Origin of the sequence: Williamwhitmania sp., from assembly GCA_035529935.1 — a bacterium.
Lineage (GTDB): Bacteria > Bacteroidota > Bacteroidia > Bacteroidales > Williamwhitmaniaceae > Williamwhitmania.
Genome location: DATKVT010000046.1, coordinates 1 through 57,671, shown reverse-complemented (window position 1 = coordinate 57,671; position 57,671 = coordinate 1). Strand labels below are relative to the sequence as shown.

Below are 57,671 nucleotides of genomic sequence, written 5' to 3'. Positions count from 1 at the left end.
TTCCATTTTCCGGTGAACTAAAGTTCACACTCACGGGGGCTTCGTTGCCATACGAAAGAACAATCCGTTCGATCAGCGATTCAAAGCATTGAAGCAGAAGATCGGCATCGCCAGAAACAACAGGTTCAAATGCTGGTTTTTCCACCAACACATTTACACTCCCCGAGAATTTTATCTCCTGAAGATTCACCGTAGCCTGCTGTAGGAGAGGGAAAAGGTTAACAACCTCCTGTTTCGCACCATACTTTTGCTTTTGCAAAAGACCAATGAGAGAAGTTTTAAAGGTAAACCGAACCAGCCTTCCAATGGAACTATCTATCATGCTATATAGGTCATACTGGTCCTTTGCCTCAATCTTGTCCTTCAGCAGCTGGATTGGTCCCGAAATTCCATTTAGAAACGATCGAACTTCGTGGCTCACTCCCTCCAGAAATTCAGAAGCAAAATCAGGAGATATGGTACCACTTGCAGCTTCGCCTACACTAATAAAAACTCGAATGATGGACAACGCCTCCTCCAACCTTTGCTGCTTTAGCCTTTCGTTACCAACTACAATGGTCACCAACCCGAGGGAACCGTCATTAAGAACTGGGATATTTATATAGGGAAGCCTCCGTGATTGCATCAGCTCGGCAATCTCGAGTTGTTCTGCCGAAAGGGTCGCCTCTGCTGAAACAATTAGCGCAGGAATAAATTTCTTGTCAGCCTTGGCCAACCCTACAACGCTGGTCAAGGTATCCGTTAACACAAGACGAAATCCATTGGATAGCAACGCTTTCTCCAAAAATTTCCAACTAATGTTGATGTTGCCTAATGGAATGAAGTCGATTTCATGGATGTCTGGTTGCATGGCATTGCAGTATTATCAAGATGTTAATCCACTTTACATTTCTGTAAATCTAGAATTGCTATTCAGAATGTTAAATCGCAATTTAAGAAAAGTGAGGCAGGAAACAATTAAATCATTAGCAATTAAACACCCATAAATTCTAATGGTGCTCATTAATTCCACCCATCCTTCAATAACAGTATCTCACCCCCTTTAGAATTAACCAAATAAAATTAAACACTATTGTCCGGTAAACATTTGTTGATCCCTTACAGGGAACTTGCATCAAATATTGGTATGCTGTTTTACAATACTTTATCCGCTGCGCGGAAAATTCTCCGTAGGAGATTTAGTATTGTAGAGAATGTAACCCCTGTTCTTTACATACCTCGTAGAGGTTTAACAATTTTAAGCAATACAGGAGAAATTAAGTTGTTTCCCCGGACAGTAGTGAAAATTAAAGTAAAATTATAAACAAGTGAAAATAATTGTTGGTTCAATTCAAAAGCGCGTAAAGGTGAGCTACAATATCAGCGTAATTGATAACCATTTTGAATAAGATTCCATCGAAAGGCTCTGCTTACTTCTACAGTCTTATCAAAACAAAAAGAGCATGTAAATCTTACGATCTACATGCTCTTTACTGTCGGGGTACCAGGATTCGAACCTGGGACCCCCTGGTCCCAAACCAGGTGCGCTAACCGGACTGCGCTACACCCCGAAAAACTATGGCGGAGAGAGGGGGATTCGAACCCCCGGTACCAGTTACCCAGTACGGCAGTTTAGCAAACTGCTGGTTTCAGCCACTCACCCATCTCTCCAAACAACCTTGTATTGAATGGAGACCAACTGCAGACTTTGATTTTCTTGGAAGAAAATTTTGGTCACATGCCTCTCCGTTAAGGCTCGACAAAAGTATAAAATTCAATCATTCTGACAAAAAAAACGAGAAAAAAAGAGAGGATTTTTTCCTCTCTTTCATAACTATACTGATGAGCAATCAATTACTATTTCTTTGGTTGGTTGCTACCTTGCTGTGGTTTGGCAATTGATTCGCGCATATCGGTATCCGCTTGTAGATTCCGCAGCTTGTAGTAATCCATGATACCTAAGTTCCCTGAGCGGAACGATTCGGCAATGGCCATGGGGATTTCTGCCTCTGCCTCAATTACCTTTGCCCTAGCCTCTTGTGCCTTAGCCTTCATCTCTTGCTCCAAAGCAACAGCCATAGCCCGTCGTTCCTCAGCTTTTGCTTGAGCAATATTCTTGTCTGCATTCGCTTGATCCATCTGCAACACAGCACCAATATTACGTCCAATGTCGATGTCGGCAATATCGATAGATAAAATTTCAAACGCAGTTCCAGAGTCAAGACCCTTGTCGAGCACCACGCGCGAGATGTAGTCTGGGTTTTCCAACACCGTTTTGTGCGATTCTGAAGAACCAATGGACGAAACAATTCCTTCGCCAACACGGGCTAGGATGGTCTCCTCGCCGGCGCCTCCAACCAGCTGTTTAATGTTGGCTCTAACGGTAACCCTTGCCTTGGCAATCAGCTGAATACCATCCTTTGCCACTGCCGTAACGGGTGGAGTATTAATAACTCGTGGGTTAACTGACATTTGCACTGCCTCAAAAACATCGCGGCCAGCTAAGTCGATAGCAGTGGCCATTTTAAAGTCGAGCGGAATGTTGGCCTTCTGAGCCGAAACCAGCGCGTGAACCACCTTGGTTACATTTCCACCAGCCATGTAGTGAGCCTCCATCTCATTAGGAACAAGGGTAAGTCCAGCCTTAGTGCCTTCAATAAGAGCCGATACAATGGTAGATGGTGGAACCTTTCTCCATCGCATTAAGATGAGCTGGAGGAGCGATATTTTAACGTCTGAAATTACAGCAGTAAACCAAAGCCCAATCGGAATAAAGTAGAGAATAAACCAAAGTCCGATAAGAGCTGCGGCAACAATAATGAGGTACAAACCTAGACCTGTCATAGCTAACTATTTTTGGGTTTAACAATTATTCGAGATTTTTCAACTTTTACCACAACTACATCCCTGCGAGGATCGATAAAGGCGCCAGTAGATTTCGCCTCTACCTCAATTCCTTTAATGGATACGGTTCCCATTGGAGCCAGCCTCGATTTGCTTACTCCTTCGTCACCTGGTAAAATTTCAACGCGGGTAAGCTCAGTTTCCACGGAGGAGTGAAGCTGCGTATGCAACGACAAATGCTTCCACGTTTTAGAGCGCAGCGAAAAGAATACTATAAGGAACGCGAGGATTGTTGCCACCGAAAGGGTTATATTTCCTGCAGTGCTGCCCATTGTATGGTAGGCCAAATAAATGCCTGTAACCATTGCTAAGGCTCCTAAGATACCGGCAACAGTGACCCCTGGGATTAATAAAAATTCAACAAAAAAGAGAAAAAGGGCCAGTAAAATAAGGCCGATAACTAGTGCCATAAATCCTTAACTTAGTTGGTTTTCGATGGTAGACATGAGGCCACGCCGACTTAACTCATCTTTCATGGGCTTTAGTTTACCAATTGACCCATACTTCACTTCACATTTTCCCTTGTAATGGGCAAGGAGGGTGCACTGTTCTGCCTGAAGGCTACCGTGATCGCAGACCTCCACCAACGATTCCACCACATAGCTGAACTCGTTTACCTCATCGTTGTGAAGCACTAACACTCCACTTAACTTAATCTCATCAAGAATATCGTCCATATGGGACGAAATAGGCTGTTCTTCCATTTTCAACTATCTATTACTCTTCAATTACAACAGTTGTAACGTATGCCTCAACATAACCGCCTGCGAGAAGTGCTTGCTTTACCTTAAAGGCTTCCTCAAATTTAGTAAAATTACCTACACTATAGCTCACTGCATCCTCGGCAATTATTTTCTTTGCCACCTCCTTGCCCTTTGCCACAGCATTCAAAATTACAATTGCTTGAGGGGGGATAGAGGATTCAAACGTCCCTATTACAACGCGATAGAGCGTATTTCCCTGAGGAGTCTCATTCACATTTTTTATTGGTTTAGTATGCGTAGGTTTGGGTTTCCGTTGCTCAAAATTTTGGGCACGGGCGGTAGGAATAATTTTACCGTTTACCCACGAAACGATGTAGGCATCCCTAAAGCCTTTCGATTTTACTAACACCAATCCTGCCTGTGCGTCACTATAGGTTTCAAACAGCCCGGCATAGTATTTCTTCAACGAGCCACCCTTGACTAGTTCCCCCGAAATCGGTGCTAATCCCTTGAAGACTGAATAATTCACGGGCTGGCTAAATGCACCAAGCTGAATACGGTAAACAACCCCGTTGGGCAATGGTTCATCCATCGGAATTGGATTAGCTGTATTGTAAGGAAAAGGATCAACAACGCTAAGCCCTTCGTTATAGCTCTGCTTGATTTTAAGCTGAACCCCTTCCGGCTGCCTAGACTCTGGCTTGAGAGTTCCACTTCCGGAATTCTGCTCAGTTGGAGTTGATGTATAGGAATAAAAAGGGATCGTGCTTTTGTGCAATAGATGCTGCAACTTGTTCTTCAACAAATCGATATTGGGTAGATCAAGAAGCGTTGCAATGGCCAGCTGATAGCGAGTAATCCCTCTCTCCTCTAGCCAAATTGCATCTCTAATCCCCTCGTAGCTGTCAATTGAAATAGTGTCTCTTCGACCATTGTTTAGGACAGTTTGTGAGGCAAATAGGTCATCGGTTCCAGCCGCCACATAGCCTTTGACCTCCTCGTTAATCGAATCCTCCTGAACCCTTTCCAGATAAAGCTGTCGAATGCCAACGCTTACCAGCAACCTCTTCTCAAGAAAATCATTGGGATTTACCAAAGTTTTTTTTGTTAAAGCGCTGAGTGACTTTTTAATGGTCTCAATATCAGTTTGTTTTTCAGCCACAGAAAGCATTGTTTCTAAATCCTGCCTTTGACGTAGAAACTCCATACTCTGTGAAAGCGCTGTATCGAGCCGTTGAGCGGCAAGGGTAAGGCGATCCAAGGCAGCAATGCGCTCTGGACCGAAGTAGGTCTGCACCTTAGCGTTGGAGAGAAAGTCACCAGCTGGCAAATTTTGAGTTGACCGAGCGGAGGTAGCCTCATGTTGAACACTATTCTGCTTAGCCGTTAAATAGCTCTGCTCCATTGCTATCGCCTTATTATTAACTGTGTCCATGCTGAGGCTGAGCCCCATCAGCCTTTTCTCCAACTTGACTATTGCGATAGATAAACTGTCGGTTTTAGGAGAAGTCGAAGTGGCATACTCCTGCCGAAGTTGATTCAACTTAGTTTGGAGCGAATCCTGTGATTGCCGCATCTGAAATAATTGCGCCATCAGCCCCATATAGGTGAGGTCGTATTGCAATCCTGCCACACGTGCCTTTGGTAGCTGTAACCTCGATTGTGGTAAAGAACTAGAGCTATCTTTGATTGGAACAACCGGAGTTAGCTTAGCCAACTCCGTAACCTCTTCGAGCCCCGACAGGCTTTTTTTTGCCCCCATCAATGACAATTTAACCTTATATACAACAATGGAATCTCCAGCCACCTCACGATTTGATGCAAAAATGGCTGTATCCCCATTTGAATTGGGCACAAAGCAAAAATCATCGTAAGGTGAGTTGATTGGGAAACCAAGGTTTTCAGGAGTTGACCATTTGTTTGCAACCGAATCGTAGGTGGTTTTGAAAATATCGTAGCCTCCCATCCCGTAAAGGTTGTTCGAGGAAAAGTAAAGCACTGACCCATCTCTGGCTGGGATGGGAAAAATTTCATCACCACCCGAGTTTATCTCCTTGGGGAGAGCAACAGGTTGACCCCACTCGCCAGGGCTTATTTTCTCTGTTTTCCAAATATTCATCCCGCTCAAATCGGTTTTTCCGTAGCTGGAAAAGAAGATGACCTGTGGTTCATCGTCTGAAGTAGAAGGGTAGTAAATTGCCTGTGGATATTGGATTTCCTTATGCTTGTCCAACTTCGACATCAGCTCGTCCGGTATCTTCACCAGCCTCCCCTTGCCAGGTGACACACTGTAGTATAAAAGCATGGAGTCAGCCACCGTTTTTGCCTTTGCCAACACCTCTACATTGGTTGCATACTTAATAAGATAGCTGCCATTTTCGCACATGGAAACCTGCCGTTCCACCTCATCGCTGCCGAATTCCCGACCTCCAGATACCATGTAACGACGAAAGTAATCGATGGCCTCATCAAAGCGATACAAATGCCTGCTGGCAACACCTAGGTAGTAATAGACCTGAACAGGAACATCCATTTGGGAGGCATGTATAAGCAGCTCATAAGCCCTCTCAGTTTGTCGTGTCTCCTTAAGTAGACAAATACCTGTTTGATAAAGATACTTCCCGTCGGACGGAAAAAGTTTAAGTAACTTTTCACAGTAAGGAAGGGCCCCAGCAAAGTCTCCCCCATTAAACAAAACTTGCCCTTGATTGCGAATGGAGTCCACTCTTGCATTCTGCGCATAAGCCTGAAAAACAGCACCCTGAAGCAGCAAAACACTAACTAATGCACTTAATAGTTTTCTTATCATAACAAAAGCAAATGATAACAAGGCAATCTGGGTAAAAGTAGTAATAATGAATGATATTTCAAGAGTGTCAAAGCCATACGAGAAAGGGAGAATCGGCACTTATTAAAAATGAAAACGCCACTGGAAGAAGGTTATCATCTTTCATGCTCAAAGTCATTTTCTGTATTTTTATACCATTATTTTAAAAGCGTAATACATTGTATGTAAAACTTATGACGAGACATAATGTTTTTTTTAGTATTTATCTGTATATTTATTTGCGTAAATTACATTTTCCCTTAGATTTGCAGTCGAATATTTCATTAGAACAAAGGTAGTCCATAGGAAATGAAAAATCCAATTAACAAGATTAATAGCCACTTGGCATGTTCCTATGGAGAATTTGGATTCGAAGAATTAGCTGCATATTCATCAACTTCAAATGGGCCTTGTCCTACAAATGGCAATCCATTTCTTCTAATGAAAAGCAGCAAAGGTTGGCATAACACCAACCATAGCAGGCGCGCTTTTGAGCGACGAGGTTGGACAAGCACAATGTCGACCCTCCCCTGCCAATCTCCGCAACCGAACAATAGTGTCGGCATAGCGAAGGAAAAGCAGGGTTGCCTACATTCAGTTAAGGCATTTCCACCAAAATGCAATACACAGTTAGTTTATGGGAAGGGTCGACGTGATGTCGACCTTTTTTTTTGTACAAACCACAGATGATATTAATACAGTATAATGGAAAAAATAAAGGCAACGCTAATTTTGGATGATGGTTCCCAATATGAGGGATACTCGTTTGGATACCAAGGTGGCTCGGCAGGTGAGCTTGTGTTCAACACAGCCATGACAGGTTACCCAGAAAGTTTGACCGACCCCTCCTACAAAGGGCAGATATTAGTTGCAACCTACCCCTTGATTGGCAACTACGGAGTTCCGGGAAATAGTTCCAAAGAGGAGATATTCCAATTTTGGGAATCAGATGCCATTCAGGTTTCGGGGCTGGTGGTTTCAGAATATAGCGAGGGCTACAGCCACTGGAATGCCAAAGTTAGTCTTGGTGATTGGCTCAAGGAGTGGAAAATACCTGCCATCTCAGGCATCGACACCCGAGCCTTAACCAAAAAGCTGAGGGAAAGGGGCAGCACGCTGGCAAAGATTGTGATTGATGCCGATGTACCATGGAGAAATCCGGACACAGAAGACCTTGTTGCCCAGGTTTCTGTACAGGAGATTAAGACCTACGGGTCTGGAAAATACCGCATTGCACTGGTCGATTGTGGGGTAAAAAACAACATTCTACGCTGTCTTCTACGACGTGACACCACGGTAGTGAGGCTACCCCATAACCACAACTTCAACAACGATGTGTGGGATGGGCTCTTCATTTCCAACGGACCCGGTGACCCTAAAATGAACACCTCAACCATTGAAAACCTTAGGGTGGCTCTGGACGGAAGCAAGCCAATAATGGGAATCTGCCTGGGCACCCAGCTGATGGCGCTTGCCACTGGTGCCAACACCTACAAACTTCCCTATGGCCACCGAAGCCACAACCAGCCAGTAATTCTCTCCGGCACTAACCGTTGCTATATCACCTCACAAAATCATGGTTTTGCAATTGACACAGCCACCCTCAACAAGGATTGGAGTCTCCTCTTCGAAAATGCCAACGATGGGACCTGCGAGGGAATTAAGCATAATACCAAACCTTTTTTTGCCGTGCAGTTTCACCCCGAAGCTTCCGGCGGCCCCACAGATACCGAGTTCCTGTTCGACGATTTCCTTCAAGAAGTTGTAAAGCACACCAACAAATAGCAAAACCCACGAAAATTCAAGCAATGAAGCAATATAAAAAGGTATTAGTGCTCGGCTCCGGAGCCCTTAAAATTGGAGAAGCAGGAGAGTTCGACTACAGCGGTTCGCAAGCATTAAAGGCACTTAGGGAAGAGGGCATTCGAACTGTGCTTATCAATCCCAATATTGCCACCGTTCAAACCAGCAAGGGAATTGCCGACGAGGTTTACTTCCTTCCGGTTACACCTTACTTTGTCGAAAAGGTTATTATAAAGGAGAAGCCCGATGGTATATTTCTTTCGTTTGGTGGACAAACAGCTCTCAACTGCGGAACGACACTCTATAAAAGCGGGGTGTTGGCAAAATACAACATAGAGGTGCTGGGCACCCCCGTCGACACCATCATCAATACCGAAGATAGGGAACTGTTTACCGAGAAGCTCAGGGAGATAGAGGTAAAAACGCCAAAGAGTATTGCTGTAGAAAGCGTAGAGGCAGCAATAAAAGCGGCGGAAACCATAGACTTCCCGCTAATTGTTCGGGCAGCCTTTACCCTTGGAGGACAAGGCAGCGGATTCTGCAACAATCCAGAAGAGCTGAAAGTTTTGGCCACAAACGCCTTCTCCTATGCTCCCCAAATTTTGGTGGAGGAGTCACTTAAGGGATGGAAAGAGGTGGAGTACGAGGTGGTACGCGACCGATTCGACAACTGCATCACCGTGTGCAACATGGAAAACTTCGACCCGCTGGGGATTCACACCGGCGAAAGCATTGTGGTTGCCCCCTCCCAAACGCTTTCCAATTCTGAATACCATAAGCTACGCAGCCTCGCCATAAAAATAATCCGCCACCTAGGTGTGGTTGGTGAATGCAACGTGCAGTATGCCCTTGACCCCAACAGCGAGGACTACCGGGTTATTGAGGTAAATGCTCGTCTCTCGCGTTCATCAGCCTTGGCCAGTAAGGCGACAGGCTACCCATTGGCCTTTGTGGCTGCCAAGCTGGGCGTTGGCTACGGCCTCCACCAGCTGAAAAATTCAGTGACCCAAACCACCACCGCCTGCTTCGAACCTGCGCTGGACTATGTAGTGGTTAAGATTCCTCGCTGGGATTTGAATAAGTTTCACGGCGTAAACCGCGAAATTGGCTCGTCCATGAAAAGCGTGGGCGAGATTATGGCCATTGGACGGTCGTTTGAGGAGGCCATCCAAAAAGGCCTCCGCATGGTTGGCCAAGGCATGCACGGCCTTGTGGGCAACCTTAAGCTTAACTTCGAGAATTTGGAGGAGGCCCTCACCCATCCGACCGACCAGCGCATTTTTGCAGTAGCCGAGGCGCTGGAGCAAGAATGGGAGATCGAAAAGATACACCAACTTACTAAAATTGACTCTTGGTTTTTGGAGAAACTCGCCAACATCATCTTCTTTAAGCATCAGATAGAGCAAATTAGCAGCCTTGAATCGATTAACCGAGAAACGATGCTCGAGGCAAAGCAAAAAGGGTTCTCCGATTTTCAGCTAGCACGGTTTCTTTTCAACCCGTCACCAGCGGAGATCGAAATAGTTCAGCTTAAAGTACGAAACCACCGGAAAAAACTGGGAGTAATTCCTGTAGTGAAGCAGATTGACACCCTCGCTGCCGAATACCCATCGCAAACGGCCTACCAATACATCACCTACCACGGGACCGAAAACGACTTGCAGGAGCAACGGTCGGGCAAATCGGTAATTGTTTTGGGCTCGGGAGCCTACCGCATAGGCAGCTCAGTGGAGTTCGACTGGTGTACGGTAAGCGCCGTAAGTCAAATTCGGAAGCATGGCTACCGTTCAATCATGATAAACTACAACCCCGAAACTGTAAGCACCGACTACGACATGTGCGACAGCCTCTACTTCGACGAGCTCACCTTTGAGCGCGTTCTCGATATCGTGGAGATGGAAAATCCAATTGGAGTGGTAGTGTCGGTTGGCGGCCAAATCCCCAACAATCTTGCCATGCGGCTTCACCTAGCCGGGGTAAAGATTCTGGGTACCTCGCCCGAGTCCATCGATAAGGCCGAGGATAGAAAGAAGTTCTCCGGTATGCTCGACAGGCTATCCATCGACCAACCCCGCTGGAGCGAGCTTTCCAACTTTGAGGAGATTGAGAAGTTTGTGGCAGAGGTTGGCTACCCCGTCCTCATTCGTCCCTCCTACGTGCTTTCGGGGTCGGCCATGAACGTAGTTTCCAACGCTGGCGAGCTTCGTGGATTCCTAACCCTCGCCGCCAACGTATCGAAAACCCATCCTGTAGTGGTGAGCGAGTTTATTGAGGGGGCCAAGGAGATAGAGTACGATGCGGTAGCCAACAACGGTGAGGTGATGTTCGACGCCATATCGGAGCATGTGGAGTTTGCCGGTGTGCACTCCGGCGACGCCACGCTGGTATTCCCACCGCAAAAGCTCTACTTTGAAACCATCCGTCGCATTCGAAAAATTGCCCGAGAAATTGCCCGAGAGCTTGAAATCACCGGGCCATTTAACATGCAGCTGTTGGCTCGCAACAACGACATCAAGGTTATTGAGTGCAACTTACGAGCCAGCCGGAGCTTTCCATTTGTGTCGAAAGTGCTGGGCTACGACTTTATCTCCGGTGCCATGGATTATATGCTGGGGCGGTTGCCCGCCTCGCTTCCACCCTCCATGTTCGAGATTGACCACGTTGGCATAAAGGCTTCTCAGTTCAGCTTTAGCCGGCTATCAAAGGCCGATCCGGTGTTGGGCGTTGACATGGCCTCCACCGGAGAGGTGGGATGCATTGGCACCGACTTTGATGACGCTCTCCTCAAGGCAATGATGAGCATTGGCTACCGCATTCCACAAAAAACAATTCTGGTCTCGTCGGGACCGCTTCGCTCTAAAATAGCGCTACTGGCACCCATCACTTTGCTGGCCGAAAGGGGCTATACCATCTACGCAACCAAGGGTACCGCCAAATTCCTCAACGATAATGGCATTGAATCCATTGCGGTGGGATGGCCCGATGAACAAGAGCAGCCAAACAGCCTTAACTTAATTAAGCAGCGGGCGGTGGAGCTGGTTATCAATATCCCGAAGAACCTTTCGTCGGAGGAGCTGGACAACGATTACACCATTCGCCGGGCCGCCATTGACTACAACGTACCACTCATAACCAACGCCCGTCTTGGTGCAGCATTTCTCTACGCCTTTCACCGGAAAAGCATTGACGATTTGGGCATAAACAGCTGGGGAGAGTTTGTATAAATTTTCAATATTTTTAGTTCTTCATGGTTGCGATTTAATTTTATTTCTAACTTCATGTTTTAATTATAAAAACCTGAAGCATGTCATCTCCAAAACAAACAATCTATCTGATCTTTACCATTACTTTTATCTTACTAAATATTAGCTTAAACTATGCACAACCTGCCCTTCCCATGAAGTGGGGCAGGGTGAGTAAGCCAGATTTGGAGATGAAAGTTTATGCACCTGACACCAGTGCAAAAGCGGTAATTCTTTGCGATTACGGCCAACTATTTTTCTACCCAACACCTCCGGTGGAGCACCCTGACCCTTCGGTAGAGAAAGTTTTCCATCGAAGAATAAAGATTTTAAGCCCTGAAGCCGTCAACCTTGGTAATATTGTTATAAGGTTGAGAAAGCAGGAGCATTTCAGAGAATATATTTCTGAGATTAAAGTTGAATCGTTCAACTTAGATGAAAATGGGAAAGTTGTAACTTCTGTGGCAAAGTCAGGCGATTTTCATATGGTTGACGTTAATGACCACTGGAGGGAAATGAGAGTTGCTTGCCCAAATGTTAAGGTCGGAACCATTATTGAATATTACTACAGAATATTAACTGACTATAACGTCTCTTTGATCAACTGGGACTTTGAAAATTTGCTACCCACTCTTCACAGTGAATTTAGAGCAAATATTCACGAAGCGCTTAAAGTTAATGTGATTCAGCGTGGTGTTCGCTTGCTTCAGAAGTATGGTTCTACACCCACTAACATTTGGTCATTAGATTCTCTTCCTGCGCTCACCGATGAGCCCTATAGTGCGGCATCTTGTGACTACGCCGATCATGTGATACTGCAATTAGCCGGCATTCATGAGGACTATACCGATGAGATTGAGACTGACAAAAAGGGTTATACCTCTTACCTCAGAACGTGGGGAGAGTTATCAAAAAAGCTTATTAAAGACCATTATGACGACTACTTTAAGCTGGGGTATACATTTCAAGGAATCATAGATTCGCTTACAGCGGGATCGACTACCAATGAAGAAAAGGTTGAAAAAATCTACCAATATGTTACTAATAACTTCAAATGGAATAACACCTACTCATACTCGCCAACAGAAACTCTTCCAGAACTACTAGAGAGTCACACCGGCAGCAGTGGAACAATCAACCTGCTTTTGGAAATCATGCTAAAGCAGGCAGGGCTCGACTGTAACCCGGCCATCCTTAAGCTGAAAGGAGATGGGAAGATTAGCAAACTCTACCCAGTATTGAAAGAATTTACCGATATGGTTGTTGCCGTTAACTTAGAGGGGAAAACACTTTTCGTAGACTGTACCGACCCATTCAGACCTTATGACCTGCCCAACATAAACATACTAAACACGTCTGCCCTTATAATCAAATCGGATACGCCAACATGGGAGGATATTGTTCTGCCATCCAATGCAAAACAGAAGCAGGACGTCGTGACTGAAATATCCCTTGGTGGTGAAGTAAAAAAAATGACCATTCAAATTAGCAAATCAGGTTACGAGGCTGCTGCAGCAAGAAAGAGCATCAGCAAACGTCCTAGTGTGGATGACTACATAAATCAACAAATGCTGGTGGACCAAGCATACTGGGTGCTTGACAGTGTAGTTTGCACCGATCTAAAAAACATTGATAAACCTTTACGCATTCGAGTATTCTATCACTCAAACGATAAGCTAACTGCGTCAGGTATTAGCTACGAAAAGCCATTTATTGATGTATCAAGCAAATTCAACCCTTTCGTAAGACAGGTTAGGGTTTTGCCAGTCGATTTGCTTGTTCCAAGCGAACTAACTGAAGTGTGCGTTATAAAGTTCCCAGAAGGGTATTCGATTAAGGAGGCTCCAACACCAACAACCGTCCTACTGCCAAATAGGAAGGGAGTGTTTATCACGAACTACTTTAACAATGGTAATGAGGCAACCGCCCAACGCACCTTCGTAATTAGCAATCCATTCTTTATGCCGGAGGAATATACGGGCCTCAAGAATATTTTCGACAGCTTCGTAAGCTCCTCGAAGGCAATGGAGGTGGTTGGAAAATAGAGCAATCGTAGAAAATTGATATTAAAGAATGTCAGAATGAGGTGATTCACTATTGTGTTACCTTATCTGGCATTTTTTCTATTAATGGGTACATAGTTTTTAACAAAGTTATGGCTGAAACTTAACGCAGTCAATGATTTTCGTCCAAATCAATTGCGAAAGTTCAGTGGTGAACAAAAAATAAGGATGCCACAAAGGCATCCTTATCAAAATTTCGATAGAAACCTGATTATTCCTGAACTTCGGAGGCAAGTTCCTTATAAATATATGCCTTAACGCCAAGCATAATTGGGATAAGAACAATGATATATACGTAATTAAAATATGGAATGATTAATGGAATCGCAAGAACCAAGTTGGCAAAAAACATGATCCACTTATTTCCGTAGGTCAACTTATTGCTAAGCTTAATAGCTTCAGCGGCACCCTTACCCTTGTCAACGACAAGAAGTGTTGCTAAGCTGTAAGCAATAGAAAGGACTATAGCTGGAATGATCATAAAAAACATTGCAGGAAGTAAAATGATGAACAGAAGACCCTGAACAAGGAAATACTCACCCATAAACTTCAAATACTTCTTATCGAAAATTTCAAGCGGCGAGATAACTTGTCCTCGGCTCAATGCAGCTGGAAGAGTTGCAATAGCAATAGTTGTGCCCACATTAAGGTATGGAATCCAAATCGTCAATATCCAAAGAATAAGGCAACCGAGAAGTGAGAAGAAATTTTTCAAACCAATGCTGAATCCTTTCGAAAGGATGTCTCCAAAAGCAAGTTTCTTTTCCATAGAATTAAGTTTTAGGGTTAATCGTTAGCAATGGTGAAATTTAAAAATAAACGAGGCTGCCATCGGGCCAAAATGAAGTTCGTAACGAAATATTTAGCAATCGGTAGAAGTTTCCGGATTTACGCTTAAATAATTGAACCATATTATATTTAAGCTACAACGGATAAAACTAGACAATAGGCCTCGCTTAATTTCTTAGCAAACACTACAAAGAATCTACTCCAAAGTTGCTTCTTCCTCGGCAAAGCTATAACTTGCCCACCATTACCGAAAAACTTTTGCTATGATTGGAAAAAAAATAGCCTTTGCACTACTCGCAGGAGCAGCGCTGGCAGGCTGTAACCAGCCCACAAAAACGAGCACCGATGTTATCGGGAAGCCCGACATAAAGCTAACCTCCAAGTATATGACCCCGGAGGTACTGTGGTCCTTTGGTCGCCTTGGCGACGTTCAGGTATCACCCGACGGAAAGCAGATCGTTTACTCCGTATCTTACTACAGCATTCCTGAGAACAAGGGGAATGCCGAGCTCTACATCATGAACGTGGACGGCACCAGCAAAAAACAGCTCACCACCACACCCCACAGTGAATTCAACCCCATTTGGACACCCGACAGCAAGAAAATCCTCTTCCTATATGCTGATGGTGATAACCCAGAAGTTTACTCCATCAAACCAGATGGAAGCGACAGGACTCAACTTACCAGCTGGAACAAGGCCATTACCAACATGCTCATTAGCCCCGACGGTAGCAAGCTGATGGTTACCATCGATACCAAGGTGGACAAGAGCACCAGCGACATCTTTCCTGACCTAGACAAGAGTGATGGGAAAATTATCACCGACCTGATGTACCGTCACTGGGATACTTGGGAAGATGGAAGCTACCAGCATGTGTGCTATGCCGACTTCAACAATGGTAAACCATCGGAGCCAATTGACATTATGCCTGGCGAACCGTGGGATTCCCCACTTGCTCCATTTGGCGATGCTTCGGAAATTACCTGGAGCCCCGACAGCAAAACCATTGCCTACACCTGCAAAAAGTTGAAGGGAAAAGCCTACACCTTCTCCACCAATTCTGATATCTACCTCTACAACCTCGACACCAAGCAAACCAAGGATATTACCGAAGGTATGATGGGCTACGATCGCGTTCCCGTTTACTCTCCCGATGGCAAGAAAATCTACTGGCTCAGCATGGCACGTGCCGGCTTTGAATCTGACCGTGAACGACTGTTCTGTATGGACCTCGCTACCGGAGAAAAGAAGGAAGTGCTTCCCAACTTCGACTACAGCCCCTCGAGCCTCAGCTTTACCGCCGATGGCAAGTTGCTCTACTTTGTGGTTGGCATAAACGAAACCTATCAAGTATACTGCCTCAACGTGGAGACCAACGAGCTTAAACCCATTACCAAAGGATGGCACGACTACCATAGCGTGGCTGTAGCAGGCAACAAGTTAATCGGAAGCTATGTTTCAATTGTAAAACCTGCCGAAATTTATAGCATCGACCCTGCAACAGGTATCGATACTGAACTCAGCTTTATTAACAAGGATCTGCTCGGCAAGCTCACCATGCCCACAGTTACCCAGCGGATGATAAAAACTACCGACGGCAAGCTAATGCCAACATGGGTAATCCTTCCTCCCGACTTCGACAGCACCAAGAAATACCCCACGCTGCTTTACTGCGAAGGCGGCCCACAAAGCGCCGTTAGCCAGTTCTGGAGCTACCGTTGGAACTTTAGCATTATGGCAAGCAACAGCTACGTGGTTGTTGCCCCCAGCCGCAGAGGTGTTGTAACACTCGGTCAAGACTGGACCGACCAAATTAGCAAGCATCACGGTGATCAGGAGATGAAAGACCTCCTCAGCACCATCGATGAGGTGAAGAAAGAACCTTGGGTAGATGCCAACAACCTTGGCGCCATTGGAGCATCCTACGGCGGATATACCGTATACTGGCTTGCCGGTCACCACAACAAGCGGTTCAAAGCCTTTATTTCGCATTGTGGCGTTTTCAACTCGGTAATGGAGTATATGACCACCGACGAAATGTTTTTTGATAATTGGGAAAATGGAGGTGCTCCATGGGAAACCAACAACAAGGTGGCCATGAGGAGCTATGCTCAAAGTCCTCATCTGTTTGTGAAGAACTGGGATACCCCAATCCTGATAATTGAAGGTGGTCACGACTTCCGGATTCCTTACACACAAGGGATGGCAGCCTTTAACTCTGCACAGATGTTGGGAGTACCAAGCAAGTTTCTTTTCTTCCCAAGCGAAAGTCACTGGGTACTTAAACCTCAAAACGGCATTCTGTGGCAGCGTGAATTCTTCGGCTGGCTCGACCAATGGTTGAAGCCCAAGAAGTAGGATCGTTTAGCCCTATAAGTAAAGCGGGTTTTGGATATGCAATGCATTCCAAAACCCGCTTCTTATTTGATATGTGTAATTACTTAAGTTAAGACCTACCAGCGCCTTCTTGGTGCCCCACCACCCTGTGCACTATATTGCTTGCGACCTGGTTGTTCGGGACGTTCATTGCTGCCCGAGGTAGAGTGACGAAATGTTTTTCTAGGTGGTTGTGGATGGCGCGTAGCTTGGCGAGAGGCAGACGCAACAACACCAGTCATTGGATAGGGATGGTTGCTTACCACCGGTATGGATTTAGAAATAAGCTTCTCAATATCTTTCAGAAATGCTTTTTCCTCCGCATCACAAAATGATAGGGCAACACCCTCGTGACCGGCACGACCCGTTCGGCCAATACGGTGAACATAAGTTTCGGAAACGTTAGGCATTTCAAAGTTTATAACGTGCGACAGCTCGTCGATGTCGATACCGCGAGCGGCAATATCGGTGGCAGCCAAAACACGAATCTTATGCGTCTTAAACTTCTCGAGCGCCGACTGGCGTGCATTTTGCGACTTGTTGCCATGAATAGCCTCGGCCAATACCCCATTTTTATTCAGCAGGCGAACAACCTTATCGGCTCCGTGCTTTGTACGGGTAAATACCAGTGCTGTCTCAATAACGTTATCGCGGAGTAGGTGCAGCAATAGCCCGTTCTTGTTTTCTTTATCGACAAAGTAAACCGACTGCTCGATAATATCGGCGGTAGATGCTGTTGGAGTTACCTCAACTCTTGCAGGATCGGTAAGAATGGTTGAAGCTAACTTCGTAATTTCAGGCGGCATGGTTGCCGAGAAGAAGAGCGTTTGACGTTGTTTTGGAATGATGGCAATGATGCGCTTCACGTCGTGAATAAAGCCCATGTCAAGCATTCGGTCAGCCTCATCAAGCACAAAAATCTTGATGGAGTTCAGGTGAATAAACCCTTGGTTAACCAAGTCGAGTAAACGACCAGGAGTTGCGATAAGAATATCAACACCGCGTTGAAGAGCGGCAGTCTGTGGTCGCTGTGCCACGCCACCAAACACCACGGTGTGCCTCAAGCCTGCATTCTTGCCGTAGGCTTCAAAGCTCTCACCAATTTGGATGGCGAGCTCGCGTGTTGGGGTAACAACCAATGCTTTAATGCGTCTGTTGCCCGATTCTACCATTCGGTTTTGAACCAGCTGCTGAATTATGGGGATAGCGAATGCCGCCGTTTTACCTGTTCCAGTTTGAGCACAACCTATAAGGTCTCTGCCTTGCAATACAATGGGAATGGCTTTTTCTTGGATGGGTGTTGGGGTGATGTAACCTTCGGCCTTCAGGGCCTTTTGGATTGGCTCTATCAAGCCTAAATTTTCAAATGACATAAATTACTGTTAAAAGGCTTGCCGAATTTGTTTGGGAAATAAGGAACCTTTGATTTAAATTAACTACAAAGGAACCCATAAAAAACGGATAATGTTCGCTCCTTGCCCGCTTATTTTACCAAAAGCCACAATTCATTGGCTAGAATGCAAACAAGAAAGCTAAGTAGCAATAGGCTTTCAACCGTTCTCCTTGTTCTGTTATTAATGTTCGTAAAATAGGACGTTTTGAACTATTACGCCCACAATTGCACACCATTAGTAAGCCTTTTGGGGTAAAACGTCCTCTCTACCAAAAAGGATTTACCATGCCTCTGCCCTTGATTAAGGTGTAGCTATTGAGCACCACGTACGATACCACCAAGTTGATGGCCGAGATAATGCCGGCAAAGATGAAGAGTGCTGCAAACATACCCACATACTTGTTTATGAACCCTCCGTAGGTTTCCAACTTCACGTAGCTCCACCAGTGGCCAAAGTAGTGGCTGATGCCGAAAACTTCCAGCAGCATAATAGCTAGGTTGAAAAGGAGGAAGAAGATTACCAGCGAAATGAGTCCGCTCAGCGCACCCTTAATGTCGGGAGGGCTAAGTTCCATGTGGGAAGCAACGCACATGCTAATGTAGAGAAATATCCAAAAGAGGTAGCTGCTAAAGTTGGCAGGGTTGAACAGCGATTTAAGCGTTACCATAGTGGTGACTTTTAGCGACTCCATAATTGAGGCAAAGTGGCCGTGTGCTGCACCCGCCATTACCTTGCTCTGAGCATCGATGCCCGATAGCACCTCCCTAGCGTTGGGAACAAGGTAGTAGAGCGAAGCATAAATTACAATGGCGCTAACAATAATGGGGCCAACGCCAATAAAAAAGTTGCCAATGCGCTGATAGGTGCTCGAGCGATCGTAGGAGTGGTTAACGTAGCCTATGGTTCCATCGGTAGAGTTTGGGCTGTAGAGCTTAATATCCACAATTCGATGGCGAAAAATAAGGCAGAAGAGTGCATGACCCAGCTCGTGCACCGGAGTGCCAAGCCAACCGGTTATACCAATGTCCAGCTTCGGGCCAGCGGTTTTTGCGTAGGTAGTTCGGGTAAACCTCGCCAGTAGGTAAAGTATAAGTCCAAAAACAAATAGCACGCCAAGTATCCAAATCAGCTGGCTGGCCGTAACTAGTGCCACCGCCTTCAGAAAATCGAGAAGAGAGTTTAATTCGCCCATAGGTAATGATTGGAGGGCAAGTTAAGCAAAAGAGCATTTAGCCGTTCTACTTAGTGGAATAATTGGTAACCAGAATTAATCACAAATTTGGAGCAGTATGACAAGAAAAACCGCCGAGGAAAAATATCCCCAGCGGCACTATTTCCTTATAAAGAAGACTACATCTGAGGTTCAGAAGGCTCATCGGCCTGTACAACCTCAGGAGCGGCAGCCTCGGCAACCTCCTCTGCATAGTGGTAGTAGAGTGCTAGTAATGCCGAAATCAGGAGCGCAGTAATAAATCCACCAAAAACTAAATTAATGGCAAATTTTATGACAATGCCTACAAAAGGAATTATCGCAAGACCCATTCCTATTAAACCAAGCACAATGGCAACCACAATAATGGCAAGGAATGCCAACAGAACGATGCCAAAAAGTTTGAGTGCCCGCATCCAATCAATGTGCTTCACGCTAAATTCCAATGCTGAACTAAGGGTGTGGTTACCCACCATCATGGCAGGAATAACAAGCGTCAATCTAAACATGGCAATAGTGAGGAACAAGCCAGCGAAGAATGTCAACCAACCGGAAACATAGGCCAAGAGGAAGGAGATAATAACTCCTACGATAAACGCCAAATAAATAAGTATGGTGACACCTAGAAGAGTAAAAACCCTGTTGTTGAACGATTTTCCAAAAAGTTCGCCAAAATCGGCTTGGCCTGTTGTAATTTGTGAATCGGTAATCTTAATGCTGAAGTAGATATTCCATGCCCCAACCACAAAGGCAATTAGGACAAATAGAATAATGGTAAGAATTACCGATGGCACAAACATTTCGGACTGGAACAGGTAGAGATTATCCTTTATCGACTGAGGATTGGTAATCATCTGCATCAGCATATCGCTGGAGCCAAGCACCATTAAGAATAGTGCAGCTCCAATTGCGCCTAACACTAAGTTTGTAATTACAGACGCTCCGGTAACCTTCAGCCAGGTTTTTCCGGTTAGGTTAAAGATTGGGTCAAGAAGCCCCGCTTTAAAACTTCCACGATTAATTTCCATAGGTTTAAATATTTAGGTTGTTTAAAATTGCGCAGTAGAAAAAAACATTACAGCTCTTCACTATTCAATATTAAGAAAAAAATCAACATGGCAGAATAACCATTCAGTAGCAACTATGCCATTACAAATCACAATACAGACCATGCACCAACCTTCAACCTTGTACGGTAACCTACCCAAAACCTTCAGCCTACAGCCTACTAACTTATGCCCTTTCTCAAACTCTTAACCTAAATTTAAACCCTTTAAGCTAGCCGTGCAGGAATGGTTTGCACGAATACCACTATATTTATGCCGAATATGGTCGTCGACAATACACCTCTTCTACCACGTTCAATAAATCACTAGCATAACTGTAAATTCAATAATAGCAGCGAAGCCATGAGATACATCCTTTTAGCTCTAAGCCTTTTCTTATCGACTCTTTCACTAAACCTGCAAGCCCAATCGGATAAAAGCACAACGGCCAGCTGGGATAAACTTCCCTTCGACCGCTTGCTGAAGCCGGCAGGCGACCTCATTGTGCTGGGCGATACCACCAAGGAGAGCCATGCTCTCGACTGCGCACTCTCACTCGATGGCCGCTGGTTGGCAGTGGAGGAGCGGTATAGCGTGAGCTTCATTAGCACGGATCAAAATAGGGTGATGTTTACCCTACCGCTCGATAAAATTTCAGGATTGAAAAGGGCAATGAGCGTATACTCTGGTATCTGCTGGTACCAGAAAGATAATGAAAACTTCGTGCTATTCAGCGCATCCAAAGGGTATGAGGAATCCTACGTTGTTCGGCTAAAGTGGGACGGAACAGCGGCAACAGTCTCCAAGGTATTTACCTACAAGCCAGTGTCTCCTGCCGAGCTGGCCCTACCCAACGAGCTGCTGGTTCGCAGTGAATTGGGCCACGACTACCTTTATGTGGTGCTCAATGGGAACAACCAACTGTTGAAGCAGGATTTACAAACCGGTGACACCGTTTGGGTAAAGAATACGGGCGTGGCTCCCTACGGCATTGCTGTTGCTCATGGAAAAATATACGTAACCAACTGGGCCGGAAGAGTTCCAGAATACGACGACAACAATGTGGCTGGAGTTCCTTGGGGATTGGCCCGCATCGACACTGCAACAGCTGGCTGCCGCGAGGGAAGCATAAGCGTGTTCGACCCAGCTACAGGAATGCTACTTAAGGAGATTGTGGTTGGCCTTCATCCCAATAAAATTGTGGCTAGTCCCGACGAAAACCATCTCTACCTTACCAACTCCAACAGCGACATGGTAAGCGTTATCGATGCCAAAACCGACAAGGTTTCCGAAACAATCTCGCTTCGCCTGCAGCCCGACATTAACCACTACTTTGGCGATACACCCAACAGCCTTGCCGCAACAGCCGATGGAAACACACTCTTTGTGGCAAATGGCATGGATAATGCCGTGGCCGTTGTTGCTCTTGGAAAGAGAGCTTCGACCAATGGCAAAGACATGCTGAGCAGCGTAACAGGATTTATTCCCACCGCCGCTTACCCTTCATCCATAAGCATTTTAAACAACAAGGTGCTCTACGTTACCAACCTCGAATCGTTTGGTGCAAACCTTCCATACGGATTTGGACCGGACCACAGACGGGTGTTCAACTCACACCACATGTTGGCCTCGCTGTCGGTAATTGCCATTCCCGGCAAGAAGCAGCTGGCAGACTACACCCAAACGGTAATTGCCGCCAATCAGCTGGCTAGGCTCAAGGAGGCTGAGCTCCCTGCCCGTCAAGGCGTGGAGCCAAAGCCTGTGCCTGACCGAATTGGAGAGCCTTCGGTGTTTAAGCACGTGCTCTACATCATTAAGGAAAATAGAACCTACGACCAAGTTTTGGGCGATGTGGCCGCCGGAGATGGTGACAGCTCGCTCTGCGTTTTCGGGAAGAAGGTTACGCCCAACATCCACAAGCTGGTGGGCGAGTTTCAGCTGATGGACAACTTCTTTGTCTCGGGCAAGTGCTCGGCAGAGGGCCATAGCTGGACGGATGCCTCCATTGTTACCGACTACGTGGAGAAGAACGTGCGCGCCTGGTTCCGCAGCTACCCCCACGTGCTCTACGATGCGTTGGTATACCCCTCCTCTGGTTTTATTTGGGACAACGCACGCCGACATGGTGTGAGCGTAAGAATATACGGAGAAGCGGCTATCCCAGAGTTTAACGACACACTCACCTGGAGCGATGTTTACTCCGGATTCCTCAAGGGTGAGCCATTCCATTTTACAAACAAAACCACGCTGAACACGGTTGCCAAGGTGCTATCGCCGACCTATCCAGGCTACGATGGGCACAAGATTCCAGATATTCTCCGGGCAAAGGCCTTTATTGATGAGCTAAAGCACTACGAATCGTTGGAAGGTGACTCATTGCCGCAACTCATGGTGATGGCGCTCCCCAGCGATCACACCTCGGGAACCCGTCCCGGCTTTCCTACCCCACGAGCCATGGTGGCCGACAACGACCTTGCCTTGGGTCAAATTATGGAGGCACTCTCCCATAGCCGCTTTTGGAAGAACACAGTCGTATTTGTGATTGAAGACGATTCGCAGGACGGATGGGACCACGTTTCGTCCTACCGAACATCGGCCATGGTTTTAAGCCCCTACTCCCGAATTCCGGAGACCATACACGCGCCCTATAACCAACCGTCGATGGTACGAACCATTGAGCAAATTCTTGGTCTACCTCCAATGAACATTCAGGATGCCATTGCCACCCCCATGTTTGGCTGCTTTACCGCCAAGCCCAACTTTGCGCCCTACACCGCGGTAAGCAACCAAACACCACTGGATGAGATGAACCCATCGCTGTCGGAGCTCACGGGCAAGAAGCTGCACTTTGCCAAGCTCAGCCTCGAGCCACAGTTCGATGGCATCGACTCCGGCAATGATGACCTCTTCAACCGCATTATTTGGTTCTCCACCATGGGCAACATTCCTTACCCTTCGAAATACGTTAGCGGTGAGGAGGAGTAATTGGTGAAGTGTGAGTTGTTGAATGGAAGGGAGTTATAAGATGTTGCAGCTAATCAAAAATTCGACATTCAATGTGAGGTAGAGACGCACGATCGTGCGTCTCTTGTGTTCCGATGTATAAATTAATCCAATGTAAGGGCGAAACATTTTTCGCCCCGATTCACGTTTCCTGAAAAGGTAATATGTTATCAGCTCAGGGAATAATACCCCCACCAATAGGGTGTGGTGCACGCTCTTTTGGTGTTCGATGTGGAAAGCCTACCATGAACCCAACCACGAAAGGTATTAGCTGCTCCACCATTCTCAAAACCTGTCTGCCCACTGGTGGATTCTCAAAGTTTTCAGATATTCAAATTGTTTTATGCACCGCAACCAACGGAAAGAGATGAAATAACCCTGTCACCCTCAACCAATTTTTAATCCATTAACCCCCTTGCTGACGGCAGAAAATAATTTTCTATTTTCCCAAAAAGAGGGCAAACCCACACAAAAAATTCCAATTTCTCCTTACCTTTAGCAAGTGTATTGCTCATTTGAATTAATAGGAAATAACTCTGAGGTTACTCTTTACTAACCTATTCTTCTTTAATCTTAAACCAATTGGCCATGGCAAATCAAATTTATCAGATTCAAATAGCCCTAAAAGATTCAAAGCCCAAAATATGGAGGCGGCTACTAATACCATCGGACATGCTGCTGGCTGATCTTCACAAGGTAATTCAAACCAGCATGGGGTGGACCAACTCTCACCTCCATCAGTTCATTAAGGATAAAAAATTCTACGAAGCCAGGCAACCGGACGATGATTTTTGGGATGACTTTAAAAGTATTGATTACAAGAAGAAGAAAATCCGCGTGTCCGATTTACTACTTGTAGAAAAGGAGACGATGATTTACGAATACGACTTTGGAGATGGCTGGGAACATGTGATTACGCTGGAGAAGATTCTTCCAGTGGAGGAGGGCCGGAAATACCCAACCTGCGTGGCAGGGAAAATGGCTTGCCCGCCGGAGGATTGTGGTGGGGTGTGGGGATATGCCGAAATGTTGAAAACCATTCAGCAGCCGGAGCATGAGGATTACAACGATACCATCGAATGGCTTGGAGAAAATTTTGAACCTGAATATTTTAATGTCGACGAGGTAAATGAGTTTCTTGGGGAAAAAAATTACGGTTGCCTCTCCTTTTAGAATAATCCTCCAACTGAAATTAATACAACCCATTAAGGAGTAAACAATGGTTTATCGGACCAACCGTGAACGAAAACAATGATTGAGACACCCAACAATAATTAACTCTCTGTCACCCGTTCAGGGTTTTAGATTGGTATAATCTGCTAGGCTAAAATCATGCCAGCCCTTTCGGTTTACCAGTGTCCGTTGGATATTTTGCCCGCAAGCTAAACTCTGGAGTATTAACGTAGTTTGGATTATCCCTTACTAAATACTTTATCGCCTACGGCGAAGAATTTCAACCCACAAAAATTTAGAGTTTTGCACTTAGCCTCAAAGGGGCGATATGTAATAGCCATGGGCGTCAGCCCATGGTGGAATACACCCATAAGGAGAGAGCGGTGCACGATGGTTTGGTGTTCAATGCGGTGAACCTACCATGCACCGCAACCACCGAAAGGGAGTTAGATAAAGAATTCTATCTGCTTGGCATCGTTAGAGAGTGAGCCTCAACCGCCAATAATTTTTTTATTACCTTTGTTACATGAAGAACCATAAGGAAATAGTGATGTCGATGATTAAAATGCAGGTCAACGAAATTGACCCGACGGCTGACGTCATTCTCTATGGCTCCCGGGCAAGAGGGGAAGAGCGACCGGACTCCGACTGGGACATATTAATACTCGTAAATTCGAAAGCCGATATTGAAATAGAGAAGACATTTCGGCATAAGCTCTTTGACCTTGAACTTGAGATTGGAGAAGCCTTTTCTACCTTTGTATATAACAAGCAGGAGTGGAAATCCAAATTCTGGATGACGCCGCTATACAAAAATGTTGCTAACGAAGGAATAGCGCTTTAAAAGCATGCCAAACACACGGGAAGAATATATTGCCTACCGCATCGAAAGAGCATGGAGAACATTCGACGATGCAAAAGCCCTAGCGGAATTGCAAAGTTGGAATTCATCCATTAATCGGCTTTACTATGCTTGTTTTTATGCAGTTCTAGCTCTTTTTGCAAAGCACGACATAAACAGCCACACTCACAGTGGAGTGAAAACTCAATTTGCACTGCATTTTATCAAAACAGGAAGAATTGATAAATCACTAGGGATTCTCTACACCGATCTTTTTGATTACAGACAAAAGGGGGATTATGGTGATTTTTTTGATTTTGAAAAAGAAAATGTAGTAGAGCTAATTCCTCAGGTAGAGCAATTTCTCAAGACAATTGAAAATCTGACCAAGGAATAAATCAATTATACTCTGCCAACGTTTGACTCCTCCAGTGCCATGCAAAAAACCACCTCAGCAAATCAGCAATCATGTAAAACTCCTACGGAGTATTATCTTTTTTTGGATTACCCCTTACTACAATACTTCATCGCCTACGGCTAAGCAACAAAACGAACGGGCAGTGGACGCTGGCATGGTGTTCAATGCGATGAACCTACCATGTACCGCAACCACGAAAGGTATTAACTGCTCCATCATTCTCAAATTGTCAAATTTTCAAATTGTTTTATGCACGGTAACTACGAAAGAGGGCTAAATGAATCTGCCCTGCGGCAGCCTATAGCCTACCCCCTTATCAACCTAATCCCCTAATTCCCTTGCCAAAAAATTTCCATCTTCCAAAAAAATACGATACTTTACGCCGCAAATCCTAACACCAACATATCAATGAAAAAGTCAACAATAACGTTAACGTTAATGGCAATAGCGCTAATGACAACACTCGGGTCGTGCAACAAAGGCACCGACAAGCAGGCAGCGGCTACCACCACGGTAACCATAGACACATCCCTCACCGCCGATGAGGCAACCAAGGGTATTCTTACCCCCGAAATTATGTGGAAGTTTGGCCGCGTGGAATCGCCAGTGCTCTCCCCCGATGGCAAGGAACTGGCCTACACCGTTACCTATTACAACCTTAAGCAGGATAAGGGCGTTACCGACCTCTACAAGGTATCCACCGACGGCGGTCAGCCCATTAAGCTCACCGACGAGCAGGGCTCCGAGTCGAACCCACAGTGGAGTGCCGATGGCAAGACCATCTACTTCCTATCCACCCGTGGCGGCAGCCAGCAGCTCTGGTCAGTTTCGTCTGAAGGCACCAACCTCGCGCAGCTCTCCCACGGCGACTCCGACATCAACGGCTTTAGCATCTCACCCAACGGCGCCAAAATTTTCTACACACAGGATGTTAAAGTGGAGAAGACCAAGGACGACATTTACCCCGATATGCCCGACGCCAAGGTGCGCATCTACGACCACCTAATGTACCGCCACTGGAACGTTTGGGATAACGGCTCCTACAGCCATGTATTTGTAGCCGACTTTGCCAACGGCATTGTAGGTGACCCTAAAGACATCAACAAGGACGAGATGTGGGATACCCCCATTGCTCCCGACTTCGACATAGCCGAGATACAGTGGAGCCCCGACAGCAAGGAGATTATTTACGCCTCCAAGAAGCTAACGGGTAAGGAGTACGCCATAAGCACCAACTCCGACATTTACCTCTACAACCTAGAATCGGGTGAAACCAAGAACCTCACCCCCACCTTCCCCGGCTATGATCGCAGCCCTGTTTTCTCCCCCGATGGAAAGTACTTGGCTTGGTGGAGCATGGCTACCCCAGGCTACGAGTCGGATCAGAAGCGTCTGTTTGTAATGGATATGGCCACTGGCACCACCGACTACCTCTCCAAGGGTTTCGATCAGGACGTGGAGCAGTTTAGCTGGGATGGCAACAGCAAGGACCTCTACTTTGTAAGCGGCGTTAAAGCTACAGAGCAACTCTACAAAATTAACATCGACACCAAGCAGATTACCCAGATCACCAAGGGAATGCACGACTACACCCTTTGCCAAATGCAGGGCGGCGTACTTATCGGCGAGAAGATGTCCATGAGCATGGCACCCGAGCTGTTCCGCGTTGATCCTACCACTGGTGCCGAAAAGCAGCTTACCTTTACCAACGAACATATCTACCAGCACATTAAGATGGGTAAGTCAGTTGAGCGTTGGATTAAAACCACCGATGGCAAGGAAATGCTCACCTGGGTAATTCTTCCACCCAACTTCGACAGCACCAAGGTTTACCCCGCACTGCTATACTGCCAAGGTGGTCCACAGAGCACCGTTAGCCAGTTCTGGAGCTACCGTTGGAACTTCCAAATTATGGCTGCCAACAACTACGTAATTGTGGCTCCCAACCGCCGCGGTGTGCCTTCATTTGGTCAGGCATGGAATGCACAAATTTCGGGCGACTACAGCGGTCAGAACATTAAGGACTACCTGAGCGCCATCGATGATGTAAAGAAGGAGCCTTGGGTTGATGCCAACCGCCTTGGTTGCGTTGGTGCCAGCTATGGTGGATATTCCGTTTACTACCTCGCCGGTGTTCACCAGAAGCGATTCAAGGTATTTATTGCACACTGCGGCATGTATAACCTCGAGAGCTTCTATGCCGAAACCGAGGAGACTTGGTTCCCGAACCACGACTTTGGTGGCCCATACTGGGACAAGAATAACAAGGTGGCACAGCGCACCTACGCCAACAGCCCTCACAAGCTGGTTGATAAGTGGGATACGCCCATCATGATTATTGAGGGTGAGAACGACTTCAGAATTCCATACACCGAAGGTCTGCAAGCCTTTAATGCCGCTCAGCTAAGGGGTATCCCCAGCAAGTTGCTGGTATTCCCCAACGAAACTCACTTTGTAAGCAAGCCGCAAGATTCGGTTATCTGGCAGCGTGAGTTCTTCGCATGGCTCGATAAGTATCTAAAAAAATAACTCCGAAAGGAATTGATAATGCCAAAAACGGCGGCAGGGAGCAATCCTTACCGCCGTTTTTTATTAGTGCACAGAAGGGTGCCAAAAAGAAATTATGGAAGGCGGTAATTGGATTTCTGCAATGAATATAAATGTCAGTTTGAATTACCTTGGGGTGATTGCGATGCATGGCAGGCATGCGGCCTTAAACACCGGAGGAGCGTGCACCGCTCGCTCTTGCCGGGGTTCCATACCATGGGCTGACGCCCATGTCTATTAAGTTACGCCCCGTTGGGGCTAATATGGAAAAGGATTGTCTGTCCGATGCACTGCTTCGGTCTTAGGACTCCCGACACCTATCGCCTTTTCTGTCACCCGTCACTTGTCACTTTTTCGTCACTATTCACTCTTCCGTCACTCGTCACTATTTTACACCCCCATCGACTGTCGCAGCTGCACAGTTTGCCGTAGCCTATCGAATAGCCTTTCCGCCTCGCTAAACGAGAGCGTCTGCATGCCATCGGAGAAGGCCTTTTCAGGCTCCACATGAATCTCCATGATAATGCCATCGGCACCCGACATGGTGACAGCCAGCGCCATGGGCTCCACAATATTCCGAATGCCCGTTCCGTGCGATGGGTCCACCACCACGGGTAAATGGCTTTTCTGCTTAAGAATGGGCACAGCATTCAGGTCAAGAGTGTTTCGGTAAGCCTTCTCGTAGGTTCGAATACCCCGCTCACAAAGGATGATGTTCTCATTACCTCCCGAGAAGACATACTCCGCAGAGTAGAGCAGCTCGTCGATGGTTCCCGAAATGCCACGCTTAATCATCACCGGCTTATCTATTCTTCCGAGCGCATCGAGCAGGCTAAAGTTCTGAGAGTTTCGGGTTCCCACCTGAAAGATATCGATGTAGGGATACATCGCCTCAATCTGGTCGGGCTCCATCACCTCCGAAATTACGGCAATGCCGTGCTGGTGGCAAATGGAGTGAAAGTAGCGCAGCCCTTCGATACCAACTCCTCGAAATGAGTAGGGTGAACTCCGAGGTTTGAACACCCCACCACGCATCACCTTTACGCCATTCTTGCCCAAAAACTCCACAACGCGTGCCACCTGCTCCTCACTCTCCACAGCACAGGGCCCAGCCATTATGGCAAAGTCGCCGTTACCTACGCTGGTTCCGTTACCCAGCGGAATGGCACTTGGCGTGAGCTTCCACATGCCCGACACCAGCTTGTAGCTGTCAGTTACCTGATGAATGTCTTTAATGCCGGGCAAACTTCCAATAGAGCGAATATCAACTTCAGTGGTGCCAATGGCCACCCAATAGCGCCCTTGACGTGTCACCACCTCTCGATGCGATAGACCAACGCTGCTCAAGAGGGTAGCAATGCGACCGGACTCCTCTTCGGTTATCTCGTTTTTAAGCTGTATTACCATATCGAAAATTGATTATAATGGAGATGTAGAAAATACTTGAAGATTATAAGCAATGCTATCCTTTAATGCTCTTAACAAAGGCTTCAATGTCTGCCTTAAGATTGATAGAACCATCCAGCAACTTAACAAATGCAGAGCCAACCACTGCGCCACGACCATACTGCGACACCGCTTCAAAATCGGCGTGACTCTTAACGCCAAAACCAACTAGTATAGGAGCTCTATTACCCACATCACCAGTGGCAGTTTGCAGCTGCACCAGTCGCGATGGCTCCAACCCACCACCGGTGGTAGAACCAGACGATACCATATAGAGGAAACCTTGTGTTTGGGTAGCCAGCAGCTGAAGTCTCTCCTTGCATGCCGTTGGGGTAGCCAGTAAAATATTGTGGATGTTAGCCCGAACAAACTGCTCACGGTAGCTCTCCCTAAAAATATCGAGCGGCAGGTCGGGAATTATCACCCCATCAACACCCACCTTTTGGCACATGGAGATAAACCGCTCCACGCCAAACTTCATCACCGGATTGAAGTAGCCCATGAGCACCACGGGAATGGTAATCATTGGCCGGAGCAACTCCAGCTGCTTAAACAACACCTCGAGGCTCATCCCATTTTGCAGTGCCACCTTGCTGGAGTGCTGAATGGTACTGCCATCGGCCATGGGGTCGGAAAAGGGCATACCAACTTCAACCAAGTCGGCACCCGCATTCTCAAGATGTTGAATAATGGGTGGCGTATCGTTAAGTGAAGGATGACCTGCGGTAAAGAATACCGACAGAATCTTCTCCTTCTTGGTTTCGAATAGGGTATCAATTCTGTTCATGGGAAAAGTATTTTAGGTAGGTATCCATGTCCTTATCACCACGTCCGCTGAGGTTTACCACCACAACATCGGACGATTTCAAGCCGAGGAGTGGTAACGCTGCCAAGGCATGTGCCGATTCCAGCGCGGGAATTATTCCCTCCAAAAGCGAGAGCTGCCGACCGGCGTTTAAGGCCTCTTCATCAGTTGCTGAAAGGTAGGTGGCTCGACCAGTATCGCGCAGCCAAGCATGTAGCGGACCAATGCCCGGGTAATCGAGCCCGGCAGAGATGGAGTATGGTTCTGTAATCTGACCATCGCTGCTCTGCATGAGGTAGGTTCGGCAGCCATGAATGACGCCCTCACTCCCACAGGCAAGCGTTGCGGCAGTTTCGGCAGTTGCCGTTCCCAATCCGGCAGCCTCCACACCAACCAGCTTCACCGCACTATTCTCGATAAAATGGCTGAAAGCTCCAGCTGCATTACTTCCACCTCCAACGCATGCCACTACGTAGTCGGGATAGCTGCGCCCTTCCAATTGCTTCAGCTGGGCCGCTATCTCTTGGGAGATAACCGACTGCAGCTTGAGAACGATGTTGGGGTAAGGGTGTGGTCCAATGGCCGAACCAATGAGGTAGTAGGTGTCCTCGGCATGGTTTATCCAGTGGCGGATGGCCTCATTGGTAGCGTCCTTTAAAGTGGCATTTCCGCTGGTTACCGGCACCACCTTGGCACCCAAAAACTTCATGCGCTGCACATTGGGCTGCTGCCGCTCAACGTCGGTTTTACCCATAAACACAATGCACTCCAGCCCCATTAGCGCGCACACCGTAGCGGTTGCGACTCCGTGCTGCCCGGCACCCGTTTCCGCAATAATCTTGCGCTTGCCCATAGCCTTGGCCAGCAAAGCCTGACCAACAGCATTGGTAATTTTATGAGAGCCTGTATGGTTTAAGTCTTCCCTCTTTAAATAAATTTTGGCACCGATGCTAGAGGAAAGTCTGCCGGCAAAGTATAGCGGAGAGGGCCGTCCCACGTAGTGGGTGAGCAGCCTTTCTAACTCGGTCTTAAACTCCGAAGAGTCCATTATTTCGGTATAACGGCGCTGCAACTCTTCAACGTTAGCGTGGAGCAACTCGGGAATGTAGGCTCCACCAAAACGTCCGTAGTATCCATTTTTACTATCAAAATCCGTTAGCATAAATCGCTCTTTATCATTTCAATGAATTTCTTTACACGCGCACCATCCTTCACTCCTGGCATTACCTCGAAGCGGCTGTTGATATCCACGCCAAGCAGCATTGGATGCTTCAAGGCTTTAATGGACAACAGGTGCTCCTCACCTATTCCTCCGCTAAGCAGAAACGGCACGCTGGCACTGTAGCTATCCAGTAGGTTCCATCGAAAAGGAATTCCATTACCACCGGCCCTGCTGCCTGCTGCGTCAAAGAGAAAGAGATTACAGCTGCCAACATACAGCTCGACTTCAGTAAAGCTATACTCCTCTCCGACTCGAAAGGTCTTGATTACAGTAAGCCCCTTTTGCTTTAGCTGCTCGCATAGCTGTGGTGTTTCAGAACCATGCAGCTGCACAGCATTAAGACCAAAGTGAACAACCGTTTGCTCAATATGGTGCAGGTCGCTATCAACAAAAACGCCCACCCGCTGTGCATTGCCAACAGAAGTCTGTGAGAGTGCTTTAGCCGCTGCCACCTCCACGTATCTTGGTGATTGTAGATAGAAGATGAAGCCAACCATGTCGGGTTTAGCCTCAACCACTTCGGCCAAATTGTTTGGGTATCTAAGCCCGCAAACCTTCACCACCATTGTTCGCTAGTGTTGGTTTAGGAGTTAGCAATTGCATCTTTGTTATAAACTCACGGCAAGCCTTTACGGGGTCGGCCTCACGCATAAAATGCTCCCCTATCAACAACCCGTTGAATCCTTCCTGTCGAAGCATGGCCGCCACCTCCGGCGAGCTAATTCCACTTTCGACAATTGTCACAATACCCTTTGGTAAAAGCGGTAGCATACCTAAGGCGTTTCCCACCGAAACGATCATGGTTTTCAGGTTACGGTTGTTTACACCGACCACATCGGCGTATTGAACATACTCCAATTCCTGCGGGGTATGCAGCTCAACTACCACCTCCATTCCCAGCGACTGCGCTAGCGTTGCCAACTCCTTGGTCTGCTCCAAGGTAAGTAAGGAGGCAATGAGTAGGATGGCATCGGCACCATAGGCCTTTGCCTCCAAAATTTGATATGGCTTCAGCATAAAATCCTTCTGCAGTATGGGACAGTAGTTCAGCTGCCGTGCCTTGCGAACATGCTCAAGGCGACCTCCAAAATGGGTTTTCTCGGCAAGAATGGAAAGGGCCGAAGCACCAGCCTGCATGTAGCCAATGGAGATGGCAGCAACATCGGCATGAGGGTTGATGGCACCGCGCGAGGGAGAAAATCGTTTAAACTCCGCAATAACACCACACTTATCTTCACGCAGCAAATAGCGCTTGAGCGAAACGGGCTGCGTAGCGAAGTAGAGGCTCTTTTCGAGCAGCTTCAATGGATATAGCTGCTCCCTCTCCGCCACTTCTTTCAACTTAATGGCAGCAATTATCGACAAAATATCGCTCATGGCTACCGGTTTAAGGAGATTAACGTTTCAAAATTTGTGAACGCAGAACCTGAAGTAAGCACCTCCATGGCCGTTTCGATACAGCTGGAGAGCGATTGCTCAGGACGAATCACCTGCAGGGCAATACCGGCATTGGCCGCAATCACCGCATTTTGCGCTCCGGTGCCGTTCCCTTTTATTATGTCGATAAATATTCTTGCTGCATCATCCACAGTTCGTCCACCTGTAATGTCGGCAGGCAGCAGGTCGGGCAGCTGTAGATCTTCGGGCTCAAGAAGTCCCTCCCCATTGTTGCTGAAGAACTTAAACGGCGAGGTAAGCGAAACCTCGTCGTAGCCATCGAGGCTAAACACAACGGCATAACGCTTCCCCTCCTGCTGAAAAAGGTAGGAGTAGATGCGGGCCAGCTCTGCGCTAAAAACGCCTGCCATTTGGGCGTTTGGGAACGATGGGTTCACCAACGGACCCAACATATTAAAGATTGTTTTTACACCCAGCTGACGTCGAACATCGGCTACATTCCGCATGGCCATGTTGAAAAGCGGTGCATGCATAAAGCAAATGCCTGCCCTATCCAGCTCCCGCTTCAGCTTGTCGTTGTCGGATGAAAAGCGATAACCAAAATGTTCCATAATGTTGGATGAACCACACACCGATGAAACACCGTAGTTTCCGTGCTTGGCAACCTTCCCCCCTGCCGCCGCCACTACGAAGGAGGAGAGCGTGGAGATGTTGATGGTGTCCTTACCATCGCCACCAGTTCCGCATAGGTCAATGGTTTCAAACTCCGAAAGATCAACACGGAGGCACATGTCGCGGAGGGCATCGCGAAAACCAGCTAACTCCTCCACTGTAATTCCCCTGACCTGAAAGGTAGCCAGTAAGGCCGCCGTTTGAGCAGGCGAAAATGCCCCGTTGGTTATATTTACCAGCAGCTCGGCGGCGCTCTGCCGGCCAAGTATCTTCTGCTGAAAAAGCTCAAGTATTGCGGTTTTCATAGTTTCTTAATTAAAATGTTCTGGGTAAAATAGTTCGCAATCATTTAACATGTTAACCCAAAAGTTATGTCACTGATATTGAAACTGCTGTTACTCTTTGAGGGCAATTCAATCACCGGTTTGTAATCCATCCCTAACCAGTTTGCCATTATGCTTAGGCCATACTGCGTTAAGATTGATTCTGGATGAAACTGAACCCCCTTTACATCAAAATTTCGGTGAGAGAGGGCCATTACTAATCCTTCAGGGTTAACGGCAGTAATTTGCAAATCTGCTGGGAGGTTCGTCTTGCTTACAACCCAGCTGTGGTAACGTCCAGCACGAAAATGGTCGGGCATGTTGGCAAATAGTTTCTCTTCCGGGCTTTCCACCCTCACCTCATCCGACATACCGTGAACCACGTGCCCGAGATTCTCCAAATGTCCACCAAATACTTCAGCAATAGCCTGCATGCCGAGGCACACTCCAAAGATGCTTTTGGACGGGGCATAGCGCTTAATTATTGCCTTTAGATTACCAGCCTCACCGGGTAAGCCAGGTCCAGGCGATAGCAATATCTTGTCGAACGCCCCCACCTCGTCCACGCTAATTTCATTATTGCGGGCAACTATAGCCCGGTTTCCGGTAAGTTCCTCCACCATGTGGACCAGATTATAGGTAAAAGAGTCGTAATTATCGATAACTAGTACGTTCATAATCTAGGTTTTAAATGGTTTCAGCATTGGTCATGGCTTGGCGGAGAGCCATAAGTTTATTCTCTACCTCTTTAAGTTCCGATTGCTCGTCCGAATCAGCTACAACACCAGCACCGGCTCTGTAGAAAAGGTTGTTGAATCGACTCAAAAAGCTGCGAATGGTAATGGCTTGGTTTACGGAGCCATCGAGGCCAAAGTAGCCAATGCTTCCACCGTAAAATCCACGGGAGGAACTCTCATACTTTTCAATCAGCTCCATGGCCTTTACCTTGGGGGCTCCAGTAAGAGTACCCGCTGGAAAGGTGTCCATAAAAACCTTAATGGCTGACCTTCCTTCTGTAACCTTGCCCGTAACTTTGGAAACGAGATGAATCACATGGGAGTATTGCTGAATCTCCCTAAACACCTCCACCTTTACATCGTGGGCATTACGGCTAAGATCGTTGCGAGCAAGATCAACTAGCATCACATGCTCGGCATTCTCCTTTGGATCGGCCAGCAGCCGTTCGGCCATTATTTTGTCCAACTCCTCATCGCCCGTGCGGCGGAAGGTGCCGGCAATTGGATTCAATATGGCCTTCCCATTAGCCAACCGCAGCTGCGTTTCGGGGCTAGACCCAAATAGCCGATAGCTGCCCAGGTCGAAATAGAAAAGATATGGCGAAGGGTTGATGGAGCGAAGGCAACGGTAAACATTGAATTCATCACCCTCAAACTTTTGGATGAAGAGCCGTGACGGCACTAGCTGAAATACATCGCCCCGAAGGCAATGCTTTTTAGCCTTACGCACCATGGCAATGTACTCCTTGTCGGTCGATTCGGCCATCTCATCTCCTGTGCGCTTAAAAGAAAATTCAGGCACTCTCCTATTGCTCAGCAACGCAATAATTTCAGGAATCCGGCTAACCTGGTTGTCGAGCAGGTTTTCGGCAATAATAAGCTCATTTCTCAATGGGTTAATGGATATGACTATACGGAATAGCCGGTAGTCCATTTCCGGAATACGGTTGGCACCCTTAATCTTTACCGACTCCATATAGTGGACGGCATCGTAGGAGGTATAGCCGTAAAATCCATTAAAGTCAACTTTCTCCCCTTCTGTCTTGATGGAGTAGAAGAATTTCTCAAGGAATGGGGCTAAGCTGCCCCGTTCGGTAATGTTACCAACCATTGGGGAATCGTTCGAAAATTTTGCAGTGGCAATACCCTTATCCACCCTAACGGAGGCTATTGGCATAACACAAACAAATGAACGGCTGCTCTCGGGACGTCCATATTCGTTACTTTCCAGAAGGAACGCGCCAGGGTAGGCATCCCTCAACTTGAGGTAGATGCTCACCGGTGTTACTGTATCGGCAAGCATTCGTTCAGTGATAACTCGTAGCTTCATGGTATACAATTTAATTTTTTTACAATGCAAAAAAGAAGGGCCAACCGTGAGAACGGCAGGCCCTTTTTATTATAGGCACAGCTCGTGAACTCACAACGCTTGATCATCGTTTTGACGCCACCACCAACAGGTATACATATTCCATTCAAATGTATTCATAGTATCACGTATTAAAAAACCAAAGGCCCGTTGCGAGTTCAACGGGCCTTTGGTTTGCAATGGGCAAAGCGCTCCTACTCACAGTTTGTTGTGATAGATAAGTGCCACCAATTATTTGCAACTGTAATCATTTTCATCATTTCAGTGATTGCAATATTAGCATCTTTTTTATAACAAACAAAATGAGTTTAATTTTTTACTCCTTTTTTGCAAATAAATATGATTTTAAATCAGGGGAGTTGCTCCAAATGCTGCATCATAATGGAAAGCTTTTGCTCCATAGGGAAAAGACCATCGATCCAAATGATTGAATTTCCCTCACGCTCCATTTTTCGAAACCAAGTCATTTGGCGCTTGGCAAACTGGTGAATGGCTGCATTTAACTCTTTCACCATTTCATCATAGGTAAGTTCACCTATTAAATGCTTTGCAATTAGCTTATACTCCAACCCATAGAATAGCAATGTATCCACCGGTACACCCGAATCGATAAGTGACTGCACCTCTTCAATCATGCCCTGTTTGAGGCGCGCGTGCAATCTTTCGGTAATTCGGCGTCGCCGTGTCTCCCTATCTACCGCAACACCAAAGTATATATTTCGGATTTTGGGATAATCCTCCACCTCCGTTTGGTGGTCCTTTTGGTATGTTTCAATTTCGATGGCACGTATCAACCGCTTTCGAGTATCGGAGTCGGAGCGATTGTGAAGCTTTTTTAAGGAAGAGAGCAAAGTGTTTAGTTCAACATTGCTTTTTGTTTCAAGTTCCGCACGTAGTGTCTCGTTAAAAGGCACCTTGAGCAACCTGTATCCACTAACCACCGCTTCAACGTACATTCCAGTTCCACCACAAAGGATGGGCATCTTTTTTCTCGCATGAATGTCGCTGTACACACGCAAAAAATCGGTTTGATACTCAAACACGCTATACTTATAACCCGCGTCCACAACATCAATAAGGTGGTAGGGTATGGCTCGTCCTTCCACCAAATAATCGGCATAGTCCTTACCGGTTCCCAGATTCATGCCTCGGTAAACTTGCCGTGAATCTGCCGAAATAATTTCACCGTTTATCCGGGCAGCAAGCCGGGCAGCTAAGGCAGTTTTGCCAACAGCCGTTGGTCCAATTATAGAAATAAGGTCGATGGTCTTTCCTATAGTATTATTCATGGTTCCAATCAAGCATTGGTATACTCTGCCAAAAATAAGTTAAATTTGCGAGCAAAATTAAGGAGTATGACACTGATTGAACGGTTTGAGTTTGTTGTTAAGTTTCTGCTCAGCCCAAAGGCCGGATGGAAAAAAGTTGGTGAGCTTACGCTTAATTCCAAGGAGCTAGTTTTTAAATTTTTGGTTCCCCTTGCTGCAATAGTTGGTCTTGCCAGCATTGTTGGCGGAGTAATGTGGTCGCACTTCGGTATTTTCAACCTTATTATTAAAGGAGTTGCCTACGGGGCAGAGTATGTTGCTACCATTATTATTTCATCCTTCATTCTATCAAAATTAATCAACTCGTTTGAGGTGAAGGAGGAAAACAACAGCCTTTTGAAATTGACCATTTTCTCCTATGCTCCAGTATTTTTCTTCGGATCAATAGCCTTTATAATTCCACAGCTGGGCTTTGTATTTAACCTACTATGCTTAGTTGGTATCCTCTTTTTTTGGCTTGGAGCACTACACCTTATGAGCATTACGGAAGAGCGTGCAGTTGGCTTCGTTTTTCTAAGTTTAATAATTAATGCGGCCGCACTTGCCATTTCTATGCTAGTAATAGGCGGGTTCTTTTCCATATTTTTCTAAACCTAACAACAAGCTGGATGGGTAACCCCGTAGTCATAAAAAATAAAAAAGCGACCTTCCTCTTCGAACTTCTTGACGTGTATACCGCGGGCATCGTGCTCACTGGAACCGAAATCAAGTCGATTCGCCTAGGGAAAGCTAGCATTGTTGAGTCATACTGCTACTTTATCAATACTGAACTATGGATTAAAGGAATGCACGTGGCTGAGTATTGGTGGGCCAACCGTTACAACCACGACCCTAACCGTGAGCGCAAGCTGCTTCTTACCAAAAAGGAATTGCTAAAGCTCAAAAAACGTACGCAGGAGAAGGGGTTGACCATTATCCCAACAAAACTCTTCATCAACGATAAGGGAATTGCCAAGATAGACATAGCGCTGGCCAAGGGGAAAAAGGTGTTCGATAAGCGCGAGGATATCAAGAAGAAGGATACCAAACGGGAGATGGACCGCTTCATGAAACGATAACGATTCAAGTATCTTTAAAGCAAATAGCCCATTCCTTAAGAGTGGGCTATTTCAATTATATTATGGCTTGGTTACTGCTGATCGAAGAAGAATTCGTTCAGCTCGTAAATGTCATCTGTTTTCAACTTGGAATCGCCGTCGAAGAATTTATTTATCTCATTCATCATCTCGTTATAATCGATGTAGCCATCGCCGTTGGTATCTATGGACTTGAACTTTTCGGGCACAACACCGGGTTCAAACTTCACCGAACGTGTCCATATCTTATTAACAGGAAGGGTGATGGCCTTATCACGGTTTACGGCAAGCCCTTCAACGTTATACTTCGCAAATGACGAATCGCTTAAGGTGACCCCATTATCATCAACCATGGCACCCCTAGGGGTATTTGGCTCCTTGTCAAGATAGTCAGGAACTCCATCCTTATCCGAATCAAGTGGGCAACCCACTGAATCGACAGCCACGCGGAGCGGTGTATCTGGACATTGATCAAACAAATCGAGAACACCATCTACGTCAGCATCAGAAATGGCATCATAGTCAAAATCATCAACCATTTTGAAGAGGTCGGTAACCTTCTTGGTTTCCGGATCGGAGAAGAGGTCGAGGTGAATCGATACGTAGGTGTAGGTAAACATATCATTCCGACCATTGCTCTTGAGTCCAACCATGTTTTTTGCAGCTTTGGCATCCACATTGTCGAGTAAGTCGCTAAAGGTATAGGTCAGCGAGGTGCCTACTCTTACGTTAATACGGTAGTTCAGAAAAAAGTCGAGACCAAAGTCCATGGGGATGGAAAGCGCAGTTTGCTGGGAGTTTTTAGACCCATAAAGATTAGCCTTCTGCAGATTAGTTTCGTATGACCCATCCATTTGGATAATCTTCGAAGTTGGCGCCAATGGGGACGTTTGGGCTATGTTGCGAATAGTACCATCGCTCCAAAAGTAGTAGGGCACTTGAGTACCCGATTCTGAATCGAAATGGGTAAGATTCCCCATAGCTGTATACTGAAAAGGGGCAATCCCAATGGAGATAAACGGACGAAATGTGCGGTCAAGAACCTTCAACTTAGTACCCTTTTTTACCTTAACACCCTTCCAGCGAAAGAGAGAACCAAAGTTATACTCGATATTTATTCCAAACTGGGTAAAGTTAGTGTTGAAACTGGTGTTACCGACAAAGCCGGGGTTGTCGCGCTGCAGCTGGTAAGACATCTGCCTATCGAACCCCTGCAAATTACCAATAAGGGCAAAAAAATTCAACTTATAATCTTGCGTTTTGCCCAAGGGAACCATAACGCTTACGCGATAAGCAGGAGTTCCCACTAGCAGATTGCCATGGCTATTGTTTACATCGCCGTAGAAGTTTAGAACACCAACGCCAAACCCAACAACAGGCCTGTAAACGGGGTCGATTACCTCTACCTCTGTGGTTAAGTATGATTCCCAGTTGATAAGCTCGTCGTCCTGAGCCTTGAGCGATGGAATTACTACCAAAGCAAAGAGTGCAAAAATAAGTCCCTTCCTAAATGACCTCATTGGAAACTCCTTTATTTGTACCATTTATGGTTAGTAATCATCAATGCCTCCTGAACGGTAATGCGTTTGCCATTATTGTAAGCAGCTACAAATGCGTCATCGATAGGCGTGGTTGCCCACAATTTACTTCTATAGTCATGAGCATCTTTATACACGTAGAATGATCCCACCGAATACTTGTACCATCCATCATGCTGCTCGGTACGAACCTCCGCGTCGAGCTTATACTTTCTAAAGTAGCGCTTAATGTTTACCAACTTGTGACCAGCGGCAATTTGCACACGGTAGTATACGCCCTTCTCCGGCTCTAGGGTATACGACATGTTCGCCTCTGATGATGAAGCCGTTGGTGAGATATGCTGCTTGCGATCCTGCTCAGCCATTTTTTCAGCGCCAACATACTTTATGGGAATTTCGACTCCACCAGACGCATCGGGAGTGTAGCTATTACTTACATTATCCTGCCTTTCGGTAGTTCCTGAAGTAGTGTGCGCAAGAGCTTCCAACTGCTGCGCAGTTAAGGTGCGTAGGTTGGTTGATTTTTGTGCAATATCTATAACCTGAGTGGCATCGTTTTGGATGAACGAGAATGTACCTTTTAGCGCCAATTCTTTAGGGCCAACTCCATCTTCGGGAACCAACCGGTAGCTAACCACAAAGGATTGCTCGGGTGGCAATGTCATCCACAGAAATTTAGCTTTCTGATCCTTAAAGGTGAATATACCATCCTTGCTATCAATGGATTCTGCCTTAAATCCCTCGGGTATATCCTCCTCTATCTTAGCAAACTTATCGGCAGTTCCTTTGCTTACAAGAATGTTAACGATATAGTCGTTGCTCTGCCCCTCAAGATAAGGTTCCTGACGAATTGCAGCAACGTTAGCACTGCCAGCAGCAAGCAATTTAGAGGTAGCCATTTGCTGGTAGTCGTTAATATCAACCAACATTTTGGGATCGATACTTGGGTCGGGCACTATGGCCAGTAGCTGATCAGTAGCCAGCACCTCTTTGCGCTCGTTATCCTCAATGTAGGAGAACTTGCCGTTGAGTTTAAAGTTACCTGTAAGCCTATCGTTGACTTTGACCTTGTATCGTATGGTAACGGTGGATTGGCTAGGCAACCGGAGCCAAACAAATCGAACCTTTTGGTCTTTAAATGAAAAGTCGGCATTGGAGGCATCCACCACTTGTGCTGAAAGGCCTGCAGGAAGGTCCTGCTGAAATCGTGCAAAGCTGCTAACGTCGCCCTTGTCTAGGGTAACCTCAACTTCAAATTCCTTCCCTGCATTAACCTCTTTTGGAGCAACCATATTAAGACTGACGCTTCCTGAGAAAAGCAAGTTAAGAAGGAACAGGCCTAGCATGTTTAAAAGAAGCACAAGCGACTTAATCATAGAGCTGCCAATATGCGAATTTGTAACTTATAGCAAATTAATGAAAAATGTAGCAGAAAAATATACAATGCCTGAAAAAATTAATAAATGCAGAGATTAAAAATATGAAAATTACTCTCCATATTAATTATCAATCTGTATTTCTGATCGTTAGAATAATTCATAAAAATGTCAATATTATTGCAATAATCAGCAACAATTCTGATTTTAAGCAACTTTTGAGCCTGTTATAAAAAGAAAATGGCAAAGAACACTATCATTGCTTTCGCCATTTGCACAGAGAACCTCACTATTTTACCCTGTGAAGTTACTTATAGGAGAAACTACTTCCACCTAAAAATTCTCTAATAATTGAGGTAGGCGGTATTTCATTGTCGTCGATGGGCACAAAATTCTCAAGGAAAGTCAGAAGCCGTTCTGCTTCAGCGAACTCTTTTACGGTGGTGGGAACCTCTCTTAGCACTGGCTCGGCATACCGCTTAAGCACGCCAAGCTCAAATATCAGGGAGGAGTTAAACATGATATCGGCCTCCTCCTGAAAGGGAAAAATGTTCTTGTCCTCACCTCGGCGAACGCTCTCCCATCGGCTAATGGTGTTAAGGGCAGAATATCCTCGGTAACGAAAATCACGAATTATCCTGCGAATCAGCCGGTTGTCCGTGGTAGGTATACGATTATGCCCATCAATAGAAAGGCTGGTAAGCGCCGAGACGTAAATTTTGAACTTCCTTTCATCCGATATTAGGTGAGTAAGAAGAGGATTCAGGGCATGAATTCCCTCTATAAGTAGCACCGTTTTATCGTCAATTTTGAGTTTTGTGCCGTCAAAGAAACGTTTCCCGTTCTCAAACGAAAACTTAGGAACATCTATCTCCTTTCCCGAAAGCAAGTTGAGCAAATCAGAATTAAAATATTCAATATCGAGAGCATCAACTGATTCAAAATCGTAATCGCCGTTTTCATCGAGTGGTGTATGCTCCCTATCCACAAAATAGTTGTCGAGGGAGATGGTCACCGGTTTTAGTCCAGAAACAAGCAGCTGTATTGCCAGCCGCTTTGCAAAGGTTGTTTTCCCTGATGAAGAGGGGCCGGAAATAAGGACAACCTTAACATTCTCCCTACGAGTGTATATCTCATCAGCAATGTGCGCCACCTTTTTTTCGTGCAGCGCCTCACCTACCTTAATTAATTCATCACCCTTTCCTGACAACACCATCTTGTTTATGGAACCGATTGAGCTTACTCCTAGGATATCAATCCATCGCTTGTATTCCCGAAAAATCTCAAACATCTTATCCTGCAGAATAAGGTCTTCCATCTCCTCAGGATTGCTGCGCTTGGGCACCATTAGCAACATGCCATCGTAGTACTTTACCAGATCAAACTTCTTTAGATAGCCCGTAGAAGGAACCATGCAACCATAGAAGTAATCCATGCGGTCATCGAGGAAGTAAACGGTGGTGTACAAATGTGGCCGGGTCTCTAGAAGCACTGCCTTCTCGGTGTAACCCTGATTTTTGTAATAGCTTTGAACCTCAGTGGTAAGCTTTTCCTCGCTCGTAAAGGGTATATCCCGATTGATTAACTCCCTCATTCTATCGCCAATGGTGAAAGCTAGCGAAAGAGGAATGCTTCCCTCAAAACCCTCTATCTCACAGTAAAATCCCCTAGAAACAGAATGCTCCACAGAGAGTCGCTTACCTGGTAATACATCACGTATAGCCTTTTCGAGTACAAAAAAAAGCGAACGCTGATACATTCGTATACCGGCAGGGTGTGCAATATCGAAAAAGAAGACCGTTTTGGGGTTGAAAACTTGGTAATCAAGCTCATGAATCTGGTTGTTTACCATTGCACCCAAGATGGGATTAGCCAATGTAATGTTTTGGTCAGCAGCAATTTCCATTAGGGTAACTCCAGGGGTATAGAGCTTCTTAGCATGGTTATTCTCACAGATAACCTCAACCATTTTCACCATAGGATTCTTCTAATTACTTAATAATTCATTGCAAAAGTTAAACACCTTCCTCCAATAATTTATGGAAAATGAGAATTTGCATACCAGCAACTAATGAGGCAAATAACTTTTTAAAAACTTGGCCGTGTAACTTTGGGAATTATTTATGAGTTCCTCGGGCGTTCCAGTAAACAAAATCTCGCCCCCACCTGCACCGCCTTCTAACCCCATATCAATAATGTAGTCGGCCATTTTAACCACATCGAGGTTATGCTCTATTACGATAACGGTATTTCCCTTATTCACCAAGCGACTAAGCACATCCATCAGCACCCGAACATCCTCAAAATGCAAACCAGTTGTTGGCTCGTCAAGGATGTAAAGCGTTTTGCCGGTATCCTTTCGGGCCAACTCAGCCGCCAGCTTCACTCGCTGCGACTCCCCACCCGAAAGCGTTGTGGAGGGCTGTCCAAGTGTAATATAGCCTAGGCCAACCTCCTGTATTGTCTTCAGCTTATGGTATATGGTTGGCATTGGTTCAAAAAACTCAACTGCGGCATTAATGGTCATGTCTAGCACATCCGAAATGGATTTTCCGCGGTATTTAACCTCCAAGGTTTCCCGATTGTAGCGCTTGCTACGGCAAATTTTGCACTCCACGTAAACATCTGGAAGAAAATTCATTTCGATGGTTTGAACGCCAGCACCACCGCATTCCTCACACCGGCCCCCCTTTACGTTGAAGCTAAACCGCCCAGCTTTGTAGCCACGAATTTTTGCTTCAGGGGTCATCTCAAATAGCTTTCGGATGTCGGAGAAAACACCAGTATAGGTTGCCGGATTAGAACGTGGCGTTCTACCTAGTGGTGATTGGGTTACCTCAATTACCTTGTCAATATTTTTTATCCCTTCTATCGACTCGTATGGCAGCGGCTCCTTTAATGAGCGGTAAAAGAACTTGCTCAAAATGGGCTGCAAAGTTTCGTTTACCAACGACGATTTTCCGCTTCCCGAAACTCCAGTAATGCAGATAAGCTTACCTAAAGGAATTTCCACCCTAACATTCTTTAGGTTATGACCAGTGGCACCCTTAAGTATAATAGACTTTCCATTCCCCTGCCTTCTTTCGGAGGGAACAGGTATTTGAAGCGTTCGATTCAGATATTTTGCTGTGAGGGAATCAGATTTTAATATCTCTTCAGGTGTCCCCTGAGCCACGATATTTCCACCACGCCGGCCGGCATGCGGTCCTAAGTCAACAACAAAATCGGCTGAGCGAATCATATCCTCATCGTGCTCAACTACGATCACCGAATTGCCAGCATCCCTGAGCTGCTTAAGTGACTCTATCAGCCTATGGTTGTCACGCTGGTGAAGTCCAATGCTAGGCTCATCTAGTATGTAGAGCACATTGACCAACTTGCTTCCAATTTGAGTAGCCAACCTAATACGCTGGCTCTCTCCACCGGAAAGGCTTTGTGCGCTGCGGTTTAAAGCGAGGTAACTTAATCCAACATCATTTAAGAAACGTAAACGTTCACGAATCTCCTTCAAAATTTCCTTGGCAATCGCCTTTTGCTTGGTATTCAACCTCTTTTCCACATTGCTAAACCAATGCAAGAGGGTATCTAGGTCCATACTGCTGAGCTCCGCAATGTTCTTTTCGGCAATCTTAAAGAAGAGTGCCTCCTTACGTAAACGTGCACCTTTACATTCTGGACAAACCGTAAAGCGTAGATATTGGTCCGCACCATTCTTAGCCCGTGCAGGTTCTTCATCATCGGCTCCTAGGTAATCCAGAACGCCAGTAAAACTCATCTGGTAGGTAGTATTTACCCCTTGAACAGGTGACTTAACGCGAAACGGCTCTTCCGAGCCATAAAGTATAATGTTGATGGCCTCCTCTGGTATTGCCTCGATCGGATCTTCTAGGCTGAAGCCAAACTTGCTAGCAATAGCCTCCAACTGCCAAAATATGAGCGTGCTTTTGTAGGTTCCCAGCGGTTTTATTCCACCCTTCTTAATACTTATTGATGTATCGGGTATTAGTGCCTCCACGTGTGCCTCAGTTACTGTTCCAAGTCCGTTACAACGGGGACAAGCCCCCTGAGGGCTGTTGAAAGAAAAGCTATGAGGCGCAGGTTCATTGTAGGAAATACCTGTGGTTGGGCACATTAAATGCCGACTAAAGTAGCGTTGCTCATTCGAGTCCATATCGAGCACCACAATGGTGCCCTCTCCCTGACGCATAGCCGCTTGAACCGATTCCTTTAATCGCTTGATATCTAAGTTCGAGACTGGCAGCTTATCGACAAGCAACTCAATGAAGTGAACCTTATATCGGTCGAGCTTCATCCCCGCCTTCAACTCTTGAATGGTCCCATCGACCCGAACATAAATAAAACCTTTTCGCCGAAGATGCTCAAAAAGTTCCTTATAATGACCCTTACGTCCTTTTACTAGAGGCGCTAATATTCCAACACGCTTACCATCAAATTTCTCCTCAATGAGGCTAAGTATTTGGTCGTCGGTGTACTTCACCATTGCCTCCCCTGTTTCATAGGAATAAGCTATGGATGCTCGTGCATAGAGCAAACGAAGAAAATCGTATATCTCAGTAATGGTACCAACCGTGGAGCGAGGGTTTTTGTTGGTGGTTTTTTGCTCAATGGAGATAACGGGACTTAACCCTGTTATTTTATCGACATCGGGCCGCTCCATGCTGCCCAGAAACTGTCGGGCATACGCCGAAAATGTTTCAAAATAGCGGCGCTGACCTTCGGCGTAAATAGTATCAAAAGCCAAGGATGATTTTCCGCTGCCACTCAATCCTGTTATTACCGTAAGCTTATGGCGCGGTATGGATACGTCTATATTGCGCAGGTTATGTTCCCTTGCCCCATAAACGTTAATCCAATCCTCCTCTGCAAAAATTATTTCGTTCGAATCGTGCTTTTTCAAGGTCAAAATATTATACCCCTAATTCTGTTTAATATAAGGATTGGTGCGGTAACCCTTCACCGGAATTTTGATAGTATATGTCTTATGTTTCGGATTTGGCAAGTAGCTCTCCCGTAACCAAGGGTTGAAATACTTCAACATTTTGTAGTTGGTCCCTTCCTTGGTGGCAAAATCGGCAATGCGTGTAATGCTGGTATCCACTTTTACCTCTGTATACCTCAATGGTGGATACAAATCTGTGCTATCCATAGCAAACCCATAGGCTGTTGGGTTCTCAAAGATAAGTTTGAGTGCCAAGATTCTAAATACATATCTACCAGTCTCGTCACCTAGGGTTAAATCGTAGTAGTAGCGCGTGCCCTGTCTGTCAATTTGCTTAAGCATTCCTGCCCTGCCAAAATTATAGGCAGCGGCGGCCATTGTCCAGCTTCCCAAAAGATCCTTCGATTTTTTTAAATAGGAACAGGCTGCCAACGTTGCTTTTTCAATATCGTAACGCTCGTCCACCTCTGGGGTCACCTCCAACCCCTCCTCCTTCGCGGAAGACTCCAGTAGCTGCCACATTCCCACCGCCTTCAAAGGCGATACCAGCTGTTGTAAGCCGCTCTCGGCTAGTGCCAAATACTTAAAATCGTCAGGAATCCCCTCCTTTTTTAGAATGGGCTCAATTACCGGAAAATATCTACCAGATAGTTTCAGTAGGTAAATGGTTTGCGAATGCCAGTATGAGTTAACGAGCATCTCCCTATCCAGGCTCTCGCGGGTATCAAAATTTTCAAGAGGAACCCGTTCTCCAGCAAAGTATAGCGTGTCGGGTAAGCCAACCAACTTTATGTCTTGAAAGGCTTTGATTGCGTGTGTATTTCCAGAATGGCTTGTCCCGCAATTTTCAAAGCCAACCATTAAACTTGCCAGCCCTCCAGCAATGGCCACTGCTAGCAGTGTAAGTGAAATTTTTTTTAACATGATTCCCCCACAATTATATCCCAAACACTAAACAATTGTTAATTGTTTTTCCCTCGGAATTGTTTAAAATTAAGTGACGCAAGTTAGGAAAATGCGGGTAACCACTTGCTACACTTGTGATGATATACAGCATAACCTTCCTTTTGTTCACCAAACTTTAGCAATTGAGAACTCCAAAAACAAAAACCCTGCATGACCCAAAAGGGCTCAAGCAGAGCTTTATCCCTTGCTGCCACTATTAATTTCGGGCAGGAATGGTATCGAAGTAGGATACCAATTCTTTGTGGGGTACCGAAATACAAATTCGAGCATATTTTGCAGCCTCCTCCTTACGTGATTTAGTAAAGAAGCTAAGCGACACCGAACCAATGTAATAGCGAAGCAGCTCCTCCTCGCTCATATCTACTACGGCAAAGATTCCCTCCGGAACGCTGGACTTATAAAAGTCTTCAGCCAAGAAACCTTTCTTGCGGAGATACTCAACATTCTTTTTTATATCAGTAACTGTAGCTTCCCTAAAGGCCTTTACTGCCGTTTTTCCTAAATCAGAGCTTAGCAGCTTGAGCACCAATATTTGGCTGAACGCATTAATTCCATTGGTTGCATACATTAACCGCACGGCTACTTCTGCATTGAACTCCTCGTTGTTGGAGTGTAAAAAACCTATTCGTTGACCACTTAAACCAACGCTCTTGCTGAAACTTTCAACAATAATTACATTCTCAAGTGGAAGAAGTCGTTGGTAAAAATCATCGGTGGCATCGAAGAAGATTCTTCGATATGGGCTATCGAAGAACACGATTGTTCCATTATCGTTGAGCTTTTTTACCAGAGTAAAAAGTTTCTCATCGTCATACTTCTCTCCAAGTGGATTACCCGGATCACCAATCACCACCGCGCTATTTTTTAACTCCGGCAACATCGTTTCAAGTTCAACAAAGCTGGCATATTCACCCACCTGCTTATGCCTTATGGTCATTATGTGAAAATAGGCACCCCAGTAATAAACTGGAAGTACAATTTTTTCAACATCAACGGTTTGAAAAGCAAGGTCAAGAGCGCTCATGCCTCCACCTGTAATGAAAATTTTGCTGGGATTGCTTTTGCCCGCAAAAAACTCCTCGTTGATGACTGCACGAAGATCCAACCGGCCCTGTGCTGGCGGATAGGTTTGCAACTCGCTGCTGTTGAAATCGATGGTTTTAACAACCTCCTTGAGATCGATGTTTACCACCGAGGGAACTCCTCTATTAAGGAGCAGGTGCTGTTTACCAGTCTCCTTGCTAAGCTGACGCAACTTCTCACCTATGCTCACTATGGCCGACAAACGGGCACCACTCTTATTTATCTTCATGATTAGAAAGTTAACTATTTACGGGGGCCAAAGTTCGTCTTTTTTTTCAGTTTTGCGAATACATTTGATTAATCTATTCCTATGGCAACCAGAAATTACACTCAAAAAAATGGTTTGGAAATCCAAACCACACCGCAAGTTAAACTCCGCACAATATGCTTTTGTGGAATCTTCGATTCCATAAGGAAAACAATTTTATTTTGTTTGCTTAGTGCCCCGCAAACTGATTTGAAATGTGCTCACAGAGGTCCAAACGAAATTTTGAAGAAATTGCATTTACTATACAAACCCACCCAAAGGGGGATGAATGGCAACGTTCCCACAAATTAGAAAAAAAAACTTAGTAAATGAACTTTTCCTTTTTCATTCTGGCTTCTACCTCATCTAAGGTCATAATCGAATTTGGCAATACGTAGTCTGGGCATTTTCCAAACTTGCCAGCAACAATAAATCGCTTGCATTGAGTCCATCTCTTTTCGCCTGCATTACAAAAGAGGCTTCTGTAAGTTTCAGCATATTCTGGCTTGCTAAGCAGGTTGTTGTTGAAAAGTTTACAGTCAGCAGTTTTAGGACATGAAGTATTCATAGTCGTAATATTTAAATTGAACATTTCTCCTTATCAAATTTAATAGTAAAAACATTTATGCTGACCATTTCACAAAAGCAAATATTTTCCGTTGGTCAACTTTTTTTGTCAATTATGGGGGAAAAAATAATCAGCGTTACCTCATCCTTACTAGATTACTGATTACGTGAATGTTGTGTTAATTAATTAGCAGAACATACGCTGGTTTTACCTCCTGACCATACTCCTTTTGTCAAAAAAGTGTTGGAAATGAAATAAAATTCGAACTATTTTGCGACTCAATCGGTATAGTCTATAGATTTTATATACTTTAAATTTAAGAACATGAATAAAAAATTTGCGCTCCTATTTGTAGCGTGCCTTACACTACTTTCCGTACAAGGCATTGGACAGGTTGCTTACAATCTCAAAAGCTTTAAAGTGGTGATAAGCGGCACCTCCAACCTTCATGACTGGACGGCTGATGTCACTAAGATGCAAATTAACAGCAGCATGGATGTTACCAGCAATAAATTTGCTGGCATTAGCAGCGCCACTGTAGTTGTTGATGCAAATGCTATTGATGGTTCAGAGGGCAGCATTATGGATGGAAAAATCAGGGATGCCTTAAAGGCAGAGCAATTTCCCAAAATAACCTTTCAGCTTACCTCTCCAATCAAGGTTCAACCCACTAGCGGAGAAACTTCAGCAACCATTACTGGGAAACTAACCATTGGCGGTACCACCCTTCCCGTAACCATGATGGTGAATACAACAATATTGCCATCGGGAGAAATTCAAATTAAGGGAGCTCAGAAAATCAGAATGACCTCCTTCAAACTTGCTCCTCCTACAGCCATGTTTGGTGCCCTAAAAACGGGCGATGATGTGGTTGTTACCTATACGCTAGTTCTTAAAAAAGTTTAATAACCGAGGCAATATAGCCTCATAATGCTAACACCTAACCAAGTATTATTATGAAAAATGCTCTTTTAAAAGTTGGATTTGGCCTATTTTTATCAGCCACCTCCTTTTCACTTTTTGCGCAGCAGCCACACATTGCCAATATGCGCAACAATGACCAAACCGGCATCAATGTTTTTGAAACTACAAAACAGGATACTGCCAAGTTTGAAGGAATGAAAGTTAGGGTTGGAGGTAACTTCAGCCAGTCATATCAGAGCTTAATGCACAGCAACAGCGCAACGCCAAATGTAGTGGGTGGTGTGGACCTAAATGCACTAACTCCACTTAGTGATGGTTTTAATACCGCAACGGCTAACCTAAACTTCGATGTTCAGCTAGCAGATGGAGTAAGGTTAAATCTCGTTTCCTACCTCTCCTCCCGACACCACAACGAAACTTGGGTAAAGGGTGGTTACCTCCAATTTGACAAGCTTCCGTTCCTTCACAGTGGCTTCATTGACAACATCATGAAGTTCACAACCATTAGGGCTGGTCACATGGAGATTAACTACGGTGATGCTCACTTCCGCCGTAGCGACAACGGCAACACCATCTACAACCCATTCATTGAGAGCTATATCATGGATGCTTTCACCACTGAAATTGGTGGCGACATTATGGTAAGAAACAATGGCATGTTTGGTGTATTCGGTGTAACTGGTGGTGAAATCAAGGGTGACGTTACCAGGCCAGTGGTAACTGCCACTGACGATAAGGCTAAAAGAAGCCCATCCTTCATTGGCAAGCTCGGTTATGACAAGCAGCTAACCGACCAATTCCGGCTACGTGTTTCGGGCTCAGTTTACACCACTGCTAGCTCAGCAAGCAACACCCTTTATAGCGGCGACCGCGCAGGTTCGCACTACTTCTTGGTAATGGAAAACAACAACGTTACCACTGCAACCCGTGCTTCTGGCCGTTTAGACCCAGGATTTTCCGACAAGGTAACCTCCTTCATGGGTAATATCTTTTTGAAATATAATGGCTTAGAGTTTTTTGGTACCTATGAGACCGCAACAGGAAGAGTTAGAACTGAAACTTCACAACGTACTGTTAGCCAATATGCTGGCGATGTTGTGTATCGCTTTGGCAGTGCCGAAAACTTCTATGTTGGTGCCCGTTATAACAAGGCATTTGGAAAGTTAGCTGGTATCACCAATAGTATTTCAATTGACAGGACTGCATTAAGTGCAGGTTGGTTCCTAACGAAGAATATCATGATGAAGGGCGAGTATGTTGTTCAGAACTACAACGATTTCCCAACTACCGATATTCGTTCAAACGGTCAATTCCACGGCGTTGTTTTTGAAGCCGCAGTAGCATTCTAATTAATTCATAACTCCCCACAGGAGCCTCCTCTTCTGTGGGGATTTTTTCACACCAATGTTCATTAACATACTAGCAGCGGTATTTTGGCTTTTTAATATAAATAGCACCACTGAGGCAAGACTTCAATACCATATTGTAGAGCCCAGTAGGCTTACTATTGCGGGAAGCAGCAACGTCAATAACTTTGAATGTACCTCCTCTTCCAACTTTAATGATGGATCCGCCATTATTGTTTCCCATGAAAATGGTCGTTCTCTGCAATTTTCAAATGCCTCCATCAACCTTAAAATCAAATCGTTCGACTGCAAAAACAATCTTTTAAATCGGGACTTTTATCGAACCCTGAATGCTGACACCAACCCCACTATCCGTATTGAATTGCAGCAAATTGAAACCTCTAGTACAGCAACATCGGGTAAGTGGAACAAATTTAAGTCTAAGGTTACCATAACCCTCAATAAAGTAAGTAAGGACATAAACTTGGACTTGTCTGGATGCCAGTATCAAGTGGGAGATTACCATGTTTGTGGTTCTACAGAACTTCACATGTCCGATTTTGGAATTAAGCCACCTACCACCATGCTTGGGCTCATTCAGGTAGAAAATAAAATAACCATCGACTTTGATCTATTCCTCCAAACAAGTCCCACAATTCAGTAACCTACCCAGGTTCCCACTTACCTAGCCATCTCCTTAATCTCCTCCATCTTATCCATTACCGACTTAATCATCAATAATCGCTGATTAATATTGATAAGTCTTACCTTCACCTTCATTGACCTTACTATTGAAAGTTCCTCGTCCTTAAGACTATTAAGTTTTCTCAACAATTCAACCTTCAGCACTACGAATGAGATCGCCTGAAGAATGTTCTCATAAATAAAGCGTTTGTCAGAATTCCTCTCCACACCATTCACCATTGCCAGCAACGATTGGTTGCGGTTTTTAACTTGCCCCTGCTTACGCAACTTTTCGTATAGCTGAAGGTTTGGCGCAGCCTGCTCCTTATAGAACACTCCCTCCGCCACATCGGTATGTAACATCCGAAGCAAACTCTGCAACTTGGGATGGTTAACCGTTACCGAATCGAACTCACTAAAGTTAATGGTTTGAAGAACCTCAAGGTTTCCAACTACCTCCAAATACAACACCCGGAGGAAAGTGGTAGTATCCTGCTTAATAGTCTTATACTTTTCAATCTTACTTAAAAGTTGATCGATAAAAGTTGTTGACTCATTTAAGATTGAGGTTCCGGTCTTGATAGCTTCCAGCATTGGATTATGGTTTAGTGGTGGTTAGATTTTGAACCTAAGGTAAGAAATGTGTCCCGTTTTGCAAAAACGAAACAACTTACAGCAACCGCCTAAAACAAAAGAGCTGGGTGATTCCCAACTCTTCTGTACCTATTCATCGAAGAATTTGATTTTAGAACAATCCAATAATGTTGCCATTGTTGTCGATGTCGATTCTCTCTGAAGCAGGGGTTTCAGGCAAACCTGGCATTCGCATAATTTCTCCGGTAATGGGAACAATAAAGCCAGCACCTGAGGCAATTTCAACCTCGCGAACAGTAACCACAAAATCTTTGGGTCTACCGAGCAATTCGGGATTATCGGAAAGTGATTTTTGCGTTTTTGCTATGCACACAGGTAGCTTATCCAAACCTAAGGCAACAATCTTCTTTAGGCTCGATTTTGCCTTAGAAGTATAGTCCACCGCTTCGGCACCGTATATTTTCTTAGCAATGGTTTCAATTTTCCTTTCAATGCTCCAATCCCAATCGTATAGTGGCAAAAACTTTCCGGTACATAGTTCTGCTGTTCGTGCAACCTTCTCGGCCAAGTCGATAGCGCCTTCACCTCCTTTTGCCCACACATCGGCCACGGCTACCTGTGCACCTTTGCTTTTGCAGAAATCCGATACCAGGGCAATCTCCTCCTCAGTGTCGGTTAAAAACCGATTGATGGCCACAACGGGACAAACATTAAACAACTTCATATTTTCGATATGCTTCTCTAGGTTAACCATGCCAGCTTGAAGAGCAACCAAATCGGGTTCCTTAAGTTCAGAAAGAGGCTTCTTTCCATGATATTTTATTGCCCTAATGGTAGCAACTAGCACTACCGCATGAGGCGAAAGGCCAGCATAGCGGCACTTGATATCGAGAAATTTCTCTGCGCCTAAGTCGAAGCCGAACCCCGCTTCTGTAACCACATACTCTGAAAACGTGAGACCCATTTTAGTGGCAATTACCGAATTGGTTCCCTGAGCAATATTGGCAAATGGTCCACCATGAATAATTGCAGGAGTACCCTCGATGGTCTGAACTAGGTTAGGCTTAATAGCATCCTTGAGCAACGCGGCCATGGCTCCATTTACCTTCAAGTCGCGAGCAAAAATAGGCTTCTTATCGAAGGTGTAACCAATGAAAATGTTACCTAACCGTTCTTTTAAATCATTCAAGTCGCTGGCTAGGCAGAGGATGGCCATCACCTCCGAGGCAGCTGTAATATCGAACCCTGTCTCCCGAGGAACGCCGGAGGTGGTTCCACCCAACCCTACTATTACCTTGCGCAATGAGCGGTCGTTCATGTCCATCACCCGTTTCCACGACACTGTTCGTGGATCGATGCCTAAGTTGTTTGTTTTATTCTGAATGTTGTTATCGATGATGGCAGCAAGAAGGTTATGGGCTTTTTCAATTGCAGCAAAGTCACCCGTAAAATGAAGGTTAATATCCTCCATGGGCAATACTTGGCTATATCCACCGCCTGTGGCGCCCCCCTTAATGCCAAACACTGGTCCAAGCGACGGCTCGCGTAGCACAACAGTTGCTCTTTTGCCTATTCGGTTAAGCCCCTGCGACAATCCTATCGAAACGGTAGTTTTTCCCTCTCCCGCTGGAGTTGGTGAAATTGCTGACACCAGCACAAGTTTAGCTGCTTGTACCTTCTCCTCATTTATCAGATGCAGCGGAAGCTTTGCTTTGAATTTACCATAATGTTCAAGTTCATCTACAGGAACACCCAGCCTGTCGGCAATTTCCGAGATATGTTTCATCTTAATCTCCTGAGCAATTTCAATATCCGTCTTCATAGTGAGGTATAGTTTATGAATGATGGTAGCGCGGGTAACTATCCAACCTACCTATTGTGGTCGATATTTTGCATTCTGAAAGATACGTTGCTCGTCGGTAGTGGCCATGAGCTGCGCAAGTGAAACATTTTTATTGTGCTGCATATAGCTTTCCACAATATTATAACCAATCCATACGGCAGCCCTGCCAGGAGCTTCGTGTGAGAAATCGACGGTAAAAGGTGCCTCGCTCACAAACTTTGCTGCCATAAACTGATCGGTAGAGAACAAAAGTTTTCGCTCGATAAGGGTGGTCCACATCCACTTTTCGTTATTGCTGCACCACTTCATCTGCTCAGGCGAATAGCCAAAAAGAGTGCTATCTGGAATATTTGGGAGCATCTGTGCTGTAAGGTACAAAATTTTGCCCTCATAAACCATTCTTGAAACTAGGTTGTTGACCGAATCGCGATAGGGAAAATCGCCCATTATCCAACCACGCATTGCATCAACTGGTAACCTTTCGGGGGTGAAGTTATAAACCAAATACCTTGGAAAATCAAGCTCCTTATAAACCTTATTTTCGCGTCCTAGATATTTGTCGAGTCCAATGGCTAACACGCTATCGGTTAGGGTGATTGACTGGTTGAATCCCGAAATATAAGTCAGCACGTGAGGAATGACCTTCTTGGGAAACACGGTGTGGTAACGGCTGAAGGCTGCTGAAAGTTTATTCTGAAGCTCGTCCAAATTGGGATACACCTTCTGACACGTCTCGTAGGCCTTATTCACGGCAAAATCGTGAACAAACTTGTTCATCATTGCTCCAAACTGCATTTGGTATGGAGAACCTAGCCCAACCATATCTTCGGTATAAAGGCTAACGAATGAGCCGTATTTTTTTTCAAGAACAGGTAGTGCGGTGGCAAGACTATCTGTATTTACTGCAAAGAAGTCCTGATCGAATCGCTCAATAGTGATGTGCTCCTGCTCTGTAGGCTCTATAGACCTGCGAGAAGATCGACTTCCACACGACGCAAGCGCCAAGGCAAAAAGCACCAAAAGTAAACTAAAACGCATATGCTAAGTATTCTAAAATTTCCTTCAAAGATAAGGGTATTGCAAATATACCTCTGTTAAACGTCGTTAATAAAAGCCCAATCAAAAAATCAAAATAACAAATATGCTTTTCAATTTTGGTTACCTTTGTGGAAGAAAATGCAAATTTGCCTATTAAATAGTAGCAAGTCCATGCATTTTTAAAGAACTGAGAAACAAGATCAAATAAAAAAGGACTACTATGAAAAGAACATACCTTATTGTGCTGCTTCTTTCTATTTCCTTCGCCTCGTTTGCCCAAGAATACCGATTTGGGATTTTTGCAGATCCCCAGTTCTCCTGGTTAAAAACCGACAACAATAAGCTCAACTCCGATGGAGTTCGCACCAACTTTAACGTTGGAATGGTTATGGAGAAATATTTCGCCAAACGATATGCCTTCCTGAGTGGGGTATCGCTGAGTGGCTTGGGTGGTCAGCTTACCTATAAAGAACCAGTAACCATCTCAACCGCTGATTCCTTATATCATTTGGCTGCTGGAACTGGTGTTATGTATAAACTCCAGTATTTGGATGTTCCCATCGGGCTAAAGTTCTGCACCAACGAAATTGGCTACTTCACCTACTATGCTCACATCGGCTTTACAGGTCATATTTTGGTGAGATCCAGAGTGGATATAGATAAGGCGGGCGTTTCGGACGAAAATGTTAAGGATGAGGTAAACTTCTTTACAGCAAGCTATCAAATTGGTGCAGGGGCCGAGTACTCATTGGGTGGCAGCGCTGCACTCCAACTTGGTGTAACCTACTCCAACGGCATCATCGATGTGCTCAAATCGTCACAATATAACGCCGTAAACAGCTGCGTTTCGATACGCGTTGGAATAATGTTCTAATCTCCTTTTTTACATGAGAATTGCTCTTTACCAGCTTAACTACACCATAAACAACATTGACGGTAATCTTCAACAAATAAGGCAAGCGCTAGCCGAAGCCGAAAAAAATAAAGTTGACCTTGCCGTTTTTTCTGAGCTGAGCATTTGCGGCTATCCACCGCAAGATTTGCTGGAACGAGAGGATTTTGTGGAGCAATGTCGCCAAGCCATTAATTCCCTTGCAGCGGATTGCAAAACAATTGCAGCAATTGTTGGTGGGCCAACCATTAACCCAGCAGGCTCTGGCAAGCAGCTCTTCAATTCTGCCTTTTTTCTTTCCGAAGGTCGTATTACCGATATCCACCATAAAGGGTTGCTTCCCACCTACGACATATTCGATGAGTACCGTTACTTTGAACCATGCAAAGAGTTCCATACTACTAGCTATAAAGGTCAGAAGTTGGCTATAACCATTTGCGAAGATTTATGGGACGACCAACCGGTAACCACGCGCTTTGGCAAGTCTAGGCTCTACCCCATCTCTCCCATGGAAGCACTCTCTTCACAAAGTCCTGACATCATTATTAACATTGCTGCCTCGCCCTTCTCTTACGATATAAGCCATCGTAGGCAAGAAGTTTTTTTGAATAATGTTAAGCGTTATAATCTTCCGGTTATTTACGTAAATCAGGTTGGAGCCAATACCGATCTTGTATTCGATGGCTCCTCAATGGTGGTAAACAGCATTGGGGAAGTTGTTCATCAGCTGAAGTCCTTTTCCAACGACTCCCTTACCATAGACACAGAAGAACTTGATGCAATGCCGCCCATACCTCTGAATCACGATAACCGCATTGAGAAAATATACAGCGCGCTGGTTTTGGGCATTCGGGATTACTTCTCCAAAATGGGATTTAAAAAAGCAACGCTTGGACTATCTGGAGGGATTGACTC

General features: G+C 45.5%; 44 protein-coding genes and 2 tRNA genes (1 of these 46 running past the window's edge). 16 read left to right on the top strand and 30 right to left on the bottom strand.

Features of this window, described 5'->3' with window-relative positions; all coding sequences use genetic code 11:
- The 7 genes from VMW01_03545 to VMW01_03515 all read right to left on the bottom strand — a co-directional run.
- Nucleotides 1-850 carry part of the coding region annotated (locus tag VMW01_03545; GenBank protein ID HUW05313.1) for a hypothetical protein on the bottom strand (this coding region is incomplete at its 3' end). 158 nt of the annotated region lie to the left of the window's left edge, so 850 of the 1,008 annotated nt are shown.
- 625 nt (nt 851-1,475) lie between these two features.
- Nucleotides 1,476-1,550 (bottom strand) — tRNA-Pro (locus VMW01_03540).
- 8 nt (nt 1,551-1,558) lie between these two features.
- Nucleotides 1,559-1,650: transfer RNA gene (locus VMW01_03535), tRNA-Ser, on the bottom strand.
- Nucleotides 1,651-1,836: 186 nt separating this feature from the next.
- Complete coding sequence (floA, locus tag VMW01_03530) at nt 1,837-2,823, bottom strand: flotillin-like protein FloA (GenBank protein HUW05312.1); 987 nt, start codon at nt 2,821-2,823, stop codon at nt 1,837-1,839.
- 2 nt (nt 2,824-2,825) lie between these two features.
- Nucleotides 2,826-3,293 carry an NfeD family protein gene (locus tag VMW01_03525; GenBank protein HUW05311.1) on the bottom strand — a complete coding sequence of 156 codons (468 nt, stop codon included), beginning with the start codon at nt 3,291-3,293 and terminating at the stop codon, nt 2,826-2,828.
- 6 nt (nt 3,294-3,299) lie between these two features.
- A complete protein-coding gene (locus VMW01_03520) occupies nt 3,300-3,587 on the bottom strand; it encodes an ATP-dependent Clp protease adaptor ClpS (GenBank protein HUW05310.1) in 288 nt (95 codons plus the stop codon).
- Between the two features lie 13 nt (nt 3,588-3,600).
- Nucleotides 3,601-6,396: a hypothetical protein gene (locus VMW01_03515; GenBank protein HUW05309.1), complete on the bottom strand. Its 2,796-nt coding sequence runs from the start codon at nt 6,394-6,396 to the stop codon at nt 3,601-3,603.
- Nucleotides 6,397-7,119: 723 nt separating this feature from the next.
- Here VMW01_03515 and carA point away from each other — a divergent pair.
- The 3 genes from carA (at nt 7,120) to VMW01_03500 (ending at nt 13,504) form a co-directional block, all read left to right on the top strand.
- A complete protein-coding gene (carA, locus tag VMW01_03510) occupies nt 7,120-8,199 on the top strand; it encodes a glutamine-hydrolyzing carbamoyl-phosphate synthase small subunit (protein HUW05308.1) in 1,080 nt (359 codons plus the stop codon).
- Between the two features lie 23 nt (nt 8,200-8,222).
- Complete coding sequence (gene carB / locus VMW01_03505; GenBank protein HUW05307.1) at nt 8,223-11,441, top strand: carbamoyl-phosphate synthase (glutamine-hydrolyzing) large subunit; 3,219 nt, start codon at nt 8,223-8,225, stop codon at nt 11,439-11,441.
- Between the two features lie 80 nt (nt 11,442-11,521).
- Complete coding sequence (locus VMW01_03500; protein HUW05306.1) at nt 11,522-13,504, top strand: transglutaminase domain-containing protein; 1,983 nt, start codon at nt 11,522-11,524, stop codon at nt 13,502-13,504.
- Between the two features lie 229 nt (nt 13,505-13,733).
- Here the strand turns inward: VMW01_03500 and VMW01_03495 are convergent, their stop codons facing one another.
- Nucleotides 13,734-14,291 carry a hypothetical protein gene (locus tag VMW01_03495; GenBank protein ID HUW05305.1) on the bottom strand — a complete coding sequence of 186 codons (558 nt, stop codon included), beginning with the start codon at nt 14,289-14,291 and terminating at the stop codon, nt 13,734-13,736.
- A gap of 283 nt (nt 14,292-14,574) precedes the next feature.
- On the opposite strand from VMW01_03495, the gene VMW01_03490 reads away from it, so the two are divergent.
- Nucleotides 14,575-16,671 carry a S9 family peptidase gene (locus tag VMW01_03490; GenBank protein HUW05304.1) on the top strand — a complete coding sequence of 699 codons (2,097 nt, stop codon included), beginning with the start codon at nt 14,575-14,577 and terminating at the stop codon, nt 16,669-16,671.
- Between the two features lie 95 nt (nt 16,672-16,766).
- On the opposite strand, the gene VMW01_03485 is transcribed toward VMW01_03490, so the two are convergent.
- The 3 genes from VMW01_03485 to VMW01_03475 all read right to left on the bottom strand — a co-directional run bounded on the left by VMW01_03485 (nt 16,767) and on the right by VMW01_03475 (nt 20,321).
- The gene (locus VMW01_03485) at nt 16,767-18,062 is read right to left on the bottom strand and encodes a DEAD/DEAH box helicase (protein HUW05303.1); all 1,296 of its coding nucleotides are present in this window, start codon (nt 18,060-18,062) and stop codon (nt 16,767-16,769) included.
- Nucleotides 18,063-18,348: 286 nt separating this feature from the next.
- Entirely contained in the window at nt 18,349-19,275 is a 927-nt protein-coding gene (locus VMW01_03480; GenBank protein ID HUW05302.1) for a hypothetical protein, read from the bottom strand.
- A gap of 158 nt (nt 19,276-19,433) precedes the next feature.
- On the bottom strand, nt 19,434-20,321 hold the full coding sequence (locus VMW01_03475) for a hypothetical protein (GenBank protein ID HUW05301.1): 888 nt from the start codon (nt 20,319-20,321) through the stop codon (nt 19,434-19,436).
- Nucleotides 20,322-20,702: 381 nt separating this feature from the next.
- Between VMW01_03475 and VMW01_03470 the strand changes: the two genes are divergently transcribed.
- The 5 genes from VMW01_03470 to VMW01_03450 all read left to right on the top strand — a co-directional run bounded on the left by VMW01_03470 (nt 20,703) and on the right by VMW01_03450 (nt 28,303).
- Nucleotides 20,703-23,324 (top strand): alkaline phosphatase family protein, encoded by a 2,622-nt coding sequence (locus VMW01_03470; protein ID HUW05300.1) that lies wholly within the window; start codon nt 20,703-20,705, stop codon nt 23,322-23,324.
- Nucleotides 23,325-23,930: 606 nt separating this feature from the next.
- Nucleotides 23,931-24,515, top strand: a complete 585-nt coding sequence (locus VMW01_03465) for a plasmid pRiA4b ORF-3 family protein (GenBank protein HUW05299.1) — start codon at nt 23,931-23,933, stop codon at nt 24,513-24,515.
- Nucleotides 24,516-25,041: 526 nt separating this feature from the next.
- The gene (locus tag VMW01_03460) at nt 25,042-25,359 is read left to right on the top strand and encodes a nucleotidyltransferase domain-containing protein (protein ID HUW05298.1); all 318 of its coding nucleotides are present in this window, start codon (nt 25,042-25,044) and stop codon (nt 25,357-25,359) included.
- A 4-nt stretch (nt 25,360-25,363) separates the two neighbouring features.
- The gene (locus VMW01_03455) at nt 25,364-25,753 is read left to right on the top strand and encodes a HEPN domain-containing protein (GenBank protein HUW05297.1); all 390 of its coding nucleotides are present in this window, start codon (nt 25,364-25,366) and stop codon (nt 25,751-25,753) included.
- 429 nt (nt 25,754-26,182) lie between these two features.
- Entirely contained in the window at nt 26,183-28,303 is a 2,121-nt protein-coding gene (locus tag VMW01_03450; protein HUW05296.1) for a S9 family peptidase, read from the top strand.
- Between the two features lie 408 nt (nt 28,304-28,711).
- On the opposite strand, the gene VMW01_03445 is transcribed toward VMW01_03450, so the two are convergent.
- From VMW01_03445 to miaA, 9 genes are all read right to left on the bottom strand, one after another.
- Nucleotides 28,712-29,728, bottom strand: a complete 1,017-nt coding sequence (locus tag VMW01_03445; GenBank protein HUW05295.1) for a bifunctional 3-deoxy-7-phosphoheptulonate synthase/chorismate mutase — start codon at nt 29,726-29,728, stop codon at nt 28,712-28,714.
- A gap of 55 nt (nt 29,729-29,783) precedes the next feature.
- Nucleotides 29,784-30,554: a tryptophan synthase subunit alpha gene (trpA, locus tag VMW01_03440; protein HUW05294.1), complete on the bottom strand. Its 771-nt coding sequence runs from the start codon at nt 30,552-30,554 to the stop codon at nt 29,784-29,786.
- Nucleotides 30,541-31,734, bottom strand: coding sequence for a tryptophan synthase subunit beta (trpB, locus tag VMW01_03435; GenBank protein ID HUW05293.1), 1,194 nt, complete (start codon nt 31,732-31,734; stop codon nt 30,541-30,543). The genes trpA and trpB overlap by 14 nt, the downstream gene beginning before the upstream one ends.
- Entirely contained in the window at nt 31,728-32,312 is a 585-nt protein-coding gene (locus VMW01_03430) for a phosphoribosylanthranilate isomerase (GenBank protein HUW05292.1), read from the bottom strand. The genes trpB and VMW01_03430 overlap by 7 nt, the downstream gene beginning before the upstream one ends.
- A gap of 22 nt (nt 32,313-32,334) precedes the next feature.
- Nucleotides 32,335-33,171, bottom strand: a complete 837-nt coding sequence (locus VMW01_03425) for an indole-3-glycerol phosphate synthase TrpC (protein HUW05291.1) — start codon at nt 33,169-33,171, stop codon at nt 32,335-32,337.
- Between the two features lie 2 nt (nt 33,172-33,173).
- A complete protein-coding gene (gene trpD, locus VMW01_03420; protein HUW05290.1) occupies nt 33,174-34,169 on the bottom strand; it encodes an anthranilate phosphoribosyltransferase in 996 nt (331 codons plus the stop codon).
- A 44-nt stretch (nt 34,170-34,213) separates the two neighbouring features.
- Entirely contained in the window at nt 34,214-34,864 is a 651-nt protein-coding gene (locus tag VMW01_03415; GenBank protein ID HUW05289.1) for an aminodeoxychorismate/anthranilate synthase component II, read from the bottom strand.
- A gap of 10 nt (nt 34,865-34,874) precedes the next feature.
- Nucleotides 34,875-36,254, bottom strand: a complete 1,380-nt coding sequence (locus tag VMW01_03410) for an anthranilate synthase component I family protein (protein ID HUW05288.1) — start codon at nt 36,252-36,254, stop codon at nt 34,875-34,877.
- Between the two features lie 389 nt (nt 36,255-36,643).
- Nucleotides 36,644-37,582 (bottom strand): tRNA (adenosine(37)-N6)-dimethylallyltransferase MiaA, encoded by a 939-nt coding sequence (miaA, locus tag VMW01_03405; protein ID HUW05287.1) that lies wholly within the window; start codon nt 37,580-37,582, stop codon nt 36,644-36,646.
- Nucleotides 37,583-37,648: 66 nt separating this feature from the next.
- On the opposite strand from miaA, the gene VMW01_03400 reads away from it, so the two are divergent.
- Both VMW01_03400 and smpB read left to right on the top strand, forming a co-directional pair.
- Nucleotides 37,649-38,212 (top strand): hypothetical protein, encoded by a 564-nt coding sequence (locus tag VMW01_03400; protein HUW05286.1) that lies wholly within the window; start codon nt 37,649-37,651, stop codon nt 38,210-38,212.
- Between the two features lie 17 nt (nt 38,213-38,229).
- On the top strand, nt 38,230-38,679 hold the full coding sequence (smpB, locus tag VMW01_03395) for an SsrA-binding protein SmpB (GenBank protein HUW05285.1): 450 nt from the start codon (nt 38,230-38,232) through the stop codon (nt 38,677-38,679).
- 71 nt (nt 38,680-38,750) lie between these two features.
- Here the strand turns inward: smpB and VMW01_03390 are convergent, their stop codons facing one another.
- The 7 genes from VMW01_03390 to VMW01_03360 form a co-directional block, all read right to left on the bottom strand.
- The gene (locus VMW01_03390) at nt 38,751-40,217 is read right to left on the bottom strand and encodes an EF-hand domain-containing protein (protein ID HUW05284.1); all 1,467 of its coding nucleotides are present in this window, start codon (nt 40,215-40,217) and stop codon (nt 38,751-38,753) included.
- 11 nt (nt 40,218-40,228) lie between these two features.
- Nucleotides 40,229-41,611, bottom strand: coding sequence for an SPOR domain-containing protein (locus VMW01_03385; protein ID HUW05283.1), 1,383 nt, complete (start codon nt 41,609-41,611; stop codon nt 40,229-40,231).
- Between the two features lie 307 nt (nt 41,612-41,918).
- Nucleotides 41,919-43,589 (bottom strand): hypothetical protein, encoded by a 1,671-nt coding sequence (locus VMW01_03380; GenBank protein ID HUW05282.1) that lies wholly within the window; start codon nt 43,587-43,589, stop codon nt 41,919-41,921.
- 90 nt (nt 43,590-43,679) lie between these two features.
- Complete coding sequence (gene uvrA / locus VMW01_03375; GenBank protein ID HUW05281.1) at nt 43,680-46,529, bottom strand: excinuclease ABC subunit UvrA; 2,850 nt, start codon at nt 46,527-46,529, stop codon at nt 43,680-43,682.
- Between the two features lie 18 nt (nt 46,530-46,547).
- Entirely contained in the window at nt 46,548-47,495 is a 948-nt protein-coding gene (locus tag VMW01_03370) for a lytic transglycosylase domain-containing protein (protein ID HUW05280.1), read from the bottom strand.
- Nucleotides 47,496-47,733: 238 nt separating this feature from the next.
- The gene (locus VMW01_03365; GenBank protein HUW05279.1) at nt 47,734-48,849 is read right to left on the bottom strand and encodes a pyridoxal phosphate-dependent aminotransferase; all 1,116 of its coding nucleotides are present in this window, start codon (nt 48,847-48,849) and stop codon (nt 47,734-47,736) included.
- Nucleotides 48,850-49,189: 340 nt separating this feature from the next.
- Nucleotides 49,190-49,435, bottom strand: coding sequence for a hypothetical protein (locus tag VMW01_03360; GenBank protein ID HUW05278.1), 246 nt, complete (start codon nt 49,433-49,435; stop codon nt 49,190-49,192).
- A gap of 324 nt (nt 49,436-49,759) precedes the next feature.
- Here VMW01_03360 and VMW01_03355 point away from each other — a divergent pair, with 324 nt between their 5' ends.
- From VMW01_03355 to VMW01_03345, 3 genes are read left to right on the top strand one after another with little or no spacing between them, the layout of a single operon-like run.
- Nucleotides 49,760-50,341: a YceI family protein gene (locus tag VMW01_03355; GenBank protein ID HUW05277.1), complete on the top strand. Its 582-nt coding sequence runs from the start codon at nt 49,760-49,762 to the stop codon at nt 50,339-50,341.
- Nucleotides 50,342-50,391: 50 nt separating this feature from the next.
- Nucleotides 50,392-51,708, top strand: a complete 1,317-nt coding sequence (locus VMW01_03350; GenBank protein HUW05276.1) for a hypothetical protein — start codon at nt 50,392-50,394, stop codon at nt 51,706-51,708.
- A 55-nt stretch (nt 51,709-51,763) separates the two neighbouring features.
- Complete coding sequence (locus VMW01_03345; protein ID HUW05275.1) at nt 51,764-52,369, top strand: YceI family protein; 606 nt, start codon at nt 51,764-51,766, stop codon at nt 52,367-52,369.
- Nucleotides 52,370-52,386: 17 nt separating this feature from the next.
- On the opposite strand, the gene VMW01_03340 is transcribed toward VMW01_03345, so the two are convergent.
- The 3 genes from VMW01_03340 to VMW01_03330 all read right to left on the bottom strand — a co-directional run bounded on the left by VMW01_03340 (nt 52,387) and on the right by VMW01_03330 (nt 55,864).
- A complete protein-coding gene (locus VMW01_03340) occupies nt 52,387-52,983 on the bottom strand; it encodes a hypothetical protein (GenBank protein ID HUW05274.1) in 597 nt (198 codons plus the stop codon).
- 151 nt (nt 52,984-53,134) lie between these two features.
- On the bottom strand, nt 53,135-54,805 hold the full coding sequence (locus VMW01_03335) for a formate--tetrahydrofolate ligase (protein ID HUW05273.1): 1,671 nt from the start codon (nt 54,803-54,805) through the stop codon (nt 53,135-53,137).
- Between the two features lie 51 nt (nt 54,806-54,856).
- Complete coding sequence (locus VMW01_03330) at nt 54,857-55,864, bottom strand: hypothetical protein (GenBank protein ID HUW05272.1); 1,008 nt, start codon at nt 55,862-55,864, stop codon at nt 54,857-54,859.
- Between the two features lie 220 nt (nt 55,865-56,084).
- Here VMW01_03330 and VMW01_03325 point away from each other — a divergent pair, with 220 nt between their 5' ends.
- Both VMW01_03325 and VMW01_03320 read left to right on the top strand, forming a co-directional pair.
- Nucleotides 56,085-56,738, top strand: coding sequence for a porin family protein (locus tag VMW01_03325; protein HUW05271.1), 654 nt, complete (start codon nt 56,085-56,087; stop codon nt 56,736-56,738).
- Nucleotides 56,739-56,751: 13 nt separating this feature from the next.
- Nucleotides 56,752-57,671: nitrilase-related carbon-nitrogen hydrolase (locus tag VMW01_03320; GenBank protein HUW05270.1), on the top strand; the 920-nt coding region annotated here is incomplete at its 3' end.

Coding starts and splice junctions, on each gene's coding strand:
- floA (HUW05312.1), bottom strand. CDS start 2,823: ATGACAGGTCTAGGTTTGTACCTCATTATTGTTGCCGCAGCTCTTATC.
- VMW01_03525 (HUW05311.1), bottom strand. CDS start 3,293: ATGGCACTAGTTATCGGCCTTATTTTACTGGCCCTTTTTCTCTTTTTT.
- VMW01_03520 (HUW05310.1), bottom strand. CDS start 3,587: ATGGAAGAACAGCCTATTTCGTCCCATATGGACGATATTCTTGATGAG.
- VMW01_03515 (HUW05309.1), bottom strand. CDS start 6,396: ATGATAAGAAAACTATTAAGTGCATTAGTTAGTGTTTTGCTGCTTCAG.
- carA (HUW05308.1), top strand. CDS start 7,120: ATGGAAAAAATAAAGGCAACGCTAATTTTGGATGATGGTTCCCAATAT.
- carB (HUW05307.1), top strand. CDS start 8,223: ATGAAGCAATATAAAAAGGTATTAGTGCTCGGCTCCGGAGCCCTTAAA.
- VMW01_03500 (HUW05306.1), top strand. CDS start 11,522: ATGTCATCTCCAAAACAAACAATCTATCTGATCTTTACCATTACTTTT.
- VMW01_03495 (HUW05305.1), bottom strand. CDS start 14,291: ATGGAAAAGAAACTTGCTTTTGGAGACATCCTTTCGAAAGGATTCAGC.
- VMW01_03490 (HUW05304.1), top strand. CDS start 14,575: ATGATTGGAAAAAAAATAGCCTTTGCACTACTCGCAGGAGCAGCGCTG.
- VMW01_03485 (HUW05303.1), bottom strand. CDS start 18,062: ATGTCATTTGAAAATTTAGGCTTGATAGAGCCAATCCAAAAGGCCCTG.
- VMW01_03480 (HUW05302.1), bottom strand. CDS start 19,275: ATGGGCGAATTAAACTCTCTTCTCGATTTTCTGAAGGCGGTGGCACTA.
- VMW01_03475 (HUW05301.1), bottom strand. CDS start 20,321: ATGGAAATTAATCGTGGAAGTTTTAAAGCGGGGCTTCTTGACCCAATC.
- VMW01_03470 (HUW05300.1), top strand. CDS start 20,703: ATGAGATACATCCTTTTAGCTCTAAGCCTTTTCTTATCGACTCTTTCA.
- VMW01_03465 (HUW05299.1), top strand. CDS start 23,931: ATGGCAAATCAAATTTATCAGATTCAAATAGCCCTAAAAGATTCAAAG.
- VMW01_03460 (HUW05298.1), top strand. CDS start 25,042: ATGAAGAACCATAAGGAAATAGTGATGTCGATGATTAAAATGCAGGTC.
- VMW01_03455 (HUW05297.1), top strand. CDS start 25,364: ATGCCAAACACACGGGAAGAATATATTGCCTACCGCATCGAAAGAGCA.
- VMW01_03450 (HUW05296.1), top strand. CDS start 26,183: ATGAAAAAGTCAACAATAACGTTAACGTTAATGGCAATAGCGCTAATG.
- VMW01_03445 (HUW05295.1), bottom strand. CDS start 29,728: ATGGTAATACAGCTTAAAAACGAGATAACCGAAGAGGAGTCCGGTCGC.
- trpA (HUW05294.1), bottom strand. CDS start 30,554: ATGAACAGAATTGATACCCTATTCGAAACCAAGAAGGAGAAGATTCTG.
- trpB (HUW05293.1), bottom strand. CDS start 31,734: ATGCTAACGGATTTTGATAGTAAAAATGGATACTACGGACGTTTTGGT.
- VMW01_03425 (HUW05291.1), bottom strand. CDS start 33,171: ATGAGCGATATTTTGTCGATAATTGCTGCCATTAAGTTGAAAGAAGTG.
- trpD (HUW05290.1), bottom strand. CDS start 34,169: ATGAAAACCGCAATACTTGAGCTTTTTCAGCAGAAGATACTTGGCCGG.
- VMW01_03415 (HUW05289.1), bottom strand. CDS start 34,864: ATGAACGTACTAGTTATCGATAATTACGACTCTTTTACCTATAATCTG.
- VMW01_03410 (HUW05288.1), bottom strand. CDS start 36,254: ATGAAGCTACGAGTTATCACTGAACGAATGCTTGCCGATACAGTAACA.
- miaA (HUW05287.1), bottom strand. CDS start 37,582: ATGAATAATACTATAGGAAAGACCATCGACCTTATTTCTATAATTGGA.
- VMW01_03400 (HUW05286.1), top strand. CDS start 37,649: ATGACACTGATTGAACGGTTTGAGTTTGTTGTTAAGTTTCTGCTCAGC.
- smpB (HUW05285.1), top strand. CDS start 38,230: ATGGGTAACCCCGTAGTCATAAAAAATAAAAAAGCGACCTTCCTCTTC.
- VMW01_03390 (HUW05284.1), bottom strand. CDS start 40,217: ATGAGGTCATTTAGGAAGGGACTTATTTTTGCACTCTTTGCTTTGGTA.
- VMW01_03385 (HUW05283.1), bottom strand. CDS start 41,611: ATGATTAAGTCGCTTGTGCTTCTTTTAAACATGCTAGGCCTGTTCCTT.
- VMW01_03380 (HUW05282.1), bottom strand. CDS start 43,589: ATGGTGAAAATGGTTGAGGTTATCTGTGAGAATAACCATGCTAAGAAG.
- VMW01_03370 (HUW05280.1), bottom strand. CDS start 47,495: ATGTTAAAAAAAATTTCACTTACACTGCTAGCAGTGGCCATTGCTGGA.
- VMW01_03365 (HUW05279.1), bottom strand. CDS start 48,849: ATGAAGATAAATAAGAGTGGTGCCCGTTTGTCGGCCATAGTGAGCATA.
- VMW01_03360 (HUW05278.1), bottom strand. CDS start 49,435: ATGAATACTTCATGTCCTAAAACTGCTGACTGTAAACTTTTCAACAAC.
- VMW01_03355 (HUW05277.1), top strand. CDS start 49,760: ATGAATAAAAAATTTGCGCTCCTATTTGTAGCGTGCCTTACACTACTT.
- VMW01_03350 (HUW05276.1), top strand. CDS start 50,392: ATGAAAAATGCTCTTTTAAAAGTTGGATTTGGCCTATTTTTATCAGCC.
- VMW01_03345 (HUW05275.1), top strand. CDS start 51,764: ATGTTCATTAACATACTAGCAGCGGTATTTTGGCTTTTTAATATAAAT.
- VMW01_03340 (HUW05274.1), bottom strand. CDS start 52,983: ATGCTGGAAGCTATCAAGACCGGAACCTCAATCTTAAATGAGTCAACA.
- VMW01_03335 (HUW05273.1), bottom strand. CDS start 54,805: ATGAAGACGGATATTGAAATTGCTCAGGAGATTAAGATGAAACATATC.
- VMW01_03330 (HUW05272.1), bottom strand. CDS start 55,864: ATGCGTTTTAGTTTACTTTTGGTGCTTTTTGCCTTGGCGCTTGCGTCG.
- VMW01_03325 (HUW05271.1), top strand. CDS start 56,085: ATGAAAAGAACATACCTTATTGTGCTGCTTCTTTCTATTTCCTTCGCC.